The sequence below is a fragment of the Streptomyces sp. NPDC104761 genome (assembly GCF_055583445.1).
On record NZ_JBVJNZ010000017.1, the window covers coordinates 133,293 to 186,010 of the forward strand.

Below are 52,718 nucleotides of genomic sequence, written 5' to 3' on the forward strand. Positions count from 1 at the left end.
GTAGTCCGCGGTCAGGTCGTTGGTCCAGATGGTGGCGGTCTCGGAGCCGGCGGCGAGGTCGGCGACGATGTGCACCTCGCGGTAGCGCATGTCGACCTTCTCGCGGTCCTCGCCCACCCCGCCGTTCTTGCAGACCCAGACGCCGTTGATGGCGACGTTCAGCCGGTCCGGCTCGAAGGCGGCCTTCGTCGTGCCGATGGCGGACAGCACCCGGCCCCAGTTGGGATCCTCGCCGTGGATGGCGCACTTGAGAAGGTTGTTGCGGGCGATGGAGCGGCCCACCTCGACGGCGTCGTCCTCGGAGGCGGCGTTGACCACCTCCACCTTGATGTCCTTGCTGGCGCCCTCGGCGTCCCGGATCAGCTGCTGGCCCAGGTCGTCGCAGACGGCGCGGACGGCCTCGGCGAACTCCTCGTACTCCGGGGTGACGCCGGCCGCGCCCGAGGCGAGCAGCAGCACGGTGTCGTTGGTGGACATGCAGCCGTCGGAGTCGACGCGGTCGAAGGTGGTCCGGGTCGCGGCCCGCAGCGCCTTGTCGAGCACCTCGCTCTCGAGGACCGCGTCCGTGGTGAGGACGACCAGCATGGTGGCGAGGCCGGGCGCGAGCATGCCGGCGCCCTTGGCCATCCCGCCGACGGTCCAGCCGTCCTTGGTGACCACGGCCGTCTTGTGCACGGTGTCGGTGGTCTTGATGGCGATGGCGGCCTTCTCGCCGCCGTGCTCGCTCAGGGCGGCGGCCGCGGCCTCCACGCCCGGCAGCAGCTTGTCCATGGGCAGGAGCACGCCGATCAGGCCGGTCGAGCAGACCGCGACCTCGATGGCACCGCGCCCGAGCACCTCGGCGACCTTCTCGGCGGTCGCGTGGGTGTCCTGGAAGCCCTTGGGGCCGGTGCAGGCGTTGGCGCCGCCGGAGTTGAGGAGGACGGCCGAGACCTGGCCGCTCTTGAGGACCTGCTCGGACCACAGCACCGGCGCGGCCTTCACGCGGTTGGAGGTGAAGACGCCCGCGGCGGCACGGCGGGGCCCCGTGTTGACCACGAGGGCCAGGTCCGGGTTGCCGTTCTCCTTGATCCCGGCCGCGATGCCCGCGGCCGTGAATCCCTTCGCTGCCGTCACGCTCACGGCGCAACTCCGATCGTGGTCAGCCCGGTGGTCTCGGCGAGACCCAGGGCGAGGTTCATGCTCTGGACGGCACCGCCGGCGGTGCCCTTGGTCAGGTTGTCGATGGCGCTGATCGCGATGATGCGGCCCACCGCCTCGTCGTACGCGACCTGCACCTGAACGGCGTTGGAACCGTGGACGGACGCCGTGGCGGGCCACTGCCCCTCGGGGAGCAGGTGGACGAAGGGTTCGTCGGCGTAGGCCTTTTCGTAGGCGGCACGCACGGAGTCCGCCGTCACACCCGGTACGGCCTTGGCGCTGCAGGTGGCGAGGATGCCCCGGGGCATCGGCGCGAGCGTCGGCGTGAAGGAGACGGCGACCCGCTGCCCCGCCACCGCGCTCAGGTTCTGGATCATCTCGGGGGTGTGCCGGTGGCCGCCGCCGACGCCGTACGGCGACATGGAGCCCATGACCTCGCTGCCCAGCAGGTGCGGCTTGGGCGCCTTGCCCGCGCCGGAGGTGCCGGACGCGGCGACGATCAGCGCCTCGGGCTCCGCGAGCTGGGCGGCGTAGGCCGGGTACAGGGCGAGGGAGACGGCGGTGGGGTAGCAACCGGGTACCGCGATGCGCTTGGACCCCTCCAGCGCGGCGCGGGCACCCGGAAGTTCGGGGAGGCCGTAGGGCCAGGTGCCGGCGTGCGGGGAGCCGTAGAAGCGCTCCCAGTCGGCCGGGTCGGCCAGCCGGAAGTCGGCACCCATGTCGACGACGAGGACGTCCGGGCCGAGCTGTTCGGCGACGGCGGCGGACTGCCCGTGCGGGAGGGCGAGGAAGACGACGTCGTGCCCGGCGAGGGCCTCGGGGGTCGTCTCCGCCAGCACCCGGTCGGCCAGCGGGAGCAGATGCGGCTGGAGCGCGCCGAGGCGCTGGCCCGCGTTCGAGTTGCCGGTCAGGGTGCCGATCTCGACCTCGGGGTGCGCGAGGAGCAGCCGCAGGACCTCTCCGCCCGCGTATCCGCTCGCCCCGGCCACCGCCGCACGTACCGCCATGTCCATCCTCCTCCAGATGGCATGACTATACGGTCCGATGCACTTTTATGCAACGGGATCGTTCGGCCGTGGCACCGCCGCGGCCCGTCCCGCGGCTCCTGGCGCACCTTCGGGGCGCGGCAGCATGACCCAGCGGGAGACGACGAACGTCACCGGAATCGCCGCCGCCGACGCCATCAGCGGAGCGAACCTGCTTCCCGCGTGCAGGACGTCGACGATCACGTACACCCCCACGGTGGTGATCACGAAATTCGTGGCGTTGGTCAGCGGGAACAGCAGGAATTTCCGCCAGGTGGGACGCGTCCGGTAAGTGAACTTCGCATTGAGAAAAAACGAGCCGATCATGCTCAGGAAAAACGCGAGAACATGCGCCGCCAAATAGGGCAGGCTCCTCAGGAAGAGCAGGTAGAGGCCGTAGTACGTCGCGGTGTTGACGACGCCGACCACCGCGAAGGTGATGATCTGCCCGGATATCGGGCGGGCCGGTCCGGTGGCGGTCGGCAGGGTGGCGTTCGGCATCAGGGGATGAGGTCCTTCGTCGTGCCGCGGCTGCGGTCTTCCGTTCGGTCCACGTTCGTCGCCTTCACCAGGAAGTGCGGGCGCCCCTTGACCTCGTAGTAGATCCGGCCGGTGTACTCGCCGATGACCCCGAGCATGATCATCTGTACGCCGGCCAGGGCGGTGACGGCTGTAATGATGGTGACATAGCCGGGTGTCTGGACACCGTTGATCATCGCGCCGCCGACGATCCACGCCGTGTACGCGCCGGCCAGGGCCAGCAGGGTCAGGCCGAGGTAGAGCGCGGCGCGCAGCGGGCGGTTGTTGAAGGAGAGCAGCCCGTCGAGGCCGTAGTTGAGCAGGCTGCGGAACGACCAGGAGCTGCTGCCGTGTTCGCGCACCGCGTTCTCGTACTCGAAGGTGGTGCTGGGGAAGCCGACCCAGGCGAACAGGCCCTTGGAGAAACGGTTGTACTCGGTGAGGTTCACGATCGCGTCCACCACCCGGCGTGACATCAGCCGGAAGTCGCCCACGCCGTCGACGAGTTCGACGTCGACCATGCGGTTGATGAGCCGGTAGTAGAGGCGGGCGGTGAGGGTGCGGGTGACGCGGTCGCCCTGCCGGGTGCGCTTGGCGATGACCTGGTCGTAGCCCTCGCCGCGCAGTTCGACCATGCGTTTGATCAGCGCCGGCGGGTGCTGCAGGTCGGCGTCCATGACGATCACGGCGTCCCCGGTGGCGTGCTTCAGGCCGGCCAGCAGGGCCGCCTCCTTGCCGAAGTTGCGGCTGAAGGAGACGTACCGGACGCGCGAGTCGCCGTCGGCGATCTTGCTGAGGAGCGGCAGGGTGCGGTCGCGGCTGCCGTCGTCGACGTACACGAACTCCATGTCGTGGCCGAGCGGCAGCAGTTCGTTGGCGATCTTCTGGACCTGCTCGTGGAAGCGCTCTATGACGTCTTCCTCGTTGTAACAGGGCGCGACGATCGATATCAGCATGGGTTTCTTCCCCCTGGGGACGGGTCAGTGAGCGGTGGTCGTGCGCTCGCCGGGGCGGGCGGCGGCTCTGCGGCGTACGGCCGAGACGGTGCCGATGAGGATCAGGGTCAGCAGCGAGGCGCCGCCGACGGCGCCGCCCAGGCGCAGGCCGGGCGGGTGGAAGGTGCAGGTCAGGCTGGTGGCGGAGGCGCCGAGCGGGACGGCGATCAGGCCGTAGAACTCGCCCGCCGGGACCTCGTCGCCGCCGGCGGAGCAGCGCCAGCCCGCGATCCGCGGGGCCGCCACCACGGCGGTTCCCCTGCTCCCTGCGGGCAGTTGCGCGTGCAGGGTGCCGTCGGAGACGGTCACCTTGGTCGCGCCGGTGGACTTCAGGTGCTGTACGGCGGTGCGCAGTCTCGCGGTGTCGAGGCAGCCGACCGCGCCCTGTGCCGGGACGCGGCCGAGCCGGTTGGGCTTCAGGTCGATCCGGACCCGCCCCGCGGCGCCCACCGTGCCGAGCGGCTGCATCGCGGCGATCTTCGCGTTCTCGGCGTCCGACCGGAACAGCTTCTGCTCGCCGCCGCCGGCGAGCCGGGCGGTACCCGAGTAGTGCGGTGCCCACAGGAAGACCGAACTCCCGGGCCGGCACTGGGCGGTGATGGTCTGCGCTCCGTCGACCGGCAGGCCCTGTGCCGCGTCGCCCTGGTGGGTACCGCTGAGGGTGGTGCGGGGCAGGGTGTAGACGCGGGCGCCGAGTAGGAGTTCCTGGTTGCGGTAGGGGGACGGGCCGAAGGCGGCCGGGGTGGTGTGCGCGGCGGTGGGCCGTACCGTGACCAGCGGCGGGACGTCCTCGCGGGTGACGGTGGAGGGGCCGCCGCCCTGGGGCAGCCACTTCTGGTGCGGGTCGGGCGGGTTGTGCACCCGGGCGCCCACGGCGAAGGCCGCGTCGGTGACCGGGTTGTCGAGGCTCTGCAGGCTGCGGCCGCGGGAGGTCCAGCCGTCGCCGAGCGCGGTGAGGGTGCGGCTGAGGACGTCGGCGGTGAGGCTGCTGTAGTACTGGGAGCCCTGGCCGCCGACCATCATGGGGTCGTTGGCGACGGTCTGGTCGCGGCCGGGTTCGGTCCGGTACGCGGGCCAGGCGTCGGCGCTCGCGACCGCTTCCGCCTCCTTCTGCTGGCGGTCGCCCCAGGGCGCGTAGTCGTCCATGTGGCCGAGCCGCATCCGGGTGGCCACGGCCGAGGTGGCGGCGGCCTCGCCGAACTGGGCGCCGATCAGCAGCGCCACGGCCAGCGCGGTCAGCACCGGCCTGCCGTGCCGCAGGCCGAGCAGGGCGAACCCGCCGAGCGTGCCCGCCGTCGCGAGCAGCACCACCGGCCAGGTGTGGTGGCCGTGCTGCTGGGTGAGGGCGCTGCGGCTCGCGACGGCGGCGACCAGGACCAGCAGGCCGGCGGCCGCGCCGAGGGCCCGCCGGTCGGGCAGCCCGTAGGCCAGTGCGTGCCAGGCGGCGATGACCAGCAGGGCACAGAGCACGAAGGCCTGCCGGTAGGAACTGCCGTTCGGGACGGCGAAGGCGTGCCAGGCCAGACTGGTCGGCGCCCACTGGAGGGAGAGGGCGACCGCGAGCACCAGGACCGTCCAGCCGGCCCGCACCCGGACCGGGACCTTCCGGTGGAAGGGCAGCGCGAGGGCGAGCACCAGTGCGGTGATGCCGACGTAGAGGGCCGGGGAGCCGTAGCTGTAGGTCGTCGGCAGCAGCCGGGCGAGCAGGTCCTCGGTGCCGACCGGGGCGAAGTGGCCGTCGCGGCCCGGGTACGCGTGCTTGGTGCCGGAGTACACGACGATCACCAGGGGCGCGGCCAGGCCGATGCCCAGCGCGACGGTCACCGCGGCCCGGCCGACCACGGCGAGGGCGCGCCGCCAGGGCAGCTCGGCGAGCACCAGCCGGAGCAGCAGCACCAGGGCGGCGCCGAGGGTGGCCATGTAGGCGGTGTAGAAGTTGGCGATCCAGGCGAGCGCCACGATCAGCACGCTCGGCAGCGGCCGCCTGCCGGTCATCGCCCACTCGCCGACCAGGCAGAACAGCGGCAGCGCGATCAGGCCGTCGAGCCACATCGGGTTGTACGAGGCGAGGGCGAGGCTCCAGCCGCACAGGGCGTAGGAGGCGCCCAGGACGCCCGCCGCCCACCAGCGGCCCCGGCGCAGGCTCATCAGCAGCCAGGCCATGGCGGCACCGGCGACCGCCGTCTTCAGCACGGTGACCGTGTACACCGCGAGGTCGATCTCGTCACGCGGGAAGAGGGCGACGAGGAGCGCGAACGGGCTGCTCACATAGGTGCCGAGGTCCGGCAGGAAGCTGGAGCCGTAGCCGGACTGCCAGTTGACGAGAAGGCCGCCGTCGGCCCTGCCGTGCAGCAGGTCCCAGAGGTGGGCGTGGAAGGGCACGTACTGGTTGCCGAGGTCGTTGACGCTGCGGGTGCGGGGCCCGAACGGGTAGCTGCGGGCGATCACGTCGGCGGCACAGAACGCCACGGTGGTGAGAAGCGCGGCGAGCAGCGCGGCGGCCGCTTGCGGGTCGGCTCTCCGCCTTTTCACCGGGCCGTTTTCCCGTCCCTCCTCAACTCCTGCCGGTATCGCCCCCTGTTCACGTCCGGCCAGGACGGTGCGATTCATTCTGTGCGGCCCCCAGATAAAAAACGGGGTCGTCACTCCCCGCAGGTCGGTGTTTCGCCGACTTAGACGGGTAGAGGTTCCGGATGGTTGTGCCGCGCCTGTGAAGTAATAAGCCGAATTCCGAATCGGCGTGCATTATGGGAAAGAATTCACGACCTCAAAGGAAACAATAGCTTTCCGGAATATGTTTCGCAGGTTAACTCGCCTGTGTGACGCCTGTGCCCGCGCGGTGCGGGGCCGTCTCACGAGCCGCCGCCGCGGAGCGTCCGCGATGGGTGCGTTCGAGGGCTTGACCCCAGTACGTTCCCGAGACGACGAGGGTGGCTCCGAGGACGGAGAGGACGGTGAGCCGCTCACCGCCGAGGGCGGTGCCGGCCAGCAGGGCCCACACCGGTTCGGTGCCCAGCAGGAGCCCGGCCCGGGTCGCGGAGGTGCGCTGGACCGCCCAGGTCTGGGCGAGGAAGGCGAACAGACCGCAGAAGAGGGCCAGGTAGAGGAGCTGGGCCCAGGTGGCGGCGCCGGTCCGGGCGAGCGTCGGCAGTCCGGAGGCCGCGGGCAACAGGAACAGGGCGGCGCCGACGGCGCACTGCACGGCGGTCAGCTGCAGCGGGCGCAGGGCCCGGCCCCTGGTCACCCTGCCGACCAGCACCACGTGACCGGCGCGCACCACTGCCGCCGCGAGCATCAGCAGGTCACCGGCTCCGGGGGCATGCAGCCCGTTTCCCGAGACGAGCAGCCCGACACCCGCCAGGCACACCCCGGCGGCGAGGAAGAACCGTCCCGGCAGGCCGACCCGGTCCAGGACCGGGGTGAGGACGAGGGTGAGGCTGATGATCAGGCCCGCGTTCCCGGCGCTGGTGTGCGCGACGCCGTACGTCTCAAGGACGAGGACGGCGGCCTGGGTGAGGCCGAGCAGCCCCCCGTAGACCTTCTCGTCCCGCGTGAGGCGGCTGGTCGCGCCGCGGAACCGGAGCAGCAGGACCGCGCACGCGAGCGCGGCGACGGCGTAGCGCGCGAAGAGGACGGTCGGCACGGGCAGGGCGTCCGTGGCCGTCTTCGCCGTCAGATAGCTGGAGCCCCAGACGACGGCGACGGCCAGGAGCACCACGTCGATACGGCGGGTGGTCGGCATGCCGTTCACGATCCACGCCCCGCCCGTTGAAGTAAACGACGACCTTCTCAACCGATCCTTTAGCGGAGCTACACTCACGCCGTGGACGAACGTCAGCTGCGGGTCCTGCGGGAGCTGGGCGAACTGGGCAGCGTCACGGCGGTCGCCGAGGCGCTGCGGGTCACGCCCTCGGCCATCTCGCAGCAGCTGCGGCTGCTCCAGCGCTCGATCCAGGTCCCGCTCACCGAGCGGGCGGGCCGCCGGCTGGTCCTCACACCGGCGGGGCAGGCCCTGGCGGACGCGGCGATCGGCGTGGAGGCGGCACTGGCCCGGGCCCGGCACACCATCGACGCGTACGTCGACGAACCCGCCGGCACGGTGTCGCTGGCGGCCTTCCACAGCGGAGCCGCCGCGTTCTTCCCCCTGCTGCTCCGACGCCTGCGCGGCCCGGAGTCCCCCCGGCTCGCCCTCCACGACGAGGACGTGGCCCAGGCCGGCTTCCCGCCCCTGACCCGCGCCTACGACCTGGTCCTCGCCCACCGTCTGGACCACGCCCCGCCCTGGCCCCGGACCGCCACGGCCACCCCGCTGCTGCGCGAACCGCTCGACATCGCCCTGCCGGCCGGCCACCCGCTGGCCGCACGGGACGCCCTGACCGCGCACGACGTCGCCGACCAGCCCTGGATCACTGTGCACGACGGCTTCCCGCTGCTGGCCACCGTCGAGGCCATCGCGGCCGCGGCGGGGCGCCGGGTCGACGTGGTGCACCGGGTCAACGAGATCGCCGTGGTCGCCGAGGTGGTCGCCGCGGGCGGCGGCGTCGCCCTGATGCCCCGCTGGACCTCCCGACCGCACCCGGACGTCACCCTCCGCCCCCTCGCGGGCATCGAGGCCCACCGCCACATCGACGTCCTCCACCGCCCCGAGCGCACGGCCCGCAGGGCGGTGCGCACCGTCCTCGGCGAGCTCGTCGCGGCCGCGGAGGTCATCCGAGGCAGGGGTCACGGCTGACGCCCTGTACGGCCGCCACCGACCGGAGTCGGACCCGCCTCCACGAACAGGTCGCCGTGCTGCGCGCGTTGGGCCGATCCCGGCACCGGCTTGACCTGGAGCACGCTCCAACTCCTAGCGTTCTTCCCGTGACCGGTTCCGAGGAGAACGGAAGAGCTGACATGACCGAGAACAGCACCCGCGAAGAGCGTTTCGCCCACGGCCTCGAGGTCCTGCGGACGGTCGACGGCGAGGCCGGGCAGCGGGTCATCGACTCGCTCTCGGACATCAGCCCGGAGCTGGGCCACCAGATCGTCGCATGGGGCTTCGGCGAGATCTACAGCCGCCCCCAGCTGGCGCCCCGGGACCGGCAGTTGGTGACCCTGGGCATGCTCACCGCGCTGGGCGGCTGCGAGCCCCAGCTGGAGGTGCACATCAACGCGTCCCTCAACGTGGGTCTCACACCGGAGCAGATCGTCGAGACCCTGATGCACGCGGCCGGATACTGCGGCTTTCCCAAGGCGCTGAACGCGACCTTCGTCGCCAAGAAGGTGTTCGCCGAGCGCGGGCTGCTGCCGGTCGGCGAGCAGCCTGCGCCGGACGCTACGTCCGCTTGATCCGCAGGCGGCTCGTTCGAAATAGCGGACCAAGGTCAGCACTTCGAACGGCGAGGTAGGTACTGGACATGAGCGCGTCAATGGGGCGGGGGTGCCCGTGGGCGCTGGCCGGGGCGGCGTAGGGTGGTGGGCCGACGAAGGGATGACCGTGGGCGAGTTCTGGCCGGTGGCGGACGTGCTGGCCCATCTGGCCGGGCCGTGGCGGGTGGACCGGACCGTGCGCGATCTGGCGAGCGGGGGCGAGGGCCGCTTCGAGGGGGCCACGCTCTTCAGCCCCCTGGAAGGCGGCGGCCTGCTGCACCAGGAGTCGGGCACGTTCACCTGGCAGGGCGTGGCCCGCCCCGCCGAACGCACCCTGCGCTTCCTGCCCGGCCCGCGCCCCGGCACGGCGGACGTTCGCTTCGCCGACGGCCGCCCCTTCCACGACCTGGACCTGGCCTCGGGCCACCACATCGCCGACCACCCCTGCTCGGCCGACCTCTACCGTGGCGAGTTCACCGTCCAGGACGCCGGCCACTGGCGCACGGTGTGGCGCGTGGCCGGCCCGGCAAAGGACCTGCTTCTGACCACCGACTACGTTCGCGAGTAGCGCCCCGTAAGGGGCGCTGGGGGTACCCCCGGCCGAAGGCTGGGGGAGGAACTGCGCGACCGGCCACGACGCAGCCGCAGCCGACCGGCGACCCAGGTCGGCCCTCCCAGCGGAGCGTCTACGCGCGGGAGGCCTGAGCCGACGACGGGTCGAACCGCAGGTTCCAGCGGCCTCCCCGGCCCGTCACCGTGGTCGTCGAGAGCGGGCGTACGTCGATGTTCCAGTAGGTCGCGGGCGGCGCCTTGAGGGCGTAGACGAGGGCGGCCCGGATCACCGAGGGCTCCGCGACGGCGACGATACGGTCGCCGTCGCCCACGGGGCGGGTGTCGAGCCAGCCGCCGACCCGGGTGATGAACGCCAGGAGCGACTCGCCGCCGTGCGGGGCGCCGAGCGGGTCGGAGAGCCAGGCGTCCACCTGGTCCGGCTCCCTGGCCATCGCCTCGCCCAGCGTCAGCCCGCGCCAGCGGCCCATGTCGCAGTCGCGCAGCGCGAGCTGGACCAGCGGGGCATAGCCCAGGGCGTCGCCGGTCGCGCGGCTGCGCGGCGTCGGCGAGCAGTAGCGCAGCTCGGCCGCCGCGAGGGGCAGGAGCTCACCGGCGACACACTGCACCTCGTCCCAGCCCGCCTGGTCCAGCGGGCGGTCGTCCTGGAAGCGCTCCGCGAGCAGCGGTGAGCTGCGCGCGGCCGCGACGAACGTGACCCGAAGTGGCATGCGGCGATGGTGTGACGCACATGTGCGCAGGTCAAGGGCGATCGGGCGGTGAGTTGGCGGACGTGGAGGAAACGTTACCCAAAGGTCAGGAGGAGTCCGACAAGTCAGCCGGAATGTCCTTCGGGCGAGGTGTAGTAGAGCGCCATCCACTGGTCCGGGTGTTCGAGCGGGGCAAATCCGAGCTTCTCGTAGACCCCGTGGGCGTCGTGGGTCGCCAGCAGCACGCGCCGCACGCCGGACGGCCGCAGGTGCTCGCGGACCGCGCCGACCATCGCGGTCCCGACACCCTTGCCGCGCACCGACGGGTCGACGTAGACGTCGCAGAGCCACGCGAACAGCGCCTGGTCGGTCACCACGCGCGCGTACGCCACCTGCTCCCCGGTGACGGTGTCGTAGACCCCGAAGTTCAGCGAGCCCGCCATCGCGCGCTCGTGCTGGTCCAGCGGGCGGCCGGTCGCCCAGTAGGCGTCGGTCGACAGCCAGCGGTGGACGCGCTCGACGTCCACGCGGTCGGTGTCGGCGGAGAACTCGTAGCCCTCGGGCAGGCCTGGTGTGTCGGTCATGCGGGGATCCTCACCGGTCGGCTGCCGCGGCGTCGATCGGATTTCAGGACCTGGGACGCAGCACCTCGTCGAAGGCGGCCCGGAGCCGTCGTACCCCCTCCAGGATCTCCCCCGTCCCCGCGACCGCGGCGAAGCTCAGCCGGACGTGGGCGGCCGGGGCCTCGGCGCTGAAGTACGGGCGGCCCGGGGTGATGGCGACGCCGGCGCGGAGGGCGGCGGCGGTCAGGGTGGTGTCGTCGGTGCCTTCGGGGAGGCGCGGCCAGAGGTGGTAGCCGCCGGAGGGGATGTGCGGCAGGGCGAGTTCGGGGATGTGGTGGGCGAGGGCGCCGGTGAGGGCGTCGCGGCGGGTCTTCAGCTCGGCGGCGAGGTTGCGCAGGTGGCGGGGCCAGGCCGGGGAGCCGACGAGTTCGAGGGCCGCCTCCTGGAGGGGGCGGGGAACGAAGAAGGTGTCGACGATCTGGATGGCCCGCAGGCGCTCCAGGACCGGGCCGCGGGCGGCCAGGGCGGCCACCCGGAAGCTCGGCGAGGTGGCCTTGGTGAGCGAGCCGACGTGGACGACGACTCCGTCGGGGTCGTCGGCGGCCAGCGGTCGGGGCAGCGGGCCCGCGTCGGCGTGCACCAGGCGTCGTACGTAGTCGTCCTCGATCACGAACGCGCCGGCCGCGCGGGCGATGCGCAGCACCTCGGCGCGGCGGTCCGCGGCGAGGACGGCACCGGTCGGGTTCTGGAAGAGGGGCTGGCAGACGAACACCCGGGCCCCGCTGGCCCTGAAGGCGTCGGCGAGGAGGGCGGGCCTGACGCCCTCGGGGTCGACCGGGACCGGCACCGGGCGCAGTCCGGCGGCGCGGGCGATGGCGAGCATGCCGGGGTAGGTGGGCGACTCGACCAGGACCGGGGCGCCCGGCGGGGCGAGTGCGCGCAGGGCGGTGGCCAGCGCGGACTGACCGCCGGACGCGACCAGCACCTCGGCGGCGGTGACCGCGCCGCCGATGTCCCGTGCGAACCACTCGCGCAGCTCGGGCAGGCCTTCGAGCGGCGGCCGTCCCCAGGCGCCGGGGCGGCGGCCGGCCCGCGCCAGGGCCGCCGCCATCGCGCGCTCGGGCTCCAGGGAGGCGTGCAGGTAGCCGCCGCTGAGCTCCAGCACGCCGGGCGGCGGGGCGGCGAGGCACACGGTGACCCCGGACGCGTCGACGGTGCGCGGGACCACGTCGAGGGCGCCGTCGGCGCTGAGCGCCACCTCCTGCCAGGAGGTGTCCCCGACGGGCTCGGCCGCGGGGCGCGGCGGGGCCTTGAAGGCGCCGGCGCCGGGCCGGGTGACGACCAGCCCCTCCGCGACCAGCTGGGCCAGCGCCCGGGAGACGGTCACCGGGGACACCCGGAACTGCTCGACGAGGGCTCGGCTCGACGGGAGCTTTCCACCTGTCGAGTAGCGGTCGAGGTCCCGCCGTAGCTGTTCCGCCAGTTCCACGACACTGCTACGCTCATACATGAGAGCACAGAGTAGCGCTACCAGCCGGACTTCGATAGCGGTCGGCACGCCACCGGCCGACACCCAGGCCCCTTTCTCGCCCCCTTCCGCGGCGGCCCCTTCCCCCGCCGCCGGCTCCGCCCACCGGCTCGGCACTCTCCAGGCCGCGCTCGGTGTCGTCGCCTTCTCCCTCACCTTCCCGGCCACGGCCTGGGGCCTGGAGGGCTTCGGGCCGTGGGCGCTGGTGGCGGTGCGCAGCGTGCTCGCGGCGGCCATGGCGGGCTGCTGCCTGCTGTTCCTTCGGGTGCGGCTGCCCGAGCGACGGCACTGGGCGGGGCTGGCGGTCGTCGCGGCCGGGGTCGTGCTCGGCTTCCCGCTGCTGACCACGCTCGCCCTGGAGACCTCCACCACCTCGCACGCGGCCGTCGTGGTGGGCCTGCTCCCGCTGACCACCGCCCTCTTCTCGGCCCTGCGCATGGGCATCCGCCCGTCCCGCACCTTCTGGGCGGCGGCCCTGGCGGGGGCGGCGGCCGTGCTGGCGTTCACGGTCGCCCAGAGCGGCGGGGCGCTCACGGCGGCCGACGGGTATCTGTTCGCGGCCCTGGTGGTGTGCGCGGCCGGGTACACCGAGGGCGGCCGGCTGGCCCGGATCATGCCGGGCTGGCAGGTCATCGGCTGGGCGCTGGTGGGCTGCCTGCCGCTGACCGTGCCGGCCGCCGTGCTCGCGCTGTCGTACGAGCCGGTGGTCTGGAGCGCGCACGCGGTGGCCGGTGTGCTGTGGGTGGCGGCGGGCTCGCAGTTCCTCGGCCTGGTGGTCTGGTACCGGGGGATGGCGGCCGTCGGCATTCCGAAGGCCAGCCAGTTGCAGTTGGCCCAGCCGCTGCTCACACTGGTGTGGTCGGTGCTGCTGCTGGGCGAGCCCCTCACCGCGGCCGCCCCACTCACGGCCGCCGCCGTGCTCGTGTGCATCGCCGTCACCCAACGATCGCGATCGTGAGGAGGCCCTGGAGATGCGTGCATCCGAGGGCGACCAGCTTGTCCAGCACGGCAGGGTGGTCGGACAGCACGACCATGTCTCGGTGATCGTCCAGGTGCTCGGCCCCGAGGGCACCCCGCCCTACCGGGTCCGCTTCGAGGACGGCCACGAGGCCATCATGTCCCCCGGTCCCGACTGCCAGGTCAGGCACCGGGAGATCCACGAACAGCACTAGGCGCTCCGCTGGTCAGGCCCTTCGCCCACCGCGGGCCGGTGGGGGCTGGTCACGCGGTTCCTCCCCCAGCCTTCGGCCGAGGGGGTACCCCCAGCGCCCCTTGCGGGGCACGGGAACCGTGACGGACCTGTCAGCTCGGTGCGGTCGCCGGCTGCTTGTAGTGGTCGGCGACCACCCGGGCGAGCGCGCCGACCCTGTCGGCGGCCACGTCCCTGGCCGAGAAGTACACATGGCCGCCGACCTGCGGGTACCTGTCGGCCAGGGTGAGGTGCCGGGACAGCTCGGCCGGGTCCTGCCAGGCCGCGCCAGCGCCGGAGGCTCCCGCCTGGTAGAGCGCCTCGCCGATGTAGAGCCGGGTCCCGGACCCCTTCGCCACACCCGCCCACCAGTCGACCACCTTGGCGTAGTCGGCGGCGGCGTTGCCGATCTGCCAGTACACCTGCGGGACGACGTAGTCGATCCAGTTCTTCTGCACCCATGTCCGGGTGTCCGCGTACAGGTCGTCGTACGTCTCGACGCCCGCCGTGGTGTCGGAGCCGCGGGAGTCGGTGGCGGCGTTGCGCCACACCGCGAACGGGCTGATCCCGAACCGGGTGCCGGGCCGCAGTTTCCGCACCGCGGCGGCGGTCTCGGTGACGAGCTTGTCGATGTTGTCCCGCCGCCAGGCCGATCGGGACGAGAAGTCGCCGCCGTGGGTGTCGTACGCGTCGTCGTCGTCGAAGGTCTGGCCGGCCACCGGGTACGGGTAGAAGTAGTCGTCGAAGTGGACCGCGTCCACGGGGTACCTGGCGACCGCGTCGAGGATCGCCTGCTCCACGAAGGCGCGGACGGCCGGGATGCCCGGGTTGTAGTAGAGCCTGCCGCCGTACGGCACCACCCAGTCCGGGTGCTTGCGGGCCGGATGGGAGGCCACCAGCTTGCCCGGGTCGGTGTGGTTGGCGATCCGGTACGGGTTGAACCAGGCGTGCAGCTGCAGACCCCTGGCGTGGGCCTCCTCGACGGCGGTGCCCAGCGGGTCCCAGCCGGGGTCCTTGCCCTGGGTACCGGTGAGGTACTGCGACCAGGGCTCGTGGGGCGAGGGCCAGAAGGCGTCGGCGGTGGGCCGTACCTGGAACATCACTGCGTTGAGGCGATGGTCGACGGCCTTGTCGAGGAGGGTGGTCAGCTCCTTGCGCTGGGCGGACGCCGACAGTCCGGTGCGGGAGGGCCAGTCACGGTTGGAGACGGTCGCGAGCCACATGCCGCGCATCTCGGTGACCGCCCGGCGGGGCGACCGTCCCGCCGGCGCGGCCACGCCGGGTGCGGCCACGCCGGGTGCGGCCGACGCCAGCACAGCCAGAGCCGCCGACGCGAACGCCCTGCGAGACACTCGTGGCATCGTAAGACCCTCTCACTCTCCGGATCCGCGTGCGCACGGATCGCCTCCGCGGCACAGGATGCCCGCACCCCGACGATCGATCATCGATACTTACGGGTAACGTGCTCGAACGGAGCAGGCGCCGGATCCGGAGGTCCTGCCGGCCGCTCGTAGATCAGCGAAGGGGACGATGTGACCGACATCGAGAAGGTCGGAGTCGTGGGCTGCGGCCAGATGGGAGCGGGCATCGCCGAGGTCGCCGCCCGCGCCGGTCTGGACGTGCGGGTCGCCGAGACCACCGGCGAGGCCCTGGAGATCGGCCGCACCCGGCTGCACAACTCCCTGGCCAAGGCCGCCGAGCGCGGCAAGATCAGCGAGGCGGAGCGGGACGCCACACTCGCCCGGCTCAGCTTCACCACGGACCTCGGCGAGTTCGCCGACCGGGACCTGGTGATCGAGGCCGTCGTCGAGAACGAGCAGGTGAAGACGGAGATCTTCCAGGTGCTCGACCAGGTGGTGACCCGCCCGGACGCGATCCTGGCCTCCAACACCTCCTCCATCCCGCTGGTGAAGCTGGCCGTCGCCACCTCCCGGCCGGACCACGTCATCGGCATCCACTTCTTCAACCCGGCCCCGGTGCAGAAGCTGGTCGAGCTGATCCCGGCGCTCACCACGTCCGAGGGCACCCTCAGCCGCGCCCAGATGTTCGCCGAGAAGGTGCTCGACAAGCACGCGATCCGCGCCCAGGACCGCTCCGGCTTCGTGGTCAACGCGCTGCTGGTGCCGTACCTGCTCTCGTCCATCCGGATGTTCGAGTCCGGCATCGCGAGCCGCGAGGACATCGACAACGGCATGGAGATGGGCTGCGCCCACCCGATGGGCCCGCTGAAGCTGTCCGACCTGATCGGCCTGGACACCATCGTCTCCATCGCGAACAGCATGTACGCCGAGTACAAGGAGCCGCTGTACGCCGCTCCCCCGCTGCTCCAGCGCATGGTCGAGGCCGGCCGGCTGGGCCGGAAGACCGGCTCGGGCTTCTACACGTACGGCTGATCACGCGGCTGTCGCACCCCGCCGACTACGGGGAGCGACGCGCCACGGGCCCGGCACCTGCTTCGGTGCCGGGCCCGCGTGTTTCACACTCCGTGTGCGCCCCGGGCACGCATATGCCCTGCGCACACTCTCCCCACGCGCTCACCAGGCGAGTTCACTCTTCATGCGCATGCAAAGGGATGCGGAACCACACCCTCGATCACACAAAGGAGCGGACTCGTGACCACCGAACCGGAGCATCCCGTGGTCCAAGGAGAACTCGCAGAGTTACGTCGTCGCCTCGATGTGGCCTACGCCCAGGTCGAGGGAGGGCTGAACCTGCTCAGCCATCGCACCAAGGAGACCGCCAAGGAACTGGACGAGCTCAACACCCGTCTGGCGTCGCTGGAACACGCCCGCTGGCCCCTGCCCTCCCTCGCCGCGCTCACCGCACTGGGCGCACTCGTCGTCACGGTCTGGCAGGCGCTGGCCCACTAGAGAGCCCGTCCTGGCCGTCGGCGAGCCTCATGTGGTGCAGCAGGAGTAACGCGGCCGCCATGTTGGCGGCCGGGACCTCCCCACGGGCGATCATGTCCGGGACGAGCTTGAGCGGGACCCACTCCCGGCGGTCCGACTCGAAGTCGTCCACGGGGTGTCCGACGTACTCGCCCTCGTCGGACCAGTAGATGTGGTGCCGGGCGTCGGTGAGGCCGTTGGACGGCTCCACGGTCATGAGATGACGCAGGGTTCCCGGCCGCCAGCCGGTCTCCTCCTCCAGTTCCCTGGCGGCCGCGACGGCGATGTCCTCGCCGTCCTCGACGACTCCCGCCGCGAGTTCCCAGCCCCAGCTGTCGGTGATGAAACGGTGGCGCCACAGGAGGAGGACCTCGTCCGCCTCGTTGACCACCGTCGCCACGGCCACGGGCCGCAGCCGTATCAGGAAGTGGTCGAGGTGCCGGCCGTCCGGCAGCTCGACATCAGCGAGATTCACGCTGAACCAGCGGTTTTCATACACAGTTTGTTCGTTCAGTTTCGTCCACTGCACGGTTCTGCCACCTTCCGCCGAGTAAGTGGCAATATCGCAGCAGTGGCTTCGAAGGCCTACCGCGCCTGGAGCGGTACGCGCAGTGCGCCGTCGATCAGCTCGGCGGCCTCGGCGGTTCCGGCACCGCCGCTGCGCACCAGGTGCTCGCGTACCGCGCGGAGTCTGTCGCGCAGGCGCTGCGACTCCATCCCGCGGGCCTGCTCGGCCATCTGCACGGCCGTGGCCACCGCGTTCTCGGCGTTTCCCTGGCGCAGTTCGATGGTGCTCAGCATGGCGAGCCGGTGCACCCGCCCCCGGTCGTGGGCGGGGTTGTCGACGGCGGCCGCCGCATGCTCCCGTGCGGCGGCGAGTTCGCCGAGGCTGAGCAGCGCCTCGGCCACCTGCACGTTGACCAGGCCAGGCTGGACATAGCCGGTCTCGTCGGGCTCGTGGCCGCGACGGATGCGTTCGGCGGCCGACTCGGCCCACCGGATGCAGGACAGCGCGCTCGTGCCGTCGCCGAGGTGGGCGTACGCCTTCGCCTGCATCGCGTACAGGTCGGAGGCGAGGGCGGGGGTGATGTGCTTGCCTGCGGTGCGCAGCGCGGCCTCCGCGAAGGCGACGGCCTGCCGGAACTCCCGCATGAACAGCGCCTGGTTGACCAGGAGCGCGATGACGTACGCGCCGAGTCCACGGTCACCGCTGGCCTTCGACAGGCGCAGTGCCTGGTGGAAGTAGCGCTGGGCGAGGCCGTGGGCGTCGGAGTCGTAGGCGCAGATGCCGGCGATCGCCACCAGTCCCCCGGTGGCGCGGTGCAGTTGACGGCCCGTGGCATCCGTGTAGCTGCCGCGCAGCAGCGGTGCCGCCTCGGCATTGAGGAAGCCGACGATCCGGGTGCGGGTGGCCATGCCGCCGGCCTTGCGGTACATCTGCTCGTAGTGCGCCCGGGCGGCGCGCAGCATCTCCAGGTCGGCCGGGGTGACCCGATGCCGCCCGCCCCGCGAGACGTCGACGTCCTCCGGGGGGTTCTCCCACTCCCACACCGGCATCACGGCGGGGGTGCCGGTGACGGCGGGGGCGCCGAGTATGTGCGGGCGCTGCTGTTCGTCGGAGCGCCACAGCGCGGTGGCCCGTTCGACGAAGCCGGAGAGCGAGGTGGCGTGCGGGACGCTGGGCTCGCCGGGTACGCCGAGGCCGATGTCGTCGAGGGTGACCGGCCGGTGCAGCCGGACCGCGAGCACCTCGCAGATCAGGTCGGGCACCTGGCCGCGCGGCCGCTGGCCCTTCAACCACCGGGCGACGGCGGTGTGTTCGTAGCGCAACGAGAGTCCACGGGCCCGGCCCGCCTGGTTGACGTGGGCGGCGAGACCGGCGTGCGAGATCCCCGCCTCGTCAAGGATCGCGTCGAGCAGAGAGTTGGGCTGCATGGATGCCCCCCGAGTGGCCTGGTGCCGCCAGCCTAGTGCGGGTGCGTTCACACGGGGTGTGAACGAAGTGCGCGAATCCGTAGCGTGCGTGCACTGTCGCGGAGCGTGTCGGGCCGGTTGACTGAACTGCCTCGCAAGAGGCCGGCCGGGCCGCCGGCTCCCCCTCGTACAGTGCGGTGGCCTGGCCGTTGGCTCGGCCGGCGGGACTGAAGGGGGCCGTCAGAGGTGATTCGTCGGCTGCGGGTGCGTGGGGGTTGTTCGCGCAGTTCCCCGCGCCCCCAGGAGGGGGCGCTGGCGTCGGCGTTCGTTGTGGAGTACCAGGAGCGCGATGTCGTCGGTCGGGCGGCCGTTGGTGTGGTGGAGCAGGGCGGTGAAGACCGCGCGGAGGATGCTCTGGGGCGACGCCGAGCGGTCGCGTACCGCGTCCCCGAGTGCTTGCGGCAAGGAGAAGAAGTGGCCCTTCGGGCTTCTCGCGTCCTCCGCCCCGTCCGTGAAGAGGACCAGCGACTCGCCGTCGAGCAACTCACCGCAGTCGGTTGCGGTCAGGTCCGCCGGCAGCGGGAAGGGACCGAGGGGCGGCAGTGGATCGGCCGCCGACAGGGGCTCCACGCGCGCGCCGCTCAGCACGTACGGCCATGGGTGGCCGCAGTTGATCGCCCGGAGTTCGCCGTCTCCCGTGATCTCCAGCAGCAGTACGGTCACGAACTCCTCGGCGACCGGGCTGTCCGGGTCCTGGCCGCTGGACGGGTGTTCCGCCCTGGCTCGTTCTCGTAGGTGCCGGGCGAGGGCGCGGTCCAGGCGGCCGAGTACCCGGCCCAGTTCGGGTTCGTCGTGGGCGGCCTCCCGGAAGCTGCCGAGGACGGCGGCGACCGTACCGATCGCCGACAGTCCGTGCCCGCGTACGTCACCCATCACGACCCGTACGCCGTGCTCGGTGGCGACGGCCTCGTAGAGATCGCCGCCGATGCTCGCGCCCCGGTCGGCGGAGAGCTGGGCGGCCGCCACGTTCAGCCCGGCGAGCCGGGGCGGCAGGGGGCGCAGCAGCACGCTCTGCGCGGCGCCGGCGACCATGCGGGCCTGCCGCAGCTCCCTGAGCAGGGCCCGGCGGACATGGACTATCAGTCCGGTGCCGACGGCGAAGAACACGGCGCTGGTGACGATCCGCGCGCCGAGCCCGTGCTGCTCGGCCAGCGGGCATCCGAATTTGTAGCCGACGGCGACGGCGCCCCACACCGTGGGCAACCCCAGGGCGAGGGCACGGCGCCTGGGCCGTGAGGTCGTCCGGGGCCGCCTGCTGCGGGGAACCCCAGCCTTGATGCGGATCATGCCGATGGCCCCCATATAGGCCCTGACAGAAAGACGGACCGACCCCGAAAGGCCGGTCCGATTCTGTCGACGGCATGCCCCGAAAGGGCCATGTCCGGGTTGGATCTCACCCAAATGAGTGACCATCAACAGGACACCCGCATTTATGCAGGTGGCAGGGCCCCGATAGGGGCGCTGGGGGGTACCCCCGGCCGAAGGCTGGGGAGGAACTGCGCGGCCAGCCACATACATCCCGCAGCCGGCCGACAACAGTTCCCCCGCGGCGCCTAGCCCCGCAGCACAGCTCCCGTACGCTCCCCCGCAAGGGCAACCGCGGCATCGCGAGCAGCCGACGCCTCTTCGACGGTCAACGTCCGATCACCGGCCCGGAACCGCAACGCATACGCCAGCGACTTCTTCTCCTCGCCGAGCTGCGCAGCATTCTCGTAGACGTCGAACAGCCGGATCGCTTCCAGCAGTTCACCCGCCCCCTCGCGCAGCGCCGCCTCGACCTCCGCCGCCGGCACCGCCTTGTCGACCACGAGGGCGACATCCTGCGTGGCCACCGGGAAGGTGGAGATGCTCGGCGCCTGCGGCGTACCGTCACCCACCTGCTCCAGCGCGTCCAGGTCCAGCTCCATCGCGCAGGTGCGGGCCGGCAGCCCCAGCGCCTTGACCACGCGCGGGTGCAGCTCACCGGCGTGGCCCACGACCCGCTCCGCGCCGTCGGCGACGACCACCAGCTCGGCGCACCGGCCGGGGTGCCACGGCCCGTACTGCCCGGACCGCACGATCAGCTCGGCCCCGGCCTCCCGCGCGACCGTGCGCCCCGCCTCGACCGCGTCGGCCCAGTCGGCCGGACGGCCCTTGCCCCACCAGCCGGCCTGCTCGCGGGCGCCCGCGAGGACGACGGCGACGTGGCGCGGCTGCTCGGGCAGTACGGCGTTGAGCGCGGCGAGTTCCGCGTCGGTCGGACGGCGGTCGACCGGCAGGTGACCGGCGATGCCCTGCTCCTCGCGCGGGAGGAAGACCAGGCCGGTCTCGAACAGCGCCAGGTCGTGCGCACCACGACCGTCGTTGCGGCGCAGCGCGCCGAGCAGGCCCGGCAGCAGCGACGTGCGGAGCGCGGGCTCCTCGTCGTTGAGCGGGTTGACCAGCCGGACGACGCGGCGGGCCGGGTCGTCGGTGGCCAGGCCCAGCTGGTCGAAGACCTGCTCACTGACGAACGGGTAGTTCGGCGCCTCGACGTAGCCGGCCCCGGCGAGTGCGCGGCCCACCCGGCGGTGCAGGCGCTGCCGGTGGGTCAGGCCCCGGCCGGACTGCGGCTTGGGCAGCGTGGAGGGCAGGTTCTCGTAGCCCTCCAGGCGGATGACCTCTTCGGCCAGGTCGTTCTGCTCGAGCAGGTCGGGCCGCCAGGACGGGACAGTGACGATCAGCTCGTCCTGTCCGTAGACATCGCAGCCGACCTCCTGGAGGCGGCGGACGACGGTCTCCCGGCCGTACTCGACACCCGCGACCTTGTCCGGGTGGTCCGCCGCGACCGTGATGGTGTGCGGCGCGGACGGCGCGATGACCTCGGTGACGCCGGCCTCGGCGGTGCCGCCGGCGAGCAGCACCAGCAGGTCGACCGTGCGCTGCGCGGCGGCGGCCGCGGCCTGCGGGTCGACCCCGCGCTCGAAGCGGCGGGAGGCCTCGGAGGACAGCTTGTGACGGCGGGCCGTACGCGCGATCGCGACGGCGTCGAAGTGGGCCGCCTCGATCACCACGTCGGTCGTGGAGTTCTCCACGTCGTCGTGGTCGGCGATCTCGGTGTTGGCGCCGCCCATGACGCCCGCGAGGCCGATCGGGCCGCGGTCGTCGGTGATGACCAGGTCCTCGGCGTGCAGCTTCCGCTCCACACCGTCGAGGGTGACGATCTTCTCGCCCTCGGCCGCGCGGCGGACGCCGATGGTGCCCTGGACCAGCTTGCGGTCGTAGGCGTGCAGCGGCTGGCCGAGCTCCATCATCACGTAGTTGGTGACGTCGACGGCGAGGGAGATCGGGCGCATGCCGACCTTCTGCAGGCGGCGTTGGAGCCAGATCGGGGAGCGGGCCTCGGGGCTCAGGCCGCTGACGGTGCGCGCGGTGAAGCGGTCGCAGCCGAGCGGGTCCAAGACCTGGACCGGGTAGCCGAAGGCGTTCGGTCCTGGCACGTCGATCAGGGCGGGGTCGCGTAGCGGCAGGCCGTAGGCGATGGCGGCCTCGCGGGCCACGCCGCGGATGGACAGGCAGTCGCCGCGGTTGGCGGTGACGGCGATGTCCAGGACCTCGTCGACCAGCTCCAGGAGCTCGATGGCGTCCCTGCCGACCTCGGTCTCCGGCGGCAGCACGATGATGCCGTGGGTGCCGTCGTCGCCCATGCCCAGCTCGCCGCTGGAGCAGATCATGCCGTGGGAGGTCCTGCCGTACGTCTTGCGCGCGGCGATGGCGAAGTCGCCGGGGAGCACCGCGCCCGGGAGCACGACCACGACCTTGTCGCCGACGGCGAAGTTGCGGGCGCCGCAGACGATCTCCTGGGGCTCGCCGGTGCCGTTGGCGGTGCCGACGTCGACGGTGCAGAAGCGGATCGGCTTCTTGAAGCCCTCCAGCTCCTCGATGGTCAGCACCTGGCCGACCACCAGGGGGCCCTTGAGGCCCTCGCCGAGCTGCTCGACGGTCTCGACCTCGAGACCGCCGGAAATCAGCTTGGCCTGCACGTCGCGGCCGGTCTCGGTGGCCGGCAGGTCGACGTACTCCCGCAGCCAGGAAAGCGGGACCCGCATCAGATCTCCATCCCGAACGGCCGGGTGAACCGGACGTCACCCTCGACCATGTCTCGCATGTCCTCGACGTTGTGGCGGAACATCAGCATCCGCTCGATGCCGAACCCGAAGGCGAAGCCGCTGTACTTCTCCGGGTCGACGCCGCAGGCGGTGAGCACCCGCGGGTTGACCATGCCGCAGCCGCCCAGCTCGATCCAGCCCTCGGAGGAGCAGGTACGGCAGGGGCGGTCGGGGTTGCCGACGGACTCGCCCTTGCAGACATAGCAGAGCATGTCCATCTCGGCGCTGGGCTCGGTGAAGGGGAAGAAGTTCGGCCGCAGCCGGGTCTTCATGCCGGGGCCGAAGAGCGACTGGACCATGTGGTCCAGGGTGCCCTTGAGGTCCGACATGGTCAGGCCCTCGTCCACGGCAAGCAGCTCGACCTGGTGGAAGACCGGGGTGTGCGTGGCGTCCAGCTCGTCGGTGCGGTACACGCGGCCGGGGCAGATCACGTACACCGGCAGCTCGCGGTCGAGCAGGGAGCGGATCTGGACCGGGGAGGTGTGGGTGCGCAACACGACACCGGACTCGGTGCCACCCTCGGGGCCCTGCACGAAGAAGGTGTCCGCCTCGCCGCGGGCCGGGTGGTCCGGGCCGATGTTGAGGGCGTCGAAGTTGAACCACTCGGCCTCGACCTGCGGGCCCTCGGCGACCTCGTAGCCCATAGCCACGAAGATGTCCTCGATGCGGTCGGACAGGGTGGTCAGCGGGTGGCGGGCGCCGGCCGGGACGCGGTCGTAGGGCAGTGTGACGTCCACCGCCTCCTCGACCAGCACCCGGGCGTCACGCTCGGCCTCCAGCTCCTCCTGGCGGCCCGCGAGGGCCTTGTTCACCGCGCCGCGGGCCTGGCCGACCAGCTTTCCGGCGGCCGCCTTGGCGTGCGGGGGCAGGGCGCCGATCTCGCGGTTGGCGAGGGCCAGCGGGGAGGTGCCGCCGGTGTGGGCGACCTTCGCCTCCTGGAGCGCGTCGAGGGAGTCCGCGGCGGCGAAGGCGGCGAGCGCCTCGTCCCGCATGCGCTCGATCTCTTCCGGTTTCAAGGCCTCGACCTCTACAGGGTCGTACGACTTATTCGGTGCCGACATCTCTTCCCGTGCTTCCGATTTGGCTGGCGGTGGGTCCCCGAGACCGTTGGTGGGCCGTGAGAAGGACACAAAGGTGCCAAAGGCCGAGTCTAACGGGGTGGAGGTATACGAAGAGCCCGTGGGCCGTCAGGCGAGATACGCCGGCGTGCTCACGGGCAACGTAAATCGGAACTCGGCGCCGCCGCCGGGGGCGCGTCCGACGGTGATGGTGCCGCCGTGGGCCTCGACGATGCCCTTGACGATGTACAGCCCGAGGCCGGTGCCGCCGCGCTTGCTGCCCCGCCAGAAGCGGGTGAAGACGCGGTTCATGGACTCCTCCGGGATGCCGGGCCCCTCGTCGCTCACCGTGACCGACGTGCCGGCTTCCTCGCCTTCGCGCGGGGACGCCGTGGCCGTGATGTCAATGGTGACGGTTCCCTCGCCGTGCCGCACGGCATTTTCGATGAGGTTGCTGAGGACCTGGTCGACCTTGTCGGGGTCGGCCCAGAGCGCGGGCAGCGGCTGCTCGACCCGGAGCAGGAAGCGGTCGGCCGGCTGCCCGGCGGCGACATAGGCCTGGATGTGCCGTCCGACGGCCGCGCCTATGTCGACGGGCTGCCGGCGCACCTCGAGCCGCCCGCTGTCGATCCGCGAGATGTCCAGCAGCTCGGCGATGAGCCGGGTGACCCGGTCGGCGTCGGCGTCGACCGTCTCCAGCATCAGCCGTTTCTGGTCGTCGGTGAACCGTTCCCACTTGGCCAGCAGGGTGGCCGTGAACCCCTTGACGGAGGTCAGCGGCGACCGCAGCTCGTGCGCGACGGTGGCGATCAGCTCGGCGTGACTGCGTTCGGTACGCCGCCGGGCCTCGGTGTCCCGCAGCGACACGACGACGCGGCGAACGGGCCCGGTGGGCTCGGCGCGCACGTAGCGGGCCGACACCAGCACCTCCCGTCCGCCGGGCAGCAGCAGGTTGCGCTCGGGCTGGCCGACCCGGATGGCGAGACCGCCGTACGGATCGGTGAGCTGCCACCAGCGCCGCCCCTCCAGATCCTCTAACGGCAGGGCCTTCTCCAGTCGCTGCCCGAGGGCGTCGGCGGGGGTGGTGGCGGTGATGCGGGAGGCGGCGGCGTTGAAGCAGACGACGAGACCGTGTTCGTCGGCGACCACCAGGCCGTCGGGCAGCTCGTCGGGGTCGATGCCGAGCCCGGTGAGGTCGCCGTGCCGGGGCGCGGGCACCCGACCGGTGCCGCGGCCCCCCGGCGCGTTGCTGGTGCCGACACTCATACCCCGTACTCCACCTCTCAGACGGCGCAGCAGGCCCCCGAGCTGGTCACCCTACTAGCTCAGGGTGACGGAACGGCACCCTCCGGAGGCGCGCTGTGCACGGGCCGATGCGTAGAGACATACGGCGGCGGCGGTGGCGAGGTTCAGGCTCTCGGCCTTCCCGTGGATCGGGACGCGCACGACCGCGTCCGCCAGCGCGCGGGTCTCCTCCGGGAGCCCCCAGGCCTCGTTCCCGAACACCCAGGCCGTGGGCCCGCCCATGGTCCCCTTGTCCAGCTCGTCGTCGAGGTCGTCGGTCCCGGCCCCGTCGGCGGCGAGGATCCGCACGCCGGCGCCCTTCAGCCCGGCGACGGCCCGCTCGACGGGGACGCCGACGGCGACGGGGAGATGGAAGTGCGAGCCGACGGAGGCCCGCACCGCCTTCGGGTTGTACAGATCCACGGACGCGTCGGTCAGTACGACGGCCTCCGCACCCGCGGCGTCGGCACACCGCAGCACGGTGCCGGCGTTGCCGGGGTCGCGGACGTTGGCGAGCACGGCGACGAGCCTGGGGCGGGCGGCGAGGATGTCCTCGAACGGCGCGTCCAGAAACCGGCAGACCCCGACGAGCCCCTGGGGCGTCACGGTGGTGGAGATGTCGGCGATGACGTCCTCGGCGGCGAGGTGGATCCGGGCGCCGGCCTCCCTGGCCTCCCCCACGATGTCGGCGTACCGCTCCGCGGCCTCGACGGTCGTGAACAACTCGACGAGCGTCGCCGTGTCCCCGACCCGGTGCCCGGCCGCCTCCCGCACGGCCTGCGGCCCCTCGGCGAGAAACAGCCGCTCCTTCCCCCGGAAGTTCCGCCGCCCCAGCCGCCGAGCAGCGACGACACGTGCGGAACGGGGGGAGATCAGCTCGGGGGTGGGCATGTTGTCGTTCACCTTCGGAGAGATCGGTAGCTTTCTTACCCGCCGCTTGCAACTCTTTCCCGCCGCAACGGCGCTCAGCCGGCACGGCGGATTTCGGCGGTGCCGAGCCCTGCGTGCCACGCGCAGCGTGTCGGAGCCCGGGCAACGGTTTCGCTCACCCGCGCTGGCGGGGTGCCGCTGCGCCCACCCGTGCCGCCTCAGCGGCACGACTGCCCGCAGCTGGGTAGCTGAACACGACCGCCCGCAACTGGGTAGCCGAGCACCACTGCCCGCAGGCGGGTAGCCGAGCACGACCGGCCGCAGCTGGGTAGATGAGCACGGTTGCTCGTAGCCCGGGTGGGGCGGCGCCCCGTAGGGGCGCGGGGAACTGCGCGGCCAGCCCCCACCGGCCCGCGGCCGAAACACGGCGGGGCGGCGGCAACAGCAGGACCCGCAAGCCATTCAGCCTGCGGGTCCTCGAGTCACGTCGGCCGAAGCCAGCGCAGCGTCACGCCGCCTTGGGGGCGTTGACATCCGACGGCAGCGCCTTCTGGGCCACCTCGACGAGCGCGGCGAAAGCGTTGGCGTCGTTGACGGCCAGCTCCGCGAGGATCTTGCGGTCGACCTCGACGTTCGCCGCCTTCAGACCCTGGATGAAGCGGTTGTAGGTGATGCCGTTGGCGCGGGCAGCGGCGTTGATGCGCTGGATCCACAGCTGACGGAAGTCGCCCTTGCGCTTCTTGCGGTCGTTGTAGTTGTAGACCAGCGAGTGGGTGACCTGCTCCTTGGCCTTGCGGTAGAGGCGCGAACGCTGACCGCGGTAGCCGGAGGCCTGCTCGAGGATCGCCCGGCGCTTCTTGTGGGCGTTGACTGCCCGCTTGACGCGTGCCACTTGTTAACTCCTTGTAGCGGGGCCGCGGTTGGACTCACGCGGCCCGGAAACGACTGGGTCCCGGTGCTGCTGACTCAGGCGCCGGCAGGCGCCCGTGTGTCACTTGCCGAGAAGCTTCTTGATCTTCGCGGTGTCACCCGGGGCCATCTCGGCGTTGCCGGTGAGGCGACGCGTCACACGGGACGACTTGTGCTCGAGCAGGTGGCGCTTGCCGGCGCGCTCACGCAGGACCTTGCCGGAGCCGGTGACCTTGAAGCGCTTGCTGGCACCGCTGTGCGTCTTGTTCTTCGGCATAGCGCCGTTATCTCCTCGTCGGTGGCGTTCCGGTGCCCGGTCGTGAAACCGGGCACGGTGGAACGTCGCTCTTGTATCGGTTACATCCTGGGACTCGCGCCCCTGGTGCTGACCTGGGGCGTTGACCCCGGGATCACGCCTCGGCGGGCTCCTCGGCAGGCGCCTCGGCCGCTTCGACCTCGGCGGCGTTCTGCGAGCGGCCGGGGTTGGCCTTCGCATCCGCCTTGCGGGCCTCCTGCGCCTGACGGGCCTCGGCCATCGCCTCGGTCTTCTTCTTGTGCGGACCGAGAACCATGATCATGTTCCGGCCGTCCTGCTTCGGGTTCGACTCGACGAAACCGAGGTCCTGGACGTCCTCCGCGAGCCGCTGCAGCAGTCGGTAGCCCAGCTCGGGCCGGGACTGCTCGCGACCACGGAACATGATCGTGATCTTGACCTTGTCGCCCTGCTTGAGGAACCGGACGACGTGACCCTTCTTGGTGTCATAGTCGTGCGGGTCGATCTTCGGCCGGAGCTTCATTTCCTTGATGACCGTGTGCGCCTGGTTCTTGCGCGCCTCACGGGCCTTCATGGCCGACTCGTACTTGAACTTCCCGTAGTCCATGAGCTTGCACACGGGCGGACGGGCGTTCGCCGCGACCTCGACCAGGTCCAGGTCGTACTCCTGCGCAAGCTCCAGCGCCTTGGCAAGCGGGACAATCCCGACCTGCTCGCCGCTGGGACCGACAAGTCGCACCTCGGGAACGCGAATCCGGTCGTTGATGCGGGGCTCGGTGCTGATGGATCCTCCTCGGTAGCACCACACGGCAGCCTGGCGGGCAGCCGCGTAACGTCTGTTTCCGTAAGACCTAACCGCACCGAAGCAGAAAAAATGCCCCGGACGATCACAGGCGGGGCTCCTCGAACTACCGGAACACCGCCACGAGGATCGCGGGGCGCAGAATCGGACGGAACGCCGTCGCCGTGAACGGCGAAGCGACCGCCTGACCGGTGACCCGCCGCCCGTGGGGCAGTCAGGTGGGAGTTCGAAGCCTCCACTTGTGGGCCGGTTCAGCTAGCTGTGAGGCATACCTGTCCGGCCGGTCGTCAGTCCAGGCTAGCAGCAAAGCCGGGGCAGGGCTAATTGAGACGACCTGGGGTTAAGTAAGAGGCCCCGCGCCCCTGCGCCTATCGTGTGGGGCATGAGTGAGACGCCCCTTCCCGGCCCCGGTGACGCCGGGCAGCCCGACTTCGACGAGATGACCCGCGACATCGCGGAGGTCCCCGCGGTCGAGGTGATCGTGACGGTCGCCGTCAACCTGATGAGCGCCGCGGCCGTGAAGCTCGGTCTGACCGAGGAGGGCGACAAGTACAAGGACCTGGACGAGGCCCGCAAGCTGGTCGCGGCCCTCGCCGGGCTGCTCGACGCGTCCGCGACCGAGATCAGCTCCTTCCACGCGGCCCCGCTGCGAGACGGCCTGAAGTCGCTCCAGCTGGCCTTCCGCGAGGCCTCGATCGTCCCCGACGAGCCCGGCCAGGGCCCCGGCGAGAAGTACACCGGCCCGGTCTACGGCTAGCCGCCGCTCAGTCTCTTCCGTTTTTTACGTACAAGGGCTCGCCCGGAGGCGTGGTCCCGGCCGGCAGCAGTGCCAGGTCGAGGCCGCGCACCAGGCGGGCCCGCAGTGTCTCGTCGGCGGCGAGCCGCTCGGCGACGGCCCGGGCGGTCTCGGCGGGCGGCGCCGCGGCCGGGTCGAGGACCAGCGCCAGCGTCCCGTCGGCCGCCCCGGGCCCGAGGTGGGCGCGGAGCACGGCGGGCTCGGCGGCCACCGCGGCCCGGACGGCACCGACCACGGCCGGGTCGGCGAGCGGGTCGGTGGTCGTACGCCCCTCGGCGAGGGCGAGCAGCGCGGCACCGCTCAGCTCGAACGGCACCGGCCCCGACAGGTCGAGCACCACCGTGTCGGCCTTCTCGTGCGCGGCGGCCTGCAGCGCCTGGTGCAGGGGGACGGCGACGGGCCGGGCCGCCGGGTCCCAGCGGGCCAGCGACTCGGTGGAGGTGAAGGCCGGCAGCGCGGTGCGGTGTCCCGCCTTCAGGGTGGGGACGGCCATGTCGCTGGTCTTCTCGCGGCGCAGTCCGTTCTCGTCCTCCTCGGCCTCGCCGAGCACGGCGACCACCGGGACCAGGAGCCGGGCGCCCCGCAGCGCCTCCAGAACCGGTCCGACGGCGCCGCGGTCCTCGGCCCAGGCGGCCAGCGCGGCGGCCAGCCGGGGGTCGGCCGAGCCGTCGTCGTCGGAGTAGCCGGAGTCGGGAATGTTCTTGTTCGCCACGGTCCCCGACCCTATCGGTGGGATGCAGCTGCGGTTGTGCGGGCCCCGAAACCGGCCCGACACGACTTTCACCGGAATCTCAGATTTCCCTGACCTGCTTCTAACGTCCGACAAACGGCTCGCACAGTCCCCGGCCCGAGCATCGCGGGCATGGAGTCCCCCAGAGCCACCTCAGGATCCCGTCGGGCCCGCCGCCGCGCCCGGCCCCGGCGCCGGGGCCTTCTCTCCGTCTCCCTCGCCACGGTCGCCGTCGTCGGGGCCACCGCGGCGGGGACCGTGTACGTGAAGGCGCATGCCCGCGGCAGCGCCGTATCCTCGGCGGCGTCGCCGGCGCCGTCCTCCTCGGCCTCGGCGAGTGGGGAGGCATCGGTGGAACCCGTGACGGAGCCGGTCGTGGACCGGGACGCGCTGCTGGGTTCGGCGCTGGGGAAGGTGACCGTGCCGTCCGGGGCGAAGGTCTCGGCGGCCGTCCTCGACCTGGACTCCGGCGACAGCGCGGTCCACGGGGACTCGGCCTTCGACACCGCGAGCATCGTCAAGGTCGACATCCTGGCGACGCTGCTGCTGCAGGCACAGGACGCCGGCCGGCATCTGACGGCGACGGAGAAGGCGTACGCCACGAAGATGATCGAGAACAGCGACAACACCTCGGCGTCCCAGCTGTGGGACGTCATCGGGAAGGCGGCGGGGCTGGACGCCGCGAACAAGCGGTTCGGGCTGACGTCGACGGAGGGTGGCGACGGGGCGCTGTGGGGGCTGACGCAGACCACCGCCGCCGATCAGCTCACCCTGCTGCAGCAGGTCTTCGGGGACGACTCGAAGCTGAGCGAGGCCTCGCGGGCGTACCTCCAGGGGCTGATGAAGACGGTCGAGTCGGACCAGCGGTGGGGGGTCTCGGCCGCCGCCGACGGATCGCAGTACGCGCTGAAGAACGGGTGGCTGGCGCGGAGCACCACCGGGTTGTGGGACGTCAACAGCATCGGCCGGGTGACGGTGGGCGGGACCGACTATCTGGTGGCCGTGCTGTCGAAGGGGACCGTGAGTCAGGCCAAGGGGATCTCCCTGGTGGAGGCGGCGGCGAAGGCGGCGGTGGGGTCGTTCACGGAGTCCACGGAGTCCACGCAGTCCACGGAATCCACGGAGTCTTCTGAGTCGGCCTCTGCTTCGGCTTCGCAGTAGGGGGAGGGTGCGCGGGCTCGCGGGCGGGTGCGGGTGCGTGGGGGCTGGTCGCGCAGTTGCCCGCGCCCCTTGCGGGGCGCTTCGTCTCGGGGCGTTGCAAGGGGCAAGGCACTTCAGAGAGCTCTACGGCGGCCTCGCCACAGAACAACCGCCGCCACCAGCAGTACGCCCCCCGAGCCGCCTGCCAGAGGCGCCGCCCAGTCCGTCGCGGTCGACGTCTTCGGCTCCGGGTCCGGGCCGGAGCCGAAGTACTCCTTGCCGTAGGAAGCCGACGTCAGGTTCTGCGTCTTCAGCCTTGCCGCGGCCTTGATGGCGGCCGCCGGGTCGATCATGCCGAAGCCGCGGGAGTCGTCGCGGCCGCCGGCGGGGGCGTCACGGGCGGTGTCCTCCAGGAGTTTCTTGATCTGGGCCGGGGTGAGCCCGGGGTGGGCGGCCTTGATCAGGGCCACGGCACCGGAGACGAAGGCGGACGCGGCACTCGTCCCCCAGCCCTCGTAGTACTTGTGGTCCGGGTCGGCGATGACGATGTCGACGCCGGGCGCGCTGACCGTGGCGTACCAGCGGCGGGTGGAGAACCCGGCGCGGGTTCCGAACTTGTCGACCGCGGTGGCGGCGATGACCCCCGGATAGGCGGCCGGGTAGGAGATGTGGTCGCCCTTGTCGCCGCCGTTGCCGGCCGAGGCGACGACCACGACGTCCTTCTTCAGCGCGTACTGGATGGCCTCGTCCTCGCTGGGCTCGGGGTGAGCGGAGTCCGAGTCGTCGCCGAGGGAGAGGTTGATGACGTCGGCGCCGTGGTCGGCGGCCCAGCGGATGCCCTCGGCGAGGGCGTTGCCCCGGGTGGAGCGGGCCTTGGCGCGGGCGCTGTCGCCGTCTTCGAGGATGACCCGGACGGGGAGGATCCTCGCCTCGGGCGCGACCCCCATCACACCGTCGCCGTAGCCGACGCCGTGGCCGTGACCGGCGATGATGCCGGCCATGGCGGTGCCGTGCCGGGCCCAGTCGCGGTCGCCAGGACCGGCGCCGAAGCCGATCATGTCCTTGGCGGCCAGGACGTTGCCGACGAGGTCCGGGTGGTCGGCCTCGACGCCGGTGTCCAGGACGGCGACGGTGATGCCCTTGCCCTTGGTGGTCCGCCAGGCCTCGTCGAGGTGCAGGGCGGACAGGCCCCACTGCTGGGCGCGGATGCTGTCCGCGTAGGCGGTCGTGGACGGCAGCAGGGCGAGCGAGCCGGCCAGCAGCAGGCTCACCGCGGCCCCGGTCGCGCGGCGCTTCATGAGGGCTTCTCCGTTGCCGTACCGACGATGTTCTGGCGCAGTCGCCGTTCGATGCGGTCCGCCAGGCCCTCCGCCTCGTTGCCGAGGCCCGCCTGGGCCGCGGCCGTGGTGGCGCCGGACGCCTCGGCGTCGGCTGCGGGCTGCGGGGTGTCGACGGTACGGCCGTCGGCCCAGCCGGAGACGGCGTAGGCGACGACCGGGGCGTCGGTGAGCACGGAGATCGTCCAGGATGCGCGCTGGTGCGGGCCGAACCGCTCGGCCGCGGTGTCCTTCGCGGCGTACGGGAGGGGCAGCAGGTCGGTACGGCGGTCCAGGTGCTCGCTCGCGAACCGCTTGGCGAGGGCGGTCATGCCGGCCGAGTCGGCCTTGGTGAACAGCAGGCCGACGGTCGTCACGTAGCTCTGGGTGGCGTCGGTGTAGGTGGCGCGGATCAGGCGCCGGCAGCCGACGGGAGCGAGGGCCTTGCGCAGCAGCGGGTCGAAGGCGCCGGAGCAGCCGCCGGCCGGGGCGACGGCGATCCGGGTCCAGGTGCGGTCGGCTCCGCCGGGGCCGGCGCCGGTGCCCTGCACGGTGCGCGGGAACAGCTCGTCGACCGGCACGTTGTGCCAGAGGCCGGAGGCGGAGCTGAAGCTGGTCGCCGCGCTCGCGTCACCGCCGCCGTCGACGATCCAGCCGCCGGTCACCGCGCCGCCGATGAGGCCGAGGCCGAGGACCATGCAGGCGGCGGCAGCGGCGGTACGGGGCGCCACGCGACCGGCCAGCGACAGCCCCCGCCCACGCTCGTCGTACCCCTCGGGCTCACCGAAGGTGACAACGGGCCGCCGGCGGCCGGGAGTTCCCGCGGAGGCGCTCCAGGACATCGAGGGGTCCGGGGCGGAGTGGAAGGGGTGGGGCGGCGGAGCGGTGTCCCGGTAGGAAGGCGGAGCGGGGGCGGCAGACGGCACGGGGGCGGCGGCCGGACGAGGCGGGGCCTGGGCGGGAGCGGCCGAGGGCCGTGGCGGTGCTCCCGCCGCCGGGCGCGCGGGAGCGTCGACGGCCGGGAACGCCGTACCGGTCGCCGACGCGACGGCGGAACGCGACTGGACCCCGTCGTCCGGCAGCCCCGCCGAACGCGGCGGACGGGCGGCGTCCGTGCCACCCGTCCGAGCCGGCGCCTCGGCACCCGGGACACCGGCTGCCGGAGCCACCGTGGGACGCGGCGGGGCGCCGGACGCCGGGATGCCGGCCGGACGCGAGGGCTCGCCGGACGCCGGGATGCCGGCCGGACGCGAGGGCTCGCCGGACGCCGGGATGCCGGCCGGACGCGAGGGCTCGCCGGACACCGGGATGCCGGCCGGACGCGAGGGCTCGCCGGACACCGGGATGCCGGCCGGACGCGAGGGCTCGCCGGATCCCGCGGGGCCCGTGGGAACGCCGGTCGACGCGCGCCCCGTCGGGGACGGTGCGGCGCCCGCCGCCGGAGGATGCGCGGGACGCGCGGGGGCACCGGCCGACGGAGGCCCGGCCGGGCGCGGCGGGGTGCCCGCCGTCGGGGCGGCCGTCGGGCGTGACGGCGCGTCGGTGGACGGCGGCTGGGCCGGCCGGGGTGGCGGCGGGACGGCCTTCGGGGGGCCCGTGGGGCGCGGCGGGGCGGTCGGGACGGGGAACGTCCGCAGGTGCGGGGTCCACGCGCTGCCCGGGTCCTGCGCGCCGACGGCGGTGGCCGGGTGGTCGCCGCGCGGCGGTTCGGGCCGGCGGTCCCCACTCGCGCCGGACGTGCCGGACGTACCCCCGGCGGTGTCGCCCGACGGCGCGGACGGCGCGGACGGCGTGCCCGGGCGTGCGGTCGAAGGCCCTGCGGCGGCACGGCGCTCGTCCGGCTCCGACGACGGCCTCGGCTCCGCCGCCGCGCGAAGGGGACGCGGCGGGGCGGCCGGCGCCGACCCGGAGTCCGCGCGACGGGGCGCCTGGGCCGAGCCGTACGACAGCCGGAACGGCGCGGTCCGCCCGGTCTCCCGCCCGGCGGACGGGGGCGATGAGGGCCGGCCCAAGTCCCGCTCCACGGACGCCGGCGGCCTCCCTCGGCCGCTCTCCCCGCCGGTGCCCTCGCCGGAGAACGCGGAGGGCGCCGGTGGCGTGTCCGGGAAGCGGGCCGAGGCCGGCGGTGGGGGCAGGGGTGCGGTGGCGGCGTTCCGGGGCGGCTGGTCCTGTGGGGGCCGGAGGCCGGGGTGGCGGGGCCGAACGATGCGTTCGGCGGACGTCGAGCGGGCGACCGCGCGGTCCCCCGCCCCCTGTTCGGCCTGCCCCACCGCACCGCCCCGACTCGTCCGGTCCTCACGACTCTGCTGCCCGCCGGGCCGTCCCGGCAGCTGGTCCTGCCCGGTGGTCCCGGCCCCACCGGTGGATACGTCCGGCCGCTGCGACCGGTTCATCCGGGCCGGCCGGTCGAAGAACCCGGGCCGGTCCGCCCGGCGGGACGCGTCGGCCGGGGCCCGGGTGTCGGCCGGGCCGGTGCCGCCGTTGCCCGGCCGCGCCCGGTCGGGTGTCGGCGCGGGCTCTCCGGTGGGCTCCGTCGGGGTGTGGTCGGGCGAGGGGCGTCGTGGGACGGGGGCGTGCCGCGGTTCGCCGCTCATGCGCCCCCCGTTTCCTCGTGCCCGGGCCAACTTCTCGTACGGGCCGTCGTGCTCCCCGGTGCGAAGGCGTCCGCCCCGGGCACGCATACCCGCACGCGCGGATCCGCATCCCGGCGCGGGTCAGGCGGCCGTGGCGTTCCGCCGTACGTGCGCGTCACTCTACGGGTTGTGCGAGCGCGAACGGCAACCAGTCCGCGGGCCCGCGGCATCTGCCCGGATCGTCCCCCTACCCTGCGGTAATCCTGTCTGGCAGGCTTCGTTCATGACTGCGCGCGCCGCCGACCGGGCCCGTTACGACCGGGCCACCGCCCACCTGGACGCCCCTCTCGCGATCGTCGATCTGGAGGCCTTCGACGCCAACGCGGACGACCTCGTGCGCCGGGCCGGCGGCAAGCCGATCCGGGTCGCGAGCAAGTCCGTGCGCTGCCGCCCCCTGCTGGAACGGGTGCTCGCGAAGGCGGGTTTCGCGGGGATCATGTCGTTCACGCTCGCGGAGTCGCTGTGGCTCGCGCGGTCGGGGTTCGACGACGTCCTGCTGGCGTACCCGTCCGCCGACCGGAGCGCGTTCGCCGAGCTGGCCGCCGATCCGAAGCTGGCGGCCGCCGTGACGGTGATGATCGACGACCCGGCGCACCTGGACCTGATCGACGCCGCCCGGGACGGCGGGGGCGAAGTGGTCCGGGTCTGCCTGGAGTTGGACACCTCGCTGAAGCTGTTCGGGGGCCGGGTGCGGGTCGGGGCCCGGCGCTCGCCGCTGTACTCCCCCGCCCAACTCGCGGACCTGGCGCGGACCGTGGTCCGGCGGCCGGGCTTCAAGCTGGTCGGGATCATGGGGTACGAGGGGCACATCGCCGGGGTCGGGGACGACGTCGCCGGCCGGCCGCTGCGCTCCCGCGCGGTGCGGCTGATGCAGGCCACGGCCCGCCGTGAGCTGGCCGAGCGGCGCGGCGCGGTGGTGCGGGCGGTCCGGGCGGTGGCGCCGGACCTGGAGTTCGTCAACGGCGGCGGCACGGGCAGTGTGCAGACCACGGCGGCGGAGGACGCGGTCACCGAGATAGCGGCCGGGTCGGGCCTGTATGTGCCGCGTCTCTTCGACAACTACACGTCGTTCACCGGCCGTCCGGCCGCGCTCTTCGCCATGCCGGTGGTACGGCGGCCCGGTGTGGGGGTCGTGACCGTCCTCGGCGGCGGCTACCCGGCCTCGGGCGTCGCGGGACCGGACCGGCTCCCGGTGCCGTACCTGCCCGAGGGGCTGTCGTACGACTCCCAGGAGGGCCCCGGCGAGGTGCAGACCCCGCTGCTCGGCTCGGCGGCGGACGACCTGCTGATCGGCGACAAGGTGTGGTTCCGGCACGCCAAGGCGGGCGAGCTGTGCGAGCGGTTCGCGGAGCTGCAGCTGGTCGAGGGCGACCGGGTGACGGCGACGGTGCCCACGTACCGGGGCGAAGGTCACACCTTCCTGTGACCGGCAGGCCGCTAACCGGCCGGGCGGATCCCTCTCGTGATCTTGTCCATGTCGGCCAGCGGCGGCCCGTCCGGGCCCGCGTCGAAGACGAACCGGACGACGACGGGGGCCGGCACGCCGGTGTCGGAGGGGAAGGCCAGGGACTGGACGTAGCCGCCGGGTCCGTCGGCCGTCCGGACCCGCCAGCGCACCAGGTAGCCGTCGCGGCCCGCCACCGCGACCCGGCCGGACTTGACGACCTGGTGGGACCGGATGCCGCCGTAGGGCCGCCGGCCGCCGGGATCGTGGCCGTAGGCCGCGTCGGCCGCGTCGGGTACGTCCCGTTCGGCGACGGTGCGCGGGGAGGCGCCGTCGGCGCTGCCCGCCGTGCGGCTGATGACCTGGCCGTGCCGGCACCGGCCGGTGTGGGCCGGGCAGGCGTAGGTGCCGTCGGTGGTCATCACGACGTCGTCCTGGGCGAGGTAGGAGGAGCCGGTCCAGCCGGCCGGGACCGGCAGGCTGATGCCGTTGAGCTGGTCGACGACGAGGGACGGGGGCGCCGCCGCGCTGGGGGCGGCGCGGACGGTGGTGTCGGTTCGGCCGCGCGCCTCGTCGGTACGGAGCACGGTCGCGCCGGAGACTATCGCCGTCGCCAGCACGGCCGCGGCCGACGTGAGCGCGACCGCCCTGGCCCGCCCGGACGTCCGCGCCGCCGGGGTGGGCGGCGCGGGGAGGCCGGACGGGGTGCGCCGGTGCTCGGTCCAGGCCCGTCCGTCCCACCAACACTCCAGGTGCGGGGCCTCGGGGTCGGCGTACCAGCCGGGCGGCGGCGTCATGCTCACTCCCGCACTGTAGGGCGGGGGTGGGGGGTCCGTACACGGACTCCTAGAGGGGCGTGACGTACGCCCCGGAGATCCCGCCGTCCACCAGAAAGTCGCTGGCGTTGACGAAGGAGGAGTCGTCGCTGGCCAGGAAGGCGACGGCGGCGGCGATCTCCTCGGCCTCGGCGAACCGGCCGAGCGGGATGTGGACCAAGCGGCGGGCGGCCCGCTCGGGGTCCTTGGCGAACAGCTCCTGCAGGAGCGGGGTGTTGACCGGTCCCGGGCACAGCGCGTTGACGCGGATGCCCTCCCGGGCGAACTGCACGCCCAGTTCACGGGACATGGCCAGAACTCCGCCCTTGGAGGCGGTGTACGAGATCTGCGAGGTCGCCGCTCCCATCCTCGCCACGAACGACGCCGTGTTGATGATGGAGCCCTTGCCCTGCTGCCGCATGTAGGGGATGGCGGCCTTGCAGCACAGGTAGACGGAGGTGAGGTTGACCTCCTGGACGCGCTTCCAGGCCTCGAGTCCCGTCTCCAGGATGGAGTCGTCGTCGGGCGGTGAGATACCGGCGTTGTTGAAGGCGATGTCGACGCTGCCGTAGGTGTCGAAGGCGGTCTTGAACAGGGCATCGACCTGTTCGGCGTCGGTGACGTCGACCTTCACGAAGAGCCCGCCGACCTCCTCGGCGGCGGCTTTGCCGCGGGTCTCGTCGACGTCGGCGCAGACGACGTTGGCGCCCTCGGAGGCCAGCCGCCGCGCGGTGGCCAGGCCGATGCCACTGCCGGCTCCGGTGATGACGGCGGTACGGCCGACGAGCCGTCGGCAGACGATGTCAGAGGCCTCAGGGGTCTCAGAGGTCTCGGGGGTCTCCGAGGTCTCGGGGGTCTGAGCGGTCACTGTGCGGGGCCCTCCGTGCTGATGAAGACGTTCTTGGTTTCGGTGAAGGCGGTGAGGGCGTCCGGGCCGAGCTCGCGGCCGATCCCCGACTGCTTGAAGCCGCCGAAGGGGGTCCAGTAGCGGACGCTGGAGTGGGAGTTGACGGACAGGTTGCCTGCCTTGACGGCCTGGGAGACACGCAGGGCGCGGCCGACGTCACGGGTCCAGATCGAGCCGGAGAGGCCGTACTCGGTGTCGTTCGCGAGGCGGACGGCCTCGGTCTCGTCGTCGAAGGGGAGGACCACGGCGACGGGTCCGAAGACCTCCTCGGCGGCCACGCGCGCGTGCGGGTCGACGCCGGTGAGGACGGTCGGCGGGAACCAGAAGCCGGGGCCCTCGGGGGCCTTGCCGCGGATGCCGGGCGCGTCGGCGTCGACGTAGGAACGGACCCGTTCCAGCTGGGCCCTGGAGATCAGCGGGCCCATGTCCGTCGTCTCGTCGGCCGGGTCGCCGACGGTCACGGATTCGACGGCGGGGGTGAGGAGCTCCAGGAAGCGGTCGTACACGCTCCGCTGGACGAGGATGCGGGTGCGGGCGCAGCAGTCCTGGCCGGAGTTGTCCAGGAAGGACATGGGGGCCGCTGCCGCCGCGGCCTCGATGTCGGCGTCGGCGAAGACGAGGTTGGGGCTCTTGCCGCCGAGTTCGAGGGTGACGCGCTTCACCTGGTCGGCACAGAGCGCCATGATGCGCTTGCCGACGCGGGTGGAGCCGGTGAACACGATCTTGGCGACGCCCGCGTGTGTCACGAGCGCCTCGCCGGCGATGTCGCCGCGGCCGGGCAGCACCTGGAAGAGGTGCTCGGGAAGGCCTGCCTCCAGGGCGAGTTCGGCGAGGCGGAGGCCGGTGAGCGGGGTGGTCTCGGCGGGCTTGAGGACCACGGCGTTGCCGGCGGCGAGGGCGGGGGCGGTGCCCCAGGCCGCGATGGGCATGGGGAAGTTCCAGGGGGCGATGACGCCGACCACTCCGAGGGGTTCGAGGAGGGTGACGTCGAGGCCGCCGGGGACCGGGATCTGACGGCCGGTCAATCGCTCCACTCCCCCGGCCGCGTAGTCGAGCAGGTCCCGGACGTTGCCGGCCTCCCAGCGGGCGTTGCCGACGGTGTGGCCGGCCTCCCGGACCTCCAACCGGGCGAGCTCCTCCTGGTGTTCGTCGACGACGACGGCGAACCGGCGCAGCAGCCGGGCCCGTTCGCCGGGTGAGAGGGCGGCCCACCGCTCCTGGGCCCGCGCGGCCCGGCGGACGGCGGTGTCGACGTCCGCCTCCACAGCGCCGGGGACGGTCGCGATCACCTCCTCCGTGGCCGGGTTGAGGACGTCGAGTTCGTACTGCTGTTGCTGCGACAAGGGGTGCCTCACATGCGTTCGAAGGAGCGGCGCAGCTCCCAGTCGGTCACCGCGGCGTCGAAGGCCTCCAGCTCGACGCGGGCCATGTTGCGGTAGTGCGCGACGACCTCGTCCCCGAAGGCGGCTTTCGCGACGGGGCTGTTCTCCCAGAGCTCGGCCGCCTCGCGGAGGGTGGTCGGGACGTGTGCGAAGTCGCCGGTGTAGGCGTTGCCGGGGCAGGCCTCGGGCAGTTCCAGCCGCTGCTCGATGCCGTACAGCCCAGCCGCGATCAGACCTGCCACGGCGAGGTGCGGGTTGACGTCGCCGCCGGGCAGCCGGTTCTCGAAGCGCAGGGAGCGGCCGTGGCCGACGACGCGCAGCGCACAGGTGCGGTTGTCCTGGCCCCAGGCGACGGCGGTCGGCGCGAAGGAGCCCGGCTGGAACCGCTTGTAGCTGTTGATGTTGGGGGCGTACAGGAGCGAGAAGTCGCGGAGGGCGGCGAGCTGTCCGGCGAGGAAGTGCCGCATCACGTCGGACATGCCGTGCCCGTCGGCGAACACGTTGCGGCCGTCCGCGTCCGTCAGCGACAGGTGGATGTGGCAGGAGTTGCCCTCCCGCTCGTTGTACTTGGCCATGAAGGTGAGCGAGACGCCCTCCTGGGCGGCGATCTCCTTGGCACCGGTCTTGTAGATGGCGTGCTGGTCGCACGTGACCAGGGCCTCGTCGTAGCGGAAGGCGATCTCGTGCTGCCCGGGGTTGCACTCGCCCTTGGCGGACTCGACGGTCAGTCCGGCCCCCGCCATCTCGTTGCGGATCCGGCGCAGCAGCGGCTCGATCCGGCCGGTCCCGAGCACCGAGTAGTCGATGTTGTACTGGTTGACCGGGGTCAGCCCCCGGTAGTTCGCGTCCCAGGCCGCCTCGTAGGTGTCCTTGAACACGATGAACTCCAGCTCCGTACCGACCTGTGCGGTGTAGCCGAGTTCGGCGAGGCGCTCCAGCTGGCGGCGGAGGATCTGCCGGGGCGCGGCGACGACCGGGGAGCCGTCGTTCCAGGCGAGGTCGGCGATGAGCATCGCCGTGCCCGCGTTCCACGGCACGCGGCGGAGGGTGGAGAGGTCTGGGTGCATGGCGAAGTCGCCGTAGCCGCGGTCCCAGGAGGACATGGCGTAGCCGTCGACGGTGTTCATCTCGGTGTCGACGGCGAGGAGGTAGTTGCAGCCCTCGGTGCCGTGGCGCAGGACCTCGTCGAGGAAGAAACGGGCGGCGAACCGCTTGCCCTGCAGTCGCCCTTGCATGTCGGGGAAGGCCAGGACGACAGTGTCGATCTCACCGCTCGCGACGAGAGTGTGCAGCTCCTCGACGCTCAGCGGGGGTGTGCGGTCTGCCACGGGAGCTCCTTCGGCTGGCGATGTGCTGCTGCGGCCGGACGGGGAGCTCTAAGGTATTGAAGAGAACCATTGCTTGGGAAGGGGGTACGGCCATATGTCGCTGGACGCGGACGGCGCCCTCGACGACCCGTTGACGCCGGTGCTGCGACCGGTGCGGGCGGGCAACGGCTTCGAGGAGGCGCTGGAGCAGATCCTGCAGGTGGTCCGGCTGGGCCTGGTCCCGGGCGGCGAGCGGCTGCCCGCCGAGCGGGTGCTGGCGGAGCGGCTCGGGATCAGCCGGGTGACGCTGCGCGAGGTCCTGAAGGTGCTCCAGGACCAGGGGCTGGTGGAGTCCCGGCGCGGGCGCTACGGCGGGACGTTCGTGCTGCCGCGCACGGACGCCGGCGGTGAGGACGAGCTGCGGCGCCGGATCACCGAGGTCGACATCGAGGACGTGCTGCGCTTCCGGGAGGTCCTGGAGGTGGGCGCGGCGGGCCTGTGCGCGGCGCACGGCCTGACCGGCGAGCAGGCGCTCCGCCTCCGCGAGGCGCTGGCCCGCACCCACGAGGCACCGCTGGCCGACTACCGCCGCCTGGACACCCTGCTCCACCTCACGATCGCCGAACTGTGCGGCTCCCCCTCCCTGACCGCCCAGTACGCGGCGGTACGGGCCACGGTCAACGACCTCCTGGACTGCATCCCGCTCCTGGTCCGCAACCTGGAGCACTCGCAGCGCCAGCACATCGCACTGGTGGAGGCGGTGCTGGACGGGGACGCGGACGGCGCGCGGGAGATGATGCGGGAGCACTGCGCGGGGACGGCCGCGCTGCTGCGGGGCTTTCTGGCGTAATGGCCGCCGCCCATGCCATAAAGGTATTCGCGCACACCTTTGTGACTCGGGAGGGGTCCATGACCGGACGGCCGCTGATCGGCGTGAGCACGTACCTGGAGGCGGGGGCCCGCTGGGGTGTCTGGGAGCTGGAGGCGGCCCTGCTGCCGGCCGGCTACCCGCGCCTGGTGCAGCGGGCGGGCGGCCTGGCGGCGATGCTGCCTCCCGACGCGCCGGAGCATGCGGCGGCGACGGTGGCCCGGCTGGACGGCCTGGTGATCGCGGGCGGCCCGGACGTGGAGCCGGTCCGTTACGGCGCCGAGCCCGATCCCCGAACCGGCCGGCCCGCCCGGGTCCGGGACGCCTGGGAGCTGGCCCTGATCGACGCGGCGCTGACCACGGGGGTGCCGCTGCTCGGGATCTGCCGGGGCATGCAGCTGCTGAACGTCGCGCTGGGCGGCACGCTGGTGCAGCACATCGACGGGCATGCGGAGGTGCCGGGGGTGTTCGGCCGCCACCCGGTCAAGCCGGTCCCCGGCACCCTGTACGCCGGGACGGTTCCGGAGGAGGCGTCGGTCCCGACCTTCCACCACCAGGCGGTGGACCGTCTCGGGGCGGGCCTCGTGGCGTCGGCGTACGCGGCGGACGGCACGGTCGAGGCGGTCGAGCTGCCCGCCGGGCACGGGTGGGTCCTCGGGGTGCAGTGGCATCCGGAGATGGGGGACGATCTGCGGGTCATGCGCGCGCTGGTCGCCGCCGCGTCGGGGTCCTGAGGGGAGCTCTCGCCCCCGCCGCCCCTACCCGTCCCGTCCTCCAGGGGCAAGGGGACCGGGGGTGCAGGGGGCGGCGCCTTCTGGGGGTCAGGTGCGGGTCAGGGTCAGAAGGTCGCGGGCCGGGCCGGTTGGGCGGTGGCCGGTCGGCCAGACGGCTCGGAGGGCGCGGCGGAGGGCGATGCCCTCCAACGGGATGCTGACCAGCCGCCGCATCGACAGCTCCTCGCCCACCGCCAGTTCGCTGAGGACCGCGGGGCCCGCGCCGCTGACCGCCGACGCCTTCACGGCCGTGGTCGAGGACAGTTCGATCAGCGGGCGGGCCAGGCCGCCCAGCGCGGCGTCGAGGACCTGGCGGGTGCCGGAGCCGCGTTCGCGCAGGATCAGCGGGGTCGCCGCCAGTTCCGCCGCGGCGAGCGGGCGCCGGCGGCGGGCCCAGGGGTGGGCGGGGGCGACCACGACGATCAGCCGGTCGTGGGCTATCACCGCCGAGTCCAGGCCGTGCGGGACCGTCAGGCCCTCCACGAAGCCGAGGTCCGCCTCGTCCGCGAGCAGCCGTTCCGCCACCGCCGCCGAGTTGCCGGCGAGCAGGGACACCGCCGTGTCGGGGCGCTGGGCGCGCAGCGCGAGCAGCCAGCCGGGGAGCAGGTACTCGGCGATGGTCATGCTCGCCGCGACCCGCAGCCGCGAGTCCCGCCGGTCCCGGAGCGCCTGGGTCCCCGCGTCGAAGGCCTCCGCCGCCTCCACCACCCGCCGCGCCCAGTCGGTCACCAGCGCCCCCGCGTCGGTGAGCCGGGAGCCGCGCGGTGAGCGGTCGACCAGGGCCACGCCCAGCTGCCGCTCCATGGACCGGATGCGGCTGCTGGCCGCCGGCTGGGTGATGCCGACCTCCCGCGCCGCCGCCCCCAGGCTGCCCAGCCGCGCCACCGCCAGCAGCAGCTCCAGCGCGCCGAGGTCCGGCACCCGGTGCGCCAGTGTGCCGCCGCCCGACCGTTCCGCCGTCTCGCTCATAAGACCAGCTTATGTCCCCATAGAAACGGACTCCCTGGTCGCGGCCCCGAAGCGGCGGGACCGTGGAGCCATGGTCACCGCAGTCCGGCATCTCGGCCCCAACTGGTACGCGTCCGTCATGGGCACCGCGGCCCTCGCCCTCGGCGGCGCCGCGCTCGGCGCCGACGGCCCGCGCGAACTCCTCACCGGCGTCTGGGCGCTCTCCCTGCTGCAGCTCCTGGTCCTGCTGGCCGCCCGTGCCCTGCACTGGGCCCACCACCGCGACCAGGCCCTCGCCCACCTCCGCGACCCCGCGGTCGCCCCCTTCTACGGCTGCCTGGCGATGGCGCTGCTCGCCGTCGGCGCCGGTGCCCTCGCCCTCGGGCAGGACTGGATCGGCGAGCCGGCCGCCGTCGCGCTCGACTCGGTGCTGTTCGTCGCCGGTACCGCCGTGGGACTCGTGGCCGCCGTCGCCGTGCCGTACCTGCTGGCCGTACGGCACCGGGTCGAGCCCGGTCAGGCCTCCCCGGCCTGGCTGCTGCCGCTGGTGGCGCCGATGGTGTCGGCCGCGGTGGGCCCGCAGCTGATCCCGCATCTGCCGCCCGGGCAGCCGCGCGAGGCCCTGCTCTACGGCTGCTTCGCACTCTTCGGGCTGAGCCTGCTGGCCACGCTGCTGATGCTGACGCTCGTCTTCGCCCGGCTGGTCACCGGCGGCCCGCTGCCGCTCGCGCTGACGCCGACGGTCTTCCTGGTGCTGGGCCCGCTCGGGCAGTCCACGACGGCGGTGGGTGCCTTCGCGGACCTCGCCCCGGGGGTCGTACCGGCGCCGTACGCGGCCGGCTTCGGTCTCCTCGCCGTGCTGTACGGGGTTCCGGTCATGGGGTTCGCCCTGTTCTGGCTGGCGCTGGCGGCCGCGCACGTGGTGCGGGCCCGGCGGCACGGGATGCGGTTCGCCATGACGTGGTGGGCCTTCACCTTCCCGGTGGGCACGTGCGTCACGGGGGCCGCCGCGCTCGGGCGGCACACCGGGTTCGCCGGGTACCACTGGCTGGCGGTGGGTCTGTACGGCCTGCTCGTCGCCGGCTGGCTCGCGGCCGCCTCCGGCACCGTACGCGGGCTGCTCAGCGGAGAGCTGCTCGCAGCGCCTCGCCCAGCACCCGCGGCGCCTCGGCCAGTGACGGTCCGTACCACGTCAGGTGCCGTCCACTGAGCAGCGCGCACGGCAGCCCGGGGAACGCCTCCGGGCCGTCGGCGGCGGTGAAGCGGTAGGGCTCGTCCGGGAGGACGACCAGGTCGGGGCCCGCGTCCCGGAGTCCGTCGAGCGGGATGCGGGGGTAGCGCCCGGGGTGGTCTCCGAAGAGGTTGCGTACGCCGAGCCTTGCCAGCACGTCACCCGCGAAGGTGTCCCTGCCCAGGACCATCCACGGCCGCCGCCAGATCGGTACGACCGCGGTGGCAGCGGGCTCGGGCAGCAGTGCCGACCACGACTCCTCCGCCTCGTCCAGCCAGCGGGGGCGGCCGTGCGCGCCGCACGCGGCCAGCACCCGGGCCAGCTCGCGGAAGGCCTGCGGCACGTCCCGCACCTCCGTGACCAGGACCTCCACGCCGGCGGTGCGCAGGGCGTCCAGGTCGGGGGCGCGGTTCTCCTCCTCGTTGGCGATCACCAGGTCGGGGGTGAGGGCGAGGACGCGGTCGAGGGCGGGGTTCTTGGTGCCGCCGACGCGGGGGAGGCCGAGGCCGGCGGGGTGGGTGCACCAGTCGGTGACGCCGACGAGGACCTCGGGGACCGTTTCTGCGATCGCCTCGGTGAGGGAGGGAACCAGGGAGACCACGCGCCGTGGTGCTCTGTCGGTCCGTTGTGGTTGCGCGTGCGGTTCCCCGCGCCCCCTGCGGAGCGCTCCGGAGTGGGGCGACTCGGAACCGGGGACGTCAGCGCTGGCGATCGTGGACTGCCTCGATGTGCTCCGCCACCGCGACCACGACGACCCGGGTGTCCGGGACCGTCGCGCGCCAGCGGTGGCGTACTCCGCCGGTGAGGTAGAGGGTGTCGCCGCGGCCCAGGCGGTAGGCGCGTCCCTCGGCCTCGACCTCCACGGCGCCGTCGGCGACGTACATCAACTCGTCGTTGCGGTGCTGGAATTCGCGGCCGGGTTCGTGGTCGCCGGTGAATTCCGAGGCGTGCAGCTGGTGGTGACCGCGGACCAGGGAACGCACCCGGGGCGCGAAGTCCGGCTCGGACGTGTCGTCGGCGCGCACGACGTCGACGCTGCACGCCGGGTCGGCGGCGGCGAGGAGTTCGACGGCCGTGGTGCGCAGGGCGTCGGCGAGCTTCTCCAGGGAGGTGCGGCTGGGACGGGCCCTGTCGTTCTCGACCTGGCTCAGGAAGGGCACCGACAGGCCACTGCGTTCGGCCACGACGGCGAGGGTGAGCTCCAGCGCACGGCGGCGCCGCCGGACTGCCGCGCCCACCCGCACGGGCTGCTGGTCTTTGTGGTCGCCCATCGCTCCGGCTCCCTCCTTCGCTCGTCGTTCCGTCCTTCGGGTGCCCGGCTCGGGCCGGACCCCTCCTGACGGGTTCTCTGCACCCTACGCATGTTCGGCAAACCGTTTCAGGCGGCCGTCACATCCCTGTCACGTCCGGTGAGCGCGACCCTCACAGTTCGCGCCAGTGCCCGAGCTCGGCGGACTGACCGGGCGCGGGCTCTTCCTCCGCGACGAACACGCCGACCGGGCGGGCCGGACGGCCGTCGGATCGGTCAGCAGTACGGCCGACGGACCGGCGAGGGCGCGGCTCCCGCGGGGGTGCGCGCCCTGTCAGGACGCGGGGGCGCCCCAGGGGTTCAATGCGCGAGCGGTCGCCGATGTTCCCGGCGGCGCCCCGGGCGCGGAGTGGCTGTTCGGGGCGGTGCTCCGGGCAGGTCCGCCGGGCGCGCAAGTCCCGCGGAGTGCACCGGAGTTGCGGCCCGCTCCACCGTGTCCTGGTGTACCGCGGCGAGGTCGGGGGTGACCTCGGCGCGCGTGGACGGCGTGGTGGCGCGTCGAACGCACGGTCGGCCGATCCGGCGGCAGGACGGAAAGGCTTGGGCAGTGCCGTAGCGCTATGTGGTTGGCCGGATCCTTCTCGTAGACGAGGGCCGCCGCACCGGCCGGTCGCTGTCGGTGCCGTACGGCATGATGCCTGGCGTGACCGCACGACTGATGCTTCTCGACACCGCCTCGCTGTACTTCCGCGCCTACTTCGGCGTCCCGGACTCCGTGAAGGCGCCGGACGGCACGCCGGTGAACGCCGTACGCGGGCTGCTGGACTTCATCGACCGGCTGGTCAAGGACCACCGGCCGGACCTGCTGGTGGCCTGCATGGACGCGGACTGGCGGCCGCACTGGCGGGTCGACCTCATCCCCTCCTACAAGGCGCACCGGGTCGCCGAGGAGCGCGAGACGGGACCGGACGAGGAGGAGGTGCCGGACACCCTCTCCCCGCAGGTGCCGGTCATCGAGGAGGTACTGGACGCGCTCGGCATCGCCCGGGTCGGCGTCGCCGGGTACGAGGCCGACGACGTGATCGGCACCTTCACCGCACGCGCCGCGGGCCCGGTGGACATCGTCACCGGCGACCGCGACCTCTACCAGCTGGTGGACGACGCGCGCGGGGTGCGGGTGCTGTACCCGCTCAAGGGTGTCGGCACGCTGCAGATGACGGACGAGGCGTGGCTGCGCGAGAAGTACGGGGTGGACGGAGGCGGGTACGCGGACCTGGCGCTGCTGCGCGGCGACCCGAGCGACGGGCTGCCCGGGGTGCCCGGCATCGGCGAGAAGACGGCCGCGAAGCTCCTCGCCGAGTTCGGCGACCTGCCCGGGATCATGGCCGCGGTCGACGATCCGAAGGCGAAGCTCACGCCGTCGCAGCGCAAGCGGCTGGACGAGGCCCGGCCGTACGTCGCCGTGGCGCCGAAGGTGGTCCGGGTCGCCGACGACGTACCGCTGCCTGAGGTCGACACGGTTCTGCCGAAGTCCCCGCGGGACCCGGCGCGCCTGGACACCCTCGCCGCCCGCTGGGGCCTGGGTGGCTCACTGAACCGCCTGCTGGCGACACTGGAAGCCTGACCACGCCTGCCCCGAAGGAATCCCCGAAGGAATCCACGGAGGAATCCCGAAGGAATTGTTCCGGCAAAGCCCGCCCATCAAGTGTTCATGGAAGAGGTGTTCACTGGGAAAGAGGTGCTAACTTAGGTAAACCTAACCATTGAGCAGGGAGGTCGGTCATGGCAGAGCGCCCGGGACGTAAGCCGCGCAAGCCCCATTCCGCTCAGGTGGTGCGCACCGAGCGGCTGAGCCCGCACATGCAGCGCGTGGTCCTCGGCGGTGACGGGCTGGCCGGTTTCGCCGCGGACACCTGCACTGATCACTACGTGAAACTCCTCTTCGGGCCGGCGGGCGTCACCTATCCGGAGCCCTTCGACCTGGAGCGGATCAGGGCCGAGTTCCCCCGTGAGCACTGGCCGGTGACCCGGACCTACACCGTGCGCTCCTGGAATCCCGAACACCGGGAGCTGACCCTGGACTTCGTGGTGCACGGCGACGAGGGCCTGGCCGGGCCGTGGGCCTGCCGTGTCCAGCCCGGCGAGACCGTGCGCTTCATGGGCCCCGGCGGCGCCTACGCTCCCGACACGGAGGCCGACTGGCATCTGCTCGCCGGAGACGAGAGCGCGCTGCCCGCCATCGCCCGTGCGCTGGAGTCCCTGCCGGCCGGGGCGAAGGCCTTCGCCTTCGTCGAGGTCGCCGGCCCCGGGGAGGAGCAGAAGATCGACTCCGACGTGGAGGTCGTCTGGCTGCACCGGGGCGGGCGGCCGGTCGGCGAGGCCCTGGTCGCCGCCGTACGGGCGCTGGACTTCCCGGAGGGCCGGGTGCACGCCTTCGTGCACGGCGAGGCGAGCTTCGTGAAGGAACTGCGGGCGCTGCTGCGGGTGGAGCGCCAGATCCCGCGCGAGGACCTGTCGATCTCCGGCTACTGGCGTCTCGGGCACAACGAGGACGGCTGGCAGGCCTCCAAGCGGGAGTGGAACGCCCGGATCGAGGAGGAGCAGGAGGGCGACGCCGCCGCCGCGTGAGCCGACTGGCGGCACCTCAGGAGAAGGTGCCGCCACCCGTTGCCGGTCACTCCGGCCGCCGGTACCGCGTGCCGGTCACACCGACCGCTGGTACGACCTGAAGGTCCTGATCGACAGCCACACGGCCGCCACCGCCAGCGCCAGCAGCGCCCCGCCGCGGCCGAGCACCCCGCCCCAGTCGGGGTCCGCCGACAGCGCCGAACGGCTCGCCACCATCGCCCAGTTGAGCGGGTTGAAGTCGGCGATGTGCCGCATCCAGCCGGGCATCTGGGACGGTGCCATGAAGGCGCTGGACAGGAAGGTCAGCGGGAGCAGCAGGAAGGTGTTGATCCCGATGATCGACTCCCGCTCGCGCACCAGCATGCCGAGCGCGTTGGACAGCGCGCCGAAGATCGTGCCGAGCAGCACGGCCGACACCAGCAGGACGGCTATGCCGCCGGCCCCGCCGGGGTAGTCGGCGCCGCCCAGCAGGCCGAGCAGCACGATGATCAGCGACTGGCCGGCGGTGACCAGGCCGTTGTTCACCACGTTGCCGTTCATCAGCGCGGCCCTGCTGACCGGTGTGGTCAGGAAGCGGTTGAGGGTGCCGCGCTGGATCTCCTCCAGGGTGCCCATGCCCGCCCACATGTTGGAGCTGAGCGCGCTCATCACGACCACGCCCGGCACCAGGTAGTCGAGGTAGGAGGTGGTGCCGAAGCCACCCAGCTCGACGACCTTCTTGAACAGGTTGCCGAACAGGAACAGCCAGATCACCGGCTGGATCAGGGTGATGACGGCGAACGCGGGCTGCCGGGCGAACACCACGAGCTGACGCCGGGTCATGTACCAGGTCTGGGAGACGGCGTTGCTCATCGGGCACCTCCGGCCAGGGCGAGGGAACCGGCGGTGTCGGCGTCGGCGTAACGACGGCCCGCGTAGCGCAGGTAGACGTCGTCGAGGGAGGGCCGGGCGACGGTCGCGGCGACCACGGTCACCCCGGCCCGCTCCAGCGCGGCCAGCAGCGCCGGCATCGCGGCCGCCCCGTCGTCGGCGCGGGCGCTGATCCGGCGCCCGTCGAACAGCGCCTCGCGCACGCCCGGCAGTCCGGTCAGCGCGCCCGTGAGCAGGGTGCGGCCGGCTTCCCCGGGCGCCTCGCGCAGCTCCACGTGGACGGCGTCGCCGCGCAGTTCGCCCTTGAGGGAGTCCGGGGTGCCCTCGACCACGACCCGGCCGCGGTCGACGATCGCGATCCGCTCGGCGAGCCGGTCGGCCTCCTCCAGGTAGTGCGTGGTGAGCAGGATGGTCAGGCCCTCCTGGCCGGCCAGCCGGCCGATCTCGTCCCACATCGCGGTGCGCGCCTCGGGGTCGAGACCGGTGGTGGGCTCGTCGAGGAAGAGCACCTCGGGGCGGTGGACCAGGCCGAGGGCCACGTCGAGCCGGCGCCGCATGCCGCCGGAGTAGCCCTTGACCTGGCGGCCGGCGGCGTCGCTGAGGGTGAAGCGGTCCAGCAGCTCGTCGACCCGTCGGTTCAGCGCGGCCCCGCGCAGGCCGTAGAGCCTGCCCTGGAGCTGGAGGTTCTCCCGGCCGGTGGCGACGGGGTCGGCGCCGGAGTTCTGGGCGACCACGCCGATCGCGCGGCGCACCCGGTCCGGGTGGCGCAGCACGTCGTGTCCGGCCACGGTGGCGGTGCCGGAGTCGGGGCGGGCCAGGGTCGTGAGGATCTTGACGGTGGTGGACTTGCCGGCGCCGTTGGGCCCGAGGAGCCCGAAGACGGTGCCGGATTCGACGGTGACGTCCATGCCGTTGAGGGCGGTGACGTCGTGGGGATAGGTCTTGATCAGCTGGCGCGCCTGCACTGCGGGCGCACGGGTGTTCATGACAGGGCTCTCCTGAATGAGCGGATGACAGCTGATCCGCCTGAGGAGCACCGGGCTATCCTGGGTGTGCCGCACCTCGATCGCCCGGATCTACCTCTCGGCGGGTTCAGCTCGGGGTTCGAGACCCTGGCGGGGCTGCTGCAACAGCTCCGCCGGGGTCTGTTCCTGTTACCGGTCCGCCTCCGTGAACTCCGGCGGGACTTCGCCGGTCTCGTGGTACCGGCGCCATTCCTCGACGCCCGGCAGCGAACCGTCCTGCATCTCCCGCACGAAGCCGCGGACCCATTCGGTCTGCGCTTCCAGCATGTGCAGGTGGTATTCGACCTCGACGACGAACAGTCGGGGCAGGGTCTCGTGCAGCTTCTCCAGCACGGCCCGGCCGCCGGTGACCTCGACCTCCAGGGTGCTGAGCCGATCCTCCAGCAGACGCTCGACCTCGTCGGGCGGCAGGGCGCCCATCAGCGAGAGCGCCGTCTCGAAGATCGGGTACTCCTTCACCGGGACGGCCATCAGGTCGGACAGCCAGTGGACCATCTCCTCACGCCCGGCGCCGGTGATGCCGTAGACCGTGCGCTCCGGGCGGTTGCCCTGCCGCTCCACGTCGGCCACCTCGACGAAGCCGTGCTTCTCCAGGTTCTGCATGACCGTGTAGAGCGACCCGTAGTTGATCCGGGTGCTGGTGTCCTTGCCCTGACGGCGCATGGTCTGGGCGATCTCGTACGGATGCATCGGACCCTGCAGGAGGGTCGTCAGCACGACGAGGGCCAGAGGATTGCTGAGCTTGCGCCGCTTCACCGCCATGCCGACCACCTCGCTTCCGAATATCCGTGACCGAACATATCGCGTCCCCACGGCGTACGTCAATACTCACGATGTATCGCGTCTGAAGCTATCGCGCAAGGACGTGAGGACTTGGGACCGCCCCGGACACGCCCGTGTGACGCCTTCGAAACAGCGCGTCCCTAATTTCTGTCGCCCGACAGGAAATCGGCCTGACAGGCAGGTACCGCCGTGACGACCATCGACGACCACTCCCTGAGGGAGTCCGACGACCGCTCCCTGGAGGAGTTCGGCTACCGCCAGGAGCTGCATCGCAGCCTCGGCCGGTACGCCTCGTTCGCCGCCGGGTTCTCCTTCATCTCCGTGCTGACGACCGTCTTCCAGTTCTTCGCCTTCGGGTACGCCTTCGGCGGCCCGGTCTTCTTCTGGGCCTGGCCGGCCGTCCTGGTCGGCCAGTTGCTGGTGGCCGCGTGCTTCGCCGAACTGGCCGGCCGCTACCCGATCTCCGGCGCCATCTACCAGTGGTCCTCCCGCCTGTCGAACCCGTCCTTCGGCTGGTTCGCCGGCTGGATCATGGTGATCGGGCAGGTCGTGGTGGTCGCGGCGGCCGCGCTCGCCCTCCAGATGGTGCTGCCCGCGCTGTGGTCCGGCTTCCAGCTGATCGGCACGGACACCGCGGTGACCTCGGCCGACGGGGCCGCCAACGCAGCCGTGCTGGGCGTCGTCCTGCTGGTGCTCACCACCCTCGTGAACATCATGGACAACCGGGTGATGTCCGTGATCAACCGGGTCGGGGTGACCGCCGAGATCATCGGCGCGGTACTGATCATCGTGCTGCTGCTCACCCACTCCGAGCGCTCCCCCGGCATCACGTTCCACACCGGTACGGCCGCCGAGGGCGGTCTGCTGGGCGCCCTCCTGGTCGGCTCGTTCACGGCCGCCTACGTGATGATCGGCTTCGACAGCGCGGGCGAGATGAGCGAGGAGACCCACCACCCGCGGCGCACGGCACCGCGCACGATCCTCACGGCGCTGACCGCCGCGGGCCTGCTCGGCGGCCTGGTCATCCTGGGCGGCCTGCTGGCCGCGCCCAGCCTGACCGACGGGCACCTCGGGGTCGACGGGCTCAGCTACGTCCTCACCAGCAGCCTCGGCGACGGGGTGGGCCGGGTACTGCTGGCCGACGTGGTGGTGGCCATCGCGGTGGCGACGCTGGCGATCCAGACCGCGGCCTCGCGGATGCTGTTCTCCATGGCGCGGGACGGGCAGCTGCCGTTCGCCGAGCGGCTGGCGCGGGTGAATCCGCGCACCGGGATGCCGGGGGCGCCGGCCGTGGTGGTGGGGGTGCTGGCCGCCGTACTGCTGTTGCTCAACTTCGCGTCGCCGGACGCGTTCCTGGCGATCGGGACCACGTGCATCGTGATGCTGTACCTCGCGTACGCGATGGTGACCGGGCCGCTGCTGGTGCGGCGGCTGCGCGGGGAGTTCCGGGCCGAGGGGACGGACGAGACCGGGGCGCCGCTGTTCTCGCTGGGGCGGTGGGGGGTGCCGGTGAACGTGGTCGCGCTGCTGTACGGGCTTGCGATGACCGTGAATCTGGCGTGGCCCCGGGAGGCCGTGTACGACCCCAGTGGGGGGCACTGGTACTTCCGGTGGTTCACCGTGTTGTTCCTGGTCGGGACGGTGGTGGTGGGCGGCGTGTGGAGGCTCACCCGGGCGGAGTCGCGCAGTGCGGTCGCTGTGCCGGAGGCTGTGGCGTAGTGGTCGGGTGCGGGTGGGTGGGGGCTGGTCGCGCCCACGCGGCGGAGCCGCAGGCCGACACAGCCCCGCGCCCCCAGGAAGGGGGCACTCCCGTAGCCTTGGCTGCACATGAGACGCAAGACCCCAGCCCCGCCCTCTCCCCTCCCCCAGCGCCAGGGGGTGGACCCCGTGCGGGTCCGGTTGCCCTTCTCCGACGGCTGGGCCACGGTCGGTGACTATCTGATCGAGCGGCTCTCCGGAGCCGCACCCGGCGAAGTCGCCGCGATGCTGGACTCAGGGCTCGTCGTGGGGGGGGGGGGGGAAAAACACCCCCCCCCCCCCCCCCCCCCCCCCCCCCCCCCCCCCCCCCCCCCCCCCCCCCCCCCCCCCCCCCCCCCCCCCCCCCCCCCCCCCCCCCCCCC

General features: G+C 72.6%; 49 protein-coding genes (1 of these 49 only partly in view). 16 read left to right on the top strand and 33 right to left on the bottom strand.

Features of this window, described 5'->3' with window-relative positions; genetic code table 11:
* The 6 genes from argJ to ACZ63F_RS35935 form a co-directional block, all read right to left on the bottom strand.
* Positions 1 to 1,122 carry the 5' portion of a bifunctional glutamate N-acetyltransferase/amino-acid acetyltransferase ArgJ gene (gene argJ, locus ACZ63F_RS35910; RefSeq protein ID WP_469717628.1) on the bottom strand. 30 nt of this gene lie to the left of the window's left edge, so only the first 1,122 of its 1,152 coding nucleotides appear in the window; the start codon lies at positions 1,120 to 1,122; its stop codon lies beyond the left edge, outside the window.
* Positions 1,119 to 2,147, bottom strand: coding sequence for an N-acetyl-gamma-glutamyl-phosphate reductase (gene argC, locus ACZ63F_RS35915; protein WP_469717630.1), 1,029 nt, complete (start codon positions 2,145 to 2,147; stop codon positions 1,119 to 1,121). Before argC ends, argJ begins: the two co-directional genes overlap by 4 nt.
* Positions 2,148 to 2,192: 45 nt before the next feature.
* On the bottom strand, positions 2,193 to 2,666 hold the full coding sequence (locus tag ACZ63F_RS35920) for a GtrA family protein (protein WP_469717631.1): 474 nt from the start codon (positions 2,664 to 2,666) through the stop codon (positions 2,193 to 2,195).
* Positions 2,666 to 3,640, bottom strand: a complete 975-nt coding sequence (locus ACZ63F_RS35925) for a glycosyltransferase family 2 protein (protein ID WP_351958857.1) — start codon at positions 3,638 to 3,640, stop codon at positions 2,666 to 2,668. The genes ACZ63F_RS35920 and ACZ63F_RS35925 overlap by 1 nt, the downstream gene beginning before the upstream one ends.
* A 24-nt stretch (positions 3,641 to 3,664) precedes the next feature.
* On the bottom strand, positions 3,665 to 6,289 hold the full coding sequence (locus ACZ63F_RS35930) for a YfhO family protein (RefSeq protein WP_469717634.1): 2,625 nt from the start codon (positions 6,287 to 6,289) through the stop codon (positions 3,665 to 3,667).
* 196 nt (positions 6,290 to 6,485) lie between these two features.
* Entirely contained in the window at positions 6,486 to 7,421 is a 936-nt protein-coding gene (locus tag ACZ63F_RS35935; protein ID WP_469717636.1) for a DMT family transporter, read from the bottom strand.
* An 81-nt stretch (positions 7,422 to 7,502) separates the two neighbouring features.
* Between ACZ63F_RS35935 and ACZ63F_RS35940 the strand changes: the two genes are divergently transcribed.
* The 3 genes from ACZ63F_RS35940 to ACZ63F_RS35950 all read left to right on the top strand — a co-directional run bounded on the left by ACZ63F_RS35940 (position 7,503) and on the right by ACZ63F_RS35950 (position 9,596).
* Positions 7,503 to 8,411 carry a LysR family transcriptional regulator gene (locus tag ACZ63F_RS35940; RefSeq protein ID WP_469717638.1) on the top strand — a complete coding sequence of 303 codons (909 nt, stop codon included), beginning with the start codon at positions 7,503 to 7,505 and terminating at the stop codon, positions 8,409 to 8,411.
* Positions 8,412 to 8,572: 161 nt separating this feature from the next.
* On the top strand, positions 8,573 to 9,007 hold the full coding sequence (locus ACZ63F_RS35945; protein WP_352366363.1) for a carboxymuconolactone decarboxylase family protein: 435 nt from the start codon (positions 8,573 to 8,575) through the stop codon (positions 9,005 to 9,007).
* A 148-nt stretch (positions 9,008 to 9,155) separates the two neighbouring features.
* Complete coding sequence (locus ACZ63F_RS35950; RefSeq protein ID WP_469717641.1) at positions 9,156 to 9,596, top strand: DUF6314 family protein; 441 nt, start codon at positions 9,156 to 9,158, stop codon at positions 9,594 to 9,596.
* A 118-nt stretch (positions 9,597 to 9,714) separates the two neighbouring features.
* Here the strand turns inward: ACZ63F_RS35950 and ACZ63F_RS35955 are convergent, their stop codons facing one another.
* From ACZ63F_RS35955 to ACZ63F_RS35965, 3 genes are all read right to left on the bottom strand, one after another.
* Positions 9,715 to 10,308 carry a histidine phosphatase family protein gene (locus tag ACZ63F_RS35955; RefSeq protein ID WP_469717643.1) on the bottom strand — a complete coding sequence of 198 codons (594 nt, stop codon included), beginning with the start codon at positions 10,306 to 10,308 and terminating at the stop codon, positions 9,715 to 9,717.
* A gap of 104 nt (positions 10,309 to 10,412) precedes the next feature.
* The gene (locus ACZ63F_RS35960; protein ID WP_352366367.1) at positions 10,413 to 10,871 is read right to left on the bottom strand and encodes a GNAT family N-acetyltransferase; all 459 of its coding nucleotides are present in this window, start codon (positions 10,869 to 10,871) and stop codon (positions 10,413 to 10,415) included.
* Between the two features lie 43 nt (positions 10,872 to 10,914).
* Positions 10,915 to 12,360, bottom strand: coding sequence for an aminotransferase-like domain-containing protein (locus ACZ63F_RS35965; protein WP_469717646.1), 1,446 nt, complete (start codon positions 12,358 to 12,360; stop codon positions 10,915 to 10,917).
* On the opposite strand from ACZ63F_RS35965, the gene ACZ63F_RS35970 reads away from it, so the two are divergent.
* Complete coding sequence (locus ACZ63F_RS35970; RefSeq protein WP_469717648.1) at positions 12,359 to 13,336, top strand: DMT family transporter; 978 nt, start codon at positions 12,359 to 12,361, stop codon at positions 13,334 to 13,336. The genes ACZ63F_RS35965 and ACZ63F_RS35970 overlap by 2 nt on opposite strands.
* 13 nt (positions 13,337 to 13,349) lie before the next feature.
* Positions 13,350 to 13,550 (top strand): DUF1918 domain-containing protein, encoded by a 201-nt coding sequence (locus tag ACZ63F_RS35975; RefSeq protein ID WP_469717650.1) that lies wholly within the window; start codon positions 13,350 to 13,352, stop codon positions 13,548 to 13,550.
* A 130-nt stretch (positions 13,551 to 13,680) separates the two neighbouring features.
* On the opposite strand, the gene ACZ63F_RS35980 is transcribed toward ACZ63F_RS35975, so the two are convergent.
* Positions 13,681 to 14,928: a glycoside hydrolase family 10-like protein gene (locus ACZ63F_RS35980; RefSeq protein WP_469717651.1), complete on the bottom strand. Its 1,248-nt coding sequence runs from the start codon at positions 14,926 to 14,928 to the stop codon at positions 13,681 to 13,683.
* A gap of 171 nt (positions 14,929 to 15,099) precedes the next feature.
* Between ACZ63F_RS35980 and ACZ63F_RS35985 the strand changes: the two genes are divergently transcribed.
* Both ACZ63F_RS35985 and ACZ63F_RS35990 read left to right on the top strand, forming a co-directional pair.
* Positions 15,100 to 15,960 (top strand): 3-hydroxybutyryl-CoA dehydrogenase, encoded by an 861-nt coding sequence (locus ACZ63F_RS35985; protein ID WP_351958868.1) that lies wholly within the window; start codon positions 15,100 to 15,102, stop codon positions 15,958 to 15,960.
* Between the two features lie 219 nt (positions 15,961 to 16,179).
* The gene (locus tag ACZ63F_RS35990) at positions 16,180 to 16,437 is read left to right on the top strand and encodes a hypothetical protein (RefSeq protein ID WP_352366376.1); all 258 of its coding nucleotides are present in this window, start codon (positions 16,180 to 16,182) and stop codon (positions 16,435 to 16,437) included.
* Here ACZ63F_RS35990 and ACZ63F_RS35995 read toward each other — a convergent pair.
* From ACZ63F_RS35995 to infC, 10 genes are all read right to left on the bottom strand, one after another.
* Positions 16,409 to 16,984, bottom strand: a complete 576-nt coding sequence (locus ACZ63F_RS35995) for an NUDIX hydrolase (protein WP_469717654.1) — start codon at positions 16,982 to 16,984, stop codon at positions 16,409 to 16,411. The genes ACZ63F_RS35990 and ACZ63F_RS35995 overlap by 29 nt on opposite strands.
* A 56-nt stretch (positions 16,985 to 17,040) precedes the next feature.
* A complete protein-coding gene (locus ACZ63F_RS36000; RefSeq protein WP_469717655.1) occupies positions 17,041 to 18,390 on the bottom strand; it encodes a transcriptional regulator in 1,350 nt (449 codons plus the stop codon).
* Between the two features lie 219 nt (positions 18,391 to 18,609).
* Positions 18,610 to 19,716 (bottom strand): PP2C family protein-serine/threonine phosphatase, encoded by a 1,107-nt coding sequence (locus ACZ63F_RS36005; RefSeq protein WP_469717657.1) that lies wholly within the window; start codon positions 19,714 to 19,716, stop codon positions 18,610 to 18,612.
* A 266-nt stretch (positions 19,717 to 19,982) separates the two neighbouring features.
* Complete coding sequence (gene pheT / locus ACZ63F_RS36010; RefSeq protein WP_469717658.1) at positions 19,983 to 22,496, bottom strand: phenylalanine--tRNA ligase subunit beta; 2,514 nt, start codon at positions 22,494 to 22,496, stop codon at positions 19,983 to 19,985.
* Positions 22,496 to 23,617, bottom strand: coding sequence for a phenylalanine--tRNA ligase subunit alpha (pheS, locus tag ACZ63F_RS36015; protein WP_352366386.1), 1,122 nt, complete (start codon positions 23,615 to 23,617; stop codon positions 22,496 to 22,498). Before pheS ends, pheT begins: the two co-directional genes overlap by 1 nt.
* 126 nt (positions 23,618 to 23,743) lie before the next feature.
* Entirely contained in the window at positions 23,744 to 24,880 is a 1,137-nt protein-coding gene (locus ACZ63F_RS36020; protein ID WP_469717660.1) for a sensor histidine kinase, read from the bottom strand.
* A gap of 54 nt (positions 24,881 to 24,934) precedes the next feature.
* Positions 24,935 to 25,789, bottom strand: coding sequence for a TrmH family RNA methyltransferase (locus ACZ63F_RS36025; protein WP_469717661.1), 855 nt, complete (start codon positions 25,787 to 25,789; stop codon positions 24,935 to 24,937).
* 487 nt (positions 25,790 to 26,276) lie between these two features.
* The gene (rplT, locus tag ACZ63F_RS36030; protein ID WP_006141703.1) at positions 26,277 to 26,660 is read right to left on the bottom strand and encodes a 50S ribosomal protein L20; all 384 of its coding nucleotides are present in this window, start codon (positions 26,658 to 26,660) and stop codon (positions 26,277 to 26,279) included.
* A 99-nt stretch (positions 26,661 to 26,759) separates the two neighbouring features.
* Positions 26,760 to 26,954, bottom strand: a complete 195-nt coding sequence (rpmI, locus tag ACZ63F_RS36035; RefSeq protein ID WP_046726698.1) for a 50S ribosomal protein L35 — start codon at positions 26,952 to 26,954, stop codon at positions 26,760 to 26,762.
* Between the two features lie 133 nt (positions 26,955 to 27,087).
* Positions 27,088 to 27,759, bottom strand: a complete 672-nt coding sequence (gene infC, locus ACZ63F_RS36040) for a translation initiation factor IF-3 (protein ID WP_351499651.1) — start codon at positions 27,757 to 27,759, stop codon at positions 27,088 to 27,090.
* Between the two features lie 376 nt (positions 27,760 to 28,135).
* On the opposite strand from infC, the gene ACZ63F_RS36045 reads away from it, so the two are divergent.
* Positions 28,136 to 28,510, top strand: coding sequence for a DUF1844 domain-containing protein (locus ACZ63F_RS36045; RefSeq protein ID WP_352366393.1), 375 nt, complete (start codon positions 28,136 to 28,138; stop codon positions 28,508 to 28,510).
* 7 nt (positions 28,511 to 28,517) lie between these two features.
* Here ACZ63F_RS36045 and ACZ63F_RS36050 read toward each other — a convergent pair whose 3' ends face one another.
* Positions 28,518 to 29,261, bottom strand: coding sequence for an SseB family protein (locus ACZ63F_RS36050; RefSeq protein ID WP_469717663.1), 744 nt, complete (start codon positions 29,259 to 29,261; stop codon positions 28,518 to 28,520).
* A gap of 150 nt (positions 29,262 to 29,411) precedes the next feature.
* On the opposite strand from ACZ63F_RS36050, the gene ACZ63F_RS36055 reads away from it, so the two are divergent.
* Positions 29,412 to 30,440 carry a serine hydrolase gene (locus tag ACZ63F_RS36055; RefSeq protein WP_469717665.1) on the top strand — a complete coding sequence of 343 codons (1,029 nt, stop codon included), beginning with the start codon at positions 29,412 to 29,414 and terminating at the stop codon, positions 30,438 to 30,440.
* 113 nt (positions 30,441 to 30,553) lie between these two features.
* Here ACZ63F_RS36055 and mycP read toward each other — a convergent pair whose 3' ends face one another.
* Positions 30,554 to 31,717: a type VII secretion-associated serine protease mycosin gene (gene mycP, locus ACZ63F_RS36060; protein ID WP_469717667.1), complete on the bottom strand. Its 1,164-nt coding sequence runs from the start codon at positions 31,715 to 31,717 to the stop codon at positions 30,554 to 30,556.
* Positions 31,714 to 34,329, bottom strand: a complete 2,616-nt coding sequence (locus ACZ63F_RS36065; protein ID WP_469717669.1) for a hypothetical protein — start codon at positions 34,327 to 34,329, stop codon at positions 31,714 to 31,716. Before ACZ63F_RS36065 ends, mycP begins: the two co-directional genes overlap by 4 nt.
* A 262-nt stretch (positions 34,330 to 34,591) precedes the next feature.
* Here ACZ63F_RS36065 and ACZ63F_RS36070 point away from each other — a divergent pair, with 262 nt between their 5' ends.
* Positions 34,592 to 35,794 carry an amino acid deaminase/aldolase gene (locus ACZ63F_RS36070; RefSeq protein ID WP_469717671.1) on the top strand — a complete coding sequence of 401 codons (1,203 nt, stop codon included), beginning with the start codon at positions 34,592 to 34,594 and terminating at the stop codon, positions 35,792 to 35,794.
* Between the two features lie 11 nt (positions 35,795 to 35,805).
* On the opposite strand, the gene ACZ63F_RS36075 is transcribed toward ACZ63F_RS36070, so the two are convergent.
* From ACZ63F_RS36075 to ACZ63F_RS36090, 4 genes are all read right to left on the bottom strand, one after another.
* Complete coding sequence (locus tag ACZ63F_RS36075) at positions 35,806 to 36,609, bottom strand: DUF2510 domain-containing protein (RefSeq protein ID WP_469717700.1); 804 nt, start codon at positions 36,607 to 36,609, stop codon at positions 35,806 to 35,808.
* A gap of 49 nt (positions 36,610 to 36,658) precedes the next feature.
* Positions 36,659 to 37,429 carry a 3-oxoacyl-ACP reductase gene (locus tag ACZ63F_RS36080; RefSeq protein WP_351959010.1) on the bottom strand — a complete coding sequence of 257 codons (771 nt, stop codon included), beginning with the start codon at positions 37,427 to 37,429 and terminating at the stop codon, positions 36,659 to 36,661.
* 62 nt (positions 37,430 to 37,491) lie between these two features.
* Positions 37,492 to 38,877 carry an aldehyde dehydrogenase family protein gene (locus tag ACZ63F_RS36085; protein WP_469717672.1) on the bottom strand — a complete coding sequence of 462 codons (1,386 nt, stop codon included), beginning with the start codon at positions 38,875 to 38,877 and terminating at the stop codon, positions 37,492 to 37,494.
* Between the two features lie 8 nt (positions 38,878 to 38,885).
* A complete protein-coding gene (locus tag ACZ63F_RS36090) occupies positions 38,886 to 40,244 on the bottom strand; it encodes a glutamine synthetase family protein (protein ID WP_469717674.1) in 1,359 nt (452 codons plus the stop codon).
* Positions 40,245 to 40,338: 94 nt separating this feature from the next.
* On the opposite strand from ACZ63F_RS36090, the gene ACZ63F_RS36095 reads away from it, so the two are divergent.
* On the top strand, positions 40,339 to 41,073 hold the full coding sequence (locus tag ACZ63F_RS36095) for a FadR/GntR family transcriptional regulator (protein WP_181807830.1): 735 nt from the start codon (positions 40,339 to 40,341) through the stop codon (positions 41,071 to 41,073).
* 59 nt (positions 41,074 to 41,132) lie between these two features.
* On the top strand, positions 41,133 to 41,825 hold the full coding sequence (locus ACZ63F_RS36100; RefSeq protein ID WP_469717675.1) for a gamma-glutamyl-gamma-aminobutyrate hydrolase family protein: 693 nt from the start codon (positions 41,133 to 41,135) through the stop codon (positions 41,823 to 41,825).
* Between the two features lie 87 nt (positions 41,826 to 41,912).
* Here the strand turns inward: ACZ63F_RS36100 and ACZ63F_RS36105 are convergent, their stop codons facing one another.
* Positions 41,913 to 42,833, bottom strand: a complete 921-nt coding sequence (locus tag ACZ63F_RS36105; protein WP_469717676.1) for a LysR family transcriptional regulator — start codon at positions 42,831 to 42,833, stop codon at positions 41,913 to 41,915.
* Between the two features lie 70 nt (positions 42,834 to 42,903).
* On the opposite strand from ACZ63F_RS36105, the gene ACZ63F_RS36110 reads away from it, so the two are divergent.
* The gene (locus ACZ63F_RS36110) at positions 42,904 to 44,022 is read left to right on the top strand and encodes a TDT family transporter (protein WP_469717678.1); all 1,119 of its coding nucleotides are present in this window, start codon (positions 42,904 to 42,906) and stop codon (positions 44,020 to 44,022) included.
* On the opposite strand, the gene ACZ63F_RS36115 is transcribed toward ACZ63F_RS36110, so the two are convergent.
* Together ACZ63F_RS36115 and ACZ63F_RS36120 are read right to left on the bottom strand one after the other, a co-directional pair.
* Positions 43,934 to 44,644: a helical backbone metal receptor gene (locus ACZ63F_RS36115; protein ID WP_469717679.1), complete on the bottom strand. Its 711-nt coding sequence runs from the start codon at positions 44,642 to 44,644 to the stop codon at positions 43,934 to 43,936. The two genes, ACZ63F_RS36110 and ACZ63F_RS36115, sit on opposite strands and share 89 nt — an antisense overlap.
* Positions 44,645 to 44,741: 97 nt before the next feature.
* Positions 44,742 to 45,314: a helix-turn-helix domain-containing protein gene (locus ACZ63F_RS36120; protein WP_352365082.1), complete on the bottom strand. Its 573-nt coding sequence runs from the start codon at positions 45,312 to 45,314 to the stop codon at positions 44,742 to 44,744.
* Between the two features lie 672 nt (positions 45,315 to 45,986).
* Here ACZ63F_RS36120 and ACZ63F_RS36125 point away from each other — a divergent pair.
* Complete coding sequence (locus ACZ63F_RS36125; RefSeq protein WP_469717704.1) at positions 45,987 to 46,916, top strand: 5'-3' exonuclease; 930 nt, start codon at positions 45,987 to 45,989, stop codon at positions 46,914 to 46,916.
* Between the two features lie 158 nt (positions 46,917 to 47,074).
* Complete coding sequence (locus tag ACZ63F_RS36130) at positions 47,075 to 47,920, top strand: siderophore-interacting protein (RefSeq protein WP_469717681.1); 846 nt, start codon at positions 47,075 to 47,077, stop codon at positions 47,918 to 47,920.
* A gap of 75 nt (positions 47,921 to 47,995) precedes the next feature.
* Here the strand turns inward: ACZ63F_RS36130 and ACZ63F_RS36135 are convergent, their stop codons facing one another.
* The 3 genes from ACZ63F_RS36135 to ACZ63F_RS36145 form a co-directional block, all read right to left on the bottom strand.
* Positions 47,996 to 48,772, bottom strand: a complete 777-nt coding sequence (locus ACZ63F_RS36135; protein WP_469717683.1) for an ABC transporter permease — start codon at positions 48,770 to 48,772, stop codon at positions 47,996 to 47,998.
* Positions 48,769 to 49,776 (bottom strand): ATP-binding cassette domain-containing protein, encoded by a 1,008-nt coding sequence (locus ACZ63F_RS36140; protein ID WP_469717685.1) that lies wholly within the window; start codon positions 49,774 to 49,776, stop codon positions 48,769 to 48,771. The genes ACZ63F_RS36135 and ACZ63F_RS36140 overlap by 4 nt, the downstream gene beginning before the upstream one ends.
* Before the next feature lie 168 nt (positions 49,777 to 49,944).
* Positions 49,945 to 50,577, bottom strand: a complete 633-nt coding sequence (locus ACZ63F_RS36145; RefSeq protein ID WP_469717687.1) for a PadR family transcriptional regulator — start codon at positions 50,575 to 50,577, stop codon at positions 49,945 to 49,947.
* A gap of 210 nt (positions 50,578 to 50,787) precedes the next feature.
* On the opposite strand from ACZ63F_RS36145, the gene ACZ63F_RS36150 reads away from it, so the two are divergent.
* Entirely contained in the window at positions 50,788 to 52,317 is a 1,530-nt protein-coding gene (locus tag ACZ63F_RS36150) for an amino acid permease (protein WP_469717688.1), read from the top strand.
* Positions 52,318 to 52,718: the final 401 nt, after the last annotated feature.

Bases quoted from the DNA above. Each gene is read 5' to 3' on its own strand.
- ACZ63F_RS36055 (WP_469717665.1), top strand. From the start codon at position 29,412: ATGGAGTCCCCCAGAGCCACCTCAGGATCCCGTCGGGCCCGCCGCCGC.
- argC (WP_469717630.1), bottom strand. From the start codon at position 2,147: ATGGCGGTACGTGCGGCGGTGGCCGGGGCGAGCGGATACGCGGGCGGA.
- ACZ63F_RS36020 (WP_469717660.1), bottom strand. From the start codon at position 24,880: ATGAGTGTCGGCACCAGCAACGCGCCGGGGGGCCGCGGCACCGGTCGG.
- ACZ63F_RS35975 (WP_469717650.1), top strand. From the start codon at position 13,350: ATGCGTGCATCCGAGGGCGACCAGCTTGTCCAGCACGGCAGGGTGGTC.
- ACZ63F_RS36125 (WP_469717704.1), top strand. From the start codon at position 45,987: ATGCCTGGCGTGACCGCACGACTGATGCTTCTCGACACCGCCTCGCTG.
- ACZ63F_RS36105 (WP_469717676.1), bottom strand. From the start codon at position 42,833: ATGAGCGAGACGGCGGAACGGTCGGGCGGCGGCACACTGGCGCACCGG.
- ACZ63F_RS35935 (WP_469717636.1), bottom strand. From the start codon at position 7,421: ATGCCGACCACCCGCCGTATCGACGTGGTGCTCCTGGCCGTCGCCGTC.
- ACZ63F_RS35980 (WP_469717651.1), bottom strand. From the start codon at position 14,928: ATGCCACGAGTGTCTCGCAGGGCGTTCGCGTCGGCGGCTCTGGCTGTG.
- ACZ63F_RS36075 (WP_469717700.1), bottom strand. From the start codon at position 36,609: ATGACGCCGCCGCCCGGCTGGTACGCCGACCCCGAGGCCCCGCACCTG.
- mycP (WP_469717667.1), bottom strand. From the start codon at position 31,717: ATGAAGCGCCGCGCGACCGGGGCCGCGGTGAGCCTGCTGCTGGCCGGC.
- ACZ63F_RS36140 (WP_469717685.1), bottom strand. From the start codon at position 49,776: ATGAACACCCGTGCGCCCGCAGTGCAGGCGCGCCAGCTGATCAAGACC.
- ACZ63F_RS35965 (WP_469717646.1), bottom strand. From the start codon at position 12,360: ATGTATGAGCGTAGCAGTGTCGTGGAACTGGCGGAACAGCTACGGCGG.
- ACZ63F_RS36025 (WP_469717661.1), bottom strand. From the start codon at position 25,789: ATGCCCACCCCCGAGCTGATCTCCCCCCGTTCCGCACGTGTCGTCGCT.
- ACZ63F_RS36110 (WP_469717678.1), top strand. From the start codon at position 42,904: ATGGTCACCGCAGTCCGGCATCTCGGCCCCAACTGGTACGCGTCCGTC.
- ACZ63F_RS36120 (WP_352365082.1), bottom strand. From the start codon at position 45,314: ATGGGCGACCACAAAGACCAGCAGCCCGTGCGGGTGGGCGCGGCAGTC.
- ACZ63F_RS36145 (WP_469717687.1), bottom strand. From the start codon at position 50,577: ATGGCGGTGAAGCGGCGCAAGCTCAGCAATCCTCTGGCCCTCGTCGTG.
- ACZ63F_RS35945 (WP_352366363.1), top strand. From the start codon at position 8,573: ATGACCGAGAACAGCACCCGCGAAGAGCGTTTCGCCCACGGCCTCGAG.
- ACZ63F_RS35920 (WP_469717631.1), bottom strand. From the start codon at position 2,666: ATGCCGAACGCCACCCTGCCGACCGCCACCGGACCGGCCCGCCCGATA.
- ACZ63F_RS36100 (WP_469717675.1), top strand. From the start codon at position 41,133: ATGACCGGACGGCCGCTGATCGGCGTGAGCACGTACCTGGAGGCGGGG.
- pheT (WP_469717658.1), bottom strand. From the start codon at position 22,496: ATGCGGGTCCCGCTTTCCTGGCTGCGGGAGTACGTCGACCTGCCGGCC.
- pheS (WP_352366386.1), bottom strand. From the start codon at position 23,617: ATGTCGGCACCGAATAAGTCGTACGACCCTGTAGAGGTCGAGGCCTTG.
- ACZ63F_RS36065 (WP_469717669.1), bottom strand. From the start codon at position 34,329: ATGAGCGGCGAACCGCGGCACGCCCCCGTCCCACGACGCCCCTCGCCC.
- ACZ63F_RS35960 (WP_352366367.1), bottom strand. From the start codon at position 10,871: ATGACCGACACACCAGGCCTGCCCGAGGGCTACGAGTTCTCCGCCGAC.
- ACZ63F_RS35930 (WP_469717634.1), bottom strand. From the start codon at position 6,289: ATGAATCGCACCGTCCTGGCCGGACGTGAACAGGGGGCGATACCGGCA.
- ACZ63F_RS36130 (WP_469717681.1), top strand. From the start codon at position 47,075: ATGGCAGAGCGCCCGGGACGTAAGCCGCGCAAGCCCCATTCCGCTCAG.
- ACZ63F_RS36000 (WP_469717655.1), bottom strand. From the start codon at position 18,390: ATGCAGCCCAACTCTCTGCTCGACGCGATCCTTGACGAGGCGGGGATC.
- rpmI (WP_046726698.1), bottom strand. From the start codon at position 26,954: ATGCCGAAGAACAAGACGCACAGCGGTGCCAGCAAGCGCTTCAAGGTC.
- ACZ63F_RS36070 (WP_469717671.1), top strand. From the start codon at position 34,592: ATGACTGCGCGCGCCGCCGACCGGGCCCGTTACGACCGGGCCACCGCC.
- ACZ63F_RS36135 (WP_469717683.1), bottom strand. From the start codon at position 48,772: ATGAGCAACGCCGTCTCCCAGACCTGGTACATGACCCGGCGTCAGCTC.
- ACZ63F_RS35970 (WP_469717648.1), top strand. From the start codon at position 12,359: ATGAGAGCACAGAGTAGCGCTACCAGCCGGACTTCGATAGCGGTCGGC.
- ACZ63F_RS35955 (WP_469717643.1), bottom strand. From the start codon at position 10,308: ATGCCACTTCGGGTCACGTTCGTCGCGGCCGCGCGCAGCTCACCGCTG.
- ACZ63F_RS36005 (WP_469717657.1), bottom strand. From the start codon at position 19,716: ATGATCCGCATCAAGGCTGGGGTTCCCCGCAGCAGGCGGCCCCGGACG.
- ACZ63F_RS35925 (WP_351958857.1), bottom strand. From the start codon at position 3,640: ATGCTGATATCGATCGTCGCGCCCTGTTACAACGAGGAAGACGTCATA.
- ACZ63F_RS36045 (WP_352366393.1), top strand. From the start codon at position 28,136: ATGAGTGAGACGCCCCTTCCCGGCCCCGGTGACGCCGGGCAGCCCGAC.
- ACZ63F_RS36095 (WP_181807830.1), top strand. From the start codon at position 40,339: ATGTCGCTGGACGCGGACGGCGCCCTCGACGACCCGTTGACGCCGGTG.